Annotated in this window: 63 protein-coding genes and 3 pseudogenes (2 of these 66 cut by a window edge); 14 read left to right on the plus strand and 52 right to left on the minus strand. The window is 43.8% G+C overall.

Annotated elements, in window-relative coordinates; all coding sequences use genetic code 11:
- Both SB658_RS13480 and SB658_RS13485 read right to left on the minus strand, forming a co-directional pair.
- A protein-coding gene (locus SB658_RS13480) for a SpaA isopeptide-forming pilin-related protein (RefSeq protein ID WP_144500495.1) crosses the window boundary here: on the minus strand, nt 1-3,866 show its 5' portion. Its footprint begins 2,098 nt before the window's first position; only the first 3,866 of its 5,964 coding nucleotides appear in the window; the start codon lies at nt 3,864-3,866; the stop codon falls past the left edge of the window.
- 317 nt (nt 3,867-4,183) lie between these two features.
- A complete protein-coding gene (locus SB658_RS13485; protein ID WP_044052439.1) occupies nt 4,184-5,260 on the minus strand; it encodes a response regulator in 1,077 nt (358 codons plus the stop codon).
- Nucleotides 5,261-6,066: 806 nt separating this feature from the next.
- Between SB658_RS13485 and SB658_RS13490 the strand changes: the two are divergent.
- Both SB658_RS13490 and SB658_RS13495 read left to right on the plus strand, forming a co-directional pair.
- Nucleotides 6,067-7,332 (plus strand): annotated as a pseudogene (locus SB658_RS13490) (sensor histidine kinase); the annotation flags it as partial.
- Between the two features lie 225 nt (nt 7,333-7,557).
- A pseudogene (locus SB658_RS13495) lies at nt 7,558-8,528 on the plus strand (histidine kinase).
- Between the two features lie 47 nt (nt 8,529-8,575).
- Here SB658_RS13495 and mscL read toward each other — a convergent pair.
- Both mscL and fabZ read right to left on the minus strand, forming a co-directional pair.
- Complete coding sequence (gene mscL / locus SB658_RS13500) at nt 8,576-8,971, minus strand: large conductance mechanosensitive channel protein MscL (RefSeq protein WP_021445844.1); 396 nt, start codon at nt 8,969-8,971, stop codon at nt 8,576-8,578.
- A gap of 72 nt (nt 8,972-9,043) precedes the next feature.
- Complete coding sequence (gene fabZ / locus SB658_RS13505) at nt 9,044-9,469, minus strand: 3-hydroxyacyl-ACP dehydratase FabZ (RefSeq protein ID WP_003221796.1); 426 nt, start codon at nt 9,467-9,469, stop codon at nt 9,044-9,046.
- A gap of 191 nt (nt 9,470-9,660) precedes the next feature.
- Between fabZ and rapD the strand changes: the two genes are divergently transcribed.
- The gene (rapD, locus tag SB658_RS13510) at nt 9,661-10,725 is read left to right on the plus strand and encodes an aspartate phosphatase RapD (RefSeq protein ID WP_021480787.1); all 1,065 of its coding nucleotides are present in this window, start codon (nt 9,661-9,663) and stop codon (nt 10,723-10,725) included.
- Between the two features lie 22 nt (nt 10,726-10,747).
- On the opposite strand, the gene flhP is transcribed toward rapD, so the two are convergent.
- The 5 genes from flhP to SB658_RS13535 form a co-directional block, all read right to left on the minus strand.
- Nucleotides 10,748-11,557, minus strand: a complete 810-nt coding sequence (gene flhP / locus SB658_RS13515; RefSeq protein ID WP_088467428.1) for a flagellar hook-basal body complex protein FlhP — start codon at nt 11,555-11,557, stop codon at nt 10,748-10,750.
- A 32-nt stretch (nt 11,558-11,589) separates the two neighbouring features.
- Nucleotides 11,590-12,402 (minus strand): flagellar hook-basal body complex protein FlhO, encoded by an 813-nt coding sequence (flhO, locus tag SB658_RS13520; RefSeq protein ID WP_032727034.1) that lies wholly within the window; start codon nt 12,400-12,402, stop codon nt 11,590-11,592.
- A 162-nt stretch (nt 12,403-12,564) separates the two neighbouring features.
- Nucleotides 12,565-13,566, minus strand: coding sequence for a cell shape-determining protein Mbl (gene mbl / locus SB658_RS13525; protein ID WP_003227776.1), 1,002 nt, complete (start codon nt 13,564-13,566; stop codon nt 12,565-12,567).
- Nucleotides 13,567-13,731: 165 nt separating this feature from the next.
- A complete protein-coding gene (spoIIID, locus tag SB658_RS13530) occupies nt 13,732-14,013 on the minus strand; it encodes a sporulation transcriptional regulator SpoIIID (protein ID WP_003221804.1) in 282 nt (93 codons plus the stop codon).
- A gap of 14 nt (nt 14,014-14,027) precedes the next feature.
- On the minus strand, nt 14,028-14,138 hold the full coding sequence (locus tag SB658_RS13535; RefSeq protein ID WP_010886628.1) for a protein usd: 111 nt from the start codon (nt 14,136-14,138) through the stop codon (nt 14,028-14,030).
- Between the two features lie 224 nt (nt 14,139-14,362).
- Here SB658_RS13535 and SB658_RS13540 point away from each other — a divergent pair, with 224 nt between their 5' ends.
- Nucleotides 14,363-14,776: a MarR family winged helix-turn-helix transcriptional regulator gene (locus tag SB658_RS13540; RefSeq protein ID WP_003227771.1), complete on the plus strand. Its 414-nt coding sequence runs from the start codon at nt 14,363-14,365 to the stop codon at nt 14,774-14,776.
- A 21-nt stretch (nt 14,777-14,797) separates the two neighbouring features.
- Nucleotides 14,798-15,988 (plus strand): MFS transporter, encoded by a 1,191-nt coding sequence (locus tag SB658_RS13545; protein WP_032722676.1) that lies wholly within the window; start codon nt 14,798-14,800, stop codon nt 15,986-15,988.
- A gap of 92 nt (nt 15,989-16,080) precedes the next feature.
- On the opposite strand, the gene SB658_RS13550 is transcribed toward SB658_RS13545, so the two are convergent.
- From SB658_RS13550 to SB658_RS13570, 5 genes are all read right to left on the minus strand, one after another.
- The gene (locus SB658_RS13550; protein ID WP_032722677.1) at nt 16,081-17,487 is read right to left on the minus strand and encodes a right-handed parallel beta-helix repeat-containing protein; all 1,407 of its coding nucleotides are present in this window, start codon (nt 17,485-17,487) and stop codon (nt 16,081-16,083) included.
- A 105-nt stretch (nt 17,488-17,592) separates the two neighbouring features.
- Nucleotides 17,593-19,065, minus strand: coding sequence for an allantoin permease (gene pucI / locus SB658_RS13555; protein ID WP_032722678.1), 1,473 nt, complete (start codon nt 19,063-19,065; stop codon nt 17,593-17,595).
- A gap of 178 nt (nt 19,066-19,243) precedes the next feature.
- Nucleotides 19,244-20,602 (minus strand): MFS transporter, encoded by a 1,359-nt coding sequence (locus SB658_RS13560; RefSeq protein ID WP_029726045.1) that lies wholly within the window; start codon nt 20,600-20,602, stop codon nt 19,244-19,246.
- Nucleotides 20,602-21,171: a hydrolase gene (locus SB658_RS13565; protein WP_003227761.1), complete on the minus strand. Its 570-nt coding sequence runs from the start codon at nt 21,169-21,171 to the stop codon at nt 20,602-20,604. The genes SB658_RS13560 and SB658_RS13565 overlap by 1 nt, the downstream gene beginning before the upstream one ends.
- Nucleotides 21,172-21,354: 183 nt before the next feature.
- Nucleotides 21,355-21,819 (minus strand): hypothetical protein, encoded by a 465-nt coding sequence (locus SB658_RS13570; RefSeq protein WP_108029075.1) that lies wholly within the window; start codon nt 21,817-21,819, stop codon nt 21,355-21,357.
- Between the two features lie 281 nt (nt 21,820-22,100).
- On the opposite strand from SB658_RS13570, the gene amtB reads away from it, so the two are divergent.
- The 3 genes from amtB to bcrC all read left to right on the plus strand — a co-directional run bounded on the left by amtB (nt 22,101) and on the right by bcrC (nt 24,441).
- Nucleotides 22,101-23,315: an ammonium transporter AmtB gene (gene amtB, locus SB658_RS13575; protein ID WP_003227757.1), complete on the plus strand. Its 1,215-nt coding sequence runs from the start codon at nt 22,101-22,103 to the stop codon at nt 23,313-23,315.
- A gap of 11 nt (nt 23,316-23,326) precedes the next feature.
- A complete protein-coding gene (locus tag SB658_RS13580; RefSeq protein WP_003221829.1) occupies nt 23,327-23,677 on the plus strand; it encodes a P-II family nitrogen regulator in 351 nt (116 codons plus the stop codon).
- Nucleotides 23,678-23,859: 182 nt separating this feature from the next.
- Nucleotides 23,860-24,441, plus strand: coding sequence for an undecaprenyl-diphosphate phosphatase BcrC (gene bcrC / locus SB658_RS13585; protein WP_003243362.1), 582 nt, complete (start codon nt 23,860-23,862; stop codon nt 24,439-24,441).
- Nucleotides 24,442-24,481: 40 nt separating this feature from the next.
- On the opposite strand, the gene SB658_RS13590 is transcribed toward bcrC, so the two are convergent.
- The gene (locus SB658_RS13590) at nt 24,482-24,904 is read right to left on the minus strand and encodes a VanZ family protein (protein ID WP_024573493.1); all 423 of its coding nucleotides are present in this window, start codon (nt 24,902-24,904) and stop codon (nt 24,482-24,484) included.
- Between the two features lie 110 nt (nt 24,905-25,014).
- Entirely contained in the window at nt 25,015-25,887 is an 873-nt protein-coding gene (gene spoIIQ, locus SB658_RS13595) for a stage II sporulation protein SpoIIQ (protein ID WP_072175616.1), read from the minus strand.
- 138 nt (nt 25,888-26,025) lie between these two features.
- On the opposite strand from spoIIQ, the gene SB658_RS13600 reads away from it, so the two are divergent.
- From SB658_RS13600 to SB658_RS13610, 3 genes are all read left to right on the plus strand, one after another.
- A complete protein-coding gene (locus tag SB658_RS13600; protein ID WP_072181891.1) occupies nt 26,026-26,517 on the plus strand; it encodes a GNAT family N-acetyltransferase in 492 nt (163 codons plus the stop codon).
- A complete protein-coding gene (locus tag SB658_RS13605) occupies nt 26,514-27,032 on the plus strand; it encodes a DUF5362 family protein (protein WP_144500493.1) in 519 nt (172 codons plus the stop codon). Before SB658_RS13600 ends, SB658_RS13605 begins: the two co-directional genes overlap by 4 nt.
- 158 nt (nt 27,033-27,190) lie before the next feature.
- The gene (locus SB658_RS13610; RefSeq protein ID WP_144500492.1) at nt 27,191-27,322 is read left to right on the plus strand and encodes a hypothetical protein; all 132 of its coding nucleotides are present in this window, start codon (nt 27,191-27,193) and stop codon (nt 27,320-27,322) included.
- Here the strand turns inward: SB658_RS13610 and SB658_RS13615 are convergent.
- The gene (locus SB658_RS13615; protein ID WP_015251026.1) at nt 27,319-27,753 is read right to left on the minus strand and encodes a YwnF family protein; all 435 of its coding nucleotides are present in this window, start codon (nt 27,751-27,753) and stop codon (nt 27,319-27,321) included. The two genes, SB658_RS13610 and SB658_RS13615, sit on opposite strands and share 4 nt — an antisense overlap.
- Nucleotides 27,754-27,986: 233 nt before the next feature.
- Here SB658_RS13615 and cls point away from each other — a divergent pair, with 233 nt between their 5' ends.
- Nucleotides 27,987-29,435 (plus strand): cardiolipin synthase, encoded by a 1,449-nt coding sequence (cls, locus tag SB658_RS13620; RefSeq protein ID WP_003243311.1) that lies wholly within the window; start codon nt 27,987-27,989, stop codon nt 29,433-29,435.
- 20 nt (nt 29,436-29,455) lie between these two features.
- Here the strand turns inward: cls and mta are convergent, their stop codons facing one another.
- Nucleotides 29,456-30,229 (minus strand): transcriptional activator Mta, encoded by a 774-nt coding sequence (mta, locus tag SB658_RS13625; protein ID WP_029945993.1) that lies wholly within the window; start codon nt 30,227-30,229, stop codon nt 29,456-29,458.
- Nucleotides 30,230-30,373: 144 nt separating this feature from the next.
- On the opposite strand from mta, the gene SB658_RS13630 reads away from it, so the two are divergent.
- Nucleotides 30,374-30,757, plus strand: coding sequence for a DUF5362 family protein (locus SB658_RS13630; protein WP_003227738.1), 384 nt, complete (start codon nt 30,374-30,376; stop codon nt 30,755-30,757).
- A 34-nt stretch (nt 30,758-30,791) separates the two neighbouring features.
- On the opposite strand, the gene SB658_RS13635 is transcribed toward SB658_RS13630, so the two are convergent.
- The 20 genes and pseudogenes from SB658_RS13635 to SB658_RS13730 all read right to left on the minus strand — a co-directional run bounded on the left by SB658_RS13635 (nt 30,792) and on the right by SB658_RS13730 (nt 45,771).
- Nucleotides 30,792-31,433 (minus strand): NAD(P)-dependent oxidoreductase, encoded by a 642-nt coding sequence (locus SB658_RS13635; RefSeq protein WP_122895657.1) that lies wholly within the window; start codon nt 31,431-31,433, stop codon nt 30,792-30,794.
- A 67-nt stretch (nt 31,434-31,500) separates the two neighbouring features.
- Nucleotides 31,501-31,902 carry an Rrf2 family transcriptional regulator gene (locus tag SB658_RS13640; protein ID WP_003227734.1) on the minus strand — a complete coding sequence of 134 codons (402 nt, stop codon included), beginning with the start codon at nt 31,900-31,902 and terminating at the stop codon, nt 31,501-31,503.
- 134 nt (nt 31,903-32,036) lie between these two features.
- Nucleotides 32,037-33,746, minus strand: a complete 1,710-nt coding sequence (gene ureC, locus SB658_RS13645) for an urease subunit alpha (RefSeq protein ID WP_123373663.1) — start codon at nt 33,744-33,746, stop codon at nt 32,037-32,039.
- Entirely contained in the window at nt 33,743-34,117 is a 375-nt protein-coding gene (ureB, locus tag SB658_RS13650; protein WP_003227726.1) for an urease subunit beta, read from the minus strand. Before ureB ends, ureC begins: the two co-directional genes overlap by 4 nt.
- Nucleotides 34,114-34,431, minus strand: coding sequence for an urease subunit gamma (ureA, locus tag SB658_RS13655; protein WP_003227724.1), 318 nt, complete (start codon nt 34,429-34,431; stop codon nt 34,114-34,116). The genes ureB and ureA overlap by 4 nt, the downstream gene beginning before the upstream one ends.
- A 194-nt stretch (nt 34,432-34,625) precedes the next feature.
- A pseudogene (locus tag SB658_RS13660) lies at nt 34,626-34,783 on the minus strand (hypothetical protein).
- A 211-nt stretch (nt 34,784-34,994) separates the two neighbouring features.
- On the minus strand, nt 34,995-35,177 hold the full coding sequence (locus SB658_RS13665; RefSeq protein ID WP_144500491.1) for a transporter substrate-binding protein: 183 nt from the start codon (nt 35,175-35,177) through the stop codon (nt 34,995-34,997).
- A gap of 297 nt (nt 35,178-35,474) precedes the next feature.
- Entirely contained in the window at nt 35,475-35,663 is a 189-nt protein-coding gene (gene csbD / locus SB658_RS13670) for a stress response protein CsbD (RefSeq protein ID WP_003227718.1), read from the minus strand.
- Nucleotides 35,664-35,736: 73 nt separating this feature from the next.
- Nucleotides 35,737-36,216 (minus strand): hypothetical protein, encoded by a 480-nt coding sequence (locus SB658_RS13675; protein WP_014478240.1) that lies wholly within the window; start codon nt 36,214-36,216, stop codon nt 35,737-35,739.
- A 155-nt stretch (nt 36,217-36,371) separates the two neighbouring features.
- Nucleotides 36,372-37,505, minus strand: a complete 1,134-nt coding sequence (gene rapB / locus SB658_RS13680; RefSeq protein WP_003227715.1) for a response regulator aspartate phosphatase RapB — start codon at nt 37,503-37,505, stop codon at nt 36,372-36,374.
- Nucleotides 37,506-37,696: 191 nt separating this feature from the next.
- Nucleotides 37,697-38,722 carry a GTP 3',8-cyclase MoaA gene (moaA, locus tag SB658_RS13685; protein ID WP_015483814.1) on the minus strand — a complete coding sequence of 342 codons (1,026 nt, stop codon included), beginning with the start codon at nt 38,720-38,722 and terminating at the stop codon, nt 37,697-37,699.
- Between the two features lie 15 nt (nt 38,723-38,737).
- On the minus strand, nt 38,738-39,526 hold the full coding sequence (gene fdhD / locus SB658_RS13690) for a formate dehydrogenase accessory sulfurtransferase FdhD (RefSeq protein ID WP_014481178.1): 789 nt from the start codon (nt 39,524-39,526) through the stop codon (nt 38,738-38,740).
- Between the two features lie 245 nt (nt 39,527-39,771).
- Nucleotides 39,772-39,933, minus strand: coding sequence for a hypothetical protein (locus tag SB658_RS13695; protein ID WP_003227706.1), 162 nt, complete (start codon nt 39,931-39,933; stop codon nt 39,772-39,774).
- 94 nt (nt 39,934-40,027) lie between these two features.
- Nucleotides 40,028-40,702, minus strand: a complete 675-nt coding sequence (locus tag SB658_RS13700; protein WP_124059329.1) for a vWA domain-containing protein — start codon at nt 40,700-40,702, stop codon at nt 40,028-40,030.
- Nucleotides 40,703-40,754: 52 nt separating this feature from the next.
- Nucleotides 40,755-40,895, minus strand: coding sequence for a hypothetical protein (locus SB658_RS13705; RefSeq protein WP_014478246.1), 141 nt, complete (start codon nt 40,893-40,895; stop codon nt 40,755-40,757).
- 130 nt (nt 40,896-41,025) lie between these two features.
- Nucleotides 41,026-41,709, minus strand: a complete 684-nt coding sequence (locus SB658_RS13710) for a vWA domain-containing protein (RefSeq protein WP_124059331.1) — start codon at nt 41,707-41,709, stop codon at nt 41,026-41,028.
- Nucleotides 41,710-42,094: 385 nt separating this feature from the next.
- The gene (spoIID, locus tag SB658_RS13715; protein WP_015714866.1) at nt 42,095-43,126 is read right to left on the minus strand and encodes a stage II sporulation protein D; all 1,032 of its coding nucleotides are present in this window, start codon (nt 43,124-43,126) and stop codon (nt 42,095-42,097) included.
- A gap of 195 nt (nt 43,127-43,321) precedes the next feature.
- Nucleotides 43,322-44,632, minus strand: a complete 1,311-nt coding sequence (murA, locus tag SB658_RS13720; RefSeq protein ID WP_003227695.1) for a UDP-N-acetylglucosamine 1-carboxyvinyltransferase — start codon at nt 44,630-44,632, stop codon at nt 43,322-43,324.
- A 33-nt stretch (nt 44,633-44,665) separates the two neighbouring features.
- Nucleotides 44,666-45,406, minus strand: coding sequence for a YwmB family TATA-box binding protein (locus tag SB658_RS13725; protein WP_130572953.1), 741 nt, complete (start codon nt 45,404-45,406; stop codon nt 44,666-44,668).
- 134 nt (nt 45,407-45,540) lie between these two features.
- Nucleotides 45,541-45,771, minus strand: coding sequence for a DUF1146 family protein (locus SB658_RS13730; protein WP_003227691.1), 231 nt, complete (start codon nt 45,769-45,771; stop codon nt 45,541-45,543).
- Between the two features lie 169 nt (nt 45,772-45,940).
- Here SB658_RS13730 and SB658_RS13735 point away from each other — a divergent pair, with 169 nt between their 5' ends.
- Nucleotides 45,941-46,414, plus strand: coding sequence for a hypothetical protein (locus SB658_RS13735; RefSeq protein ID WP_043940215.1), 474 nt, complete (start codon nt 45,941-45,943; stop codon nt 46,412-46,414).
- A 33-nt stretch (nt 46,415-46,447) separates the two neighbouring features.
- Here the strand turns inward: SB658_RS13735 and SB658_RS13740 are convergent, their stop codons facing one another.
- The 14 genes from SB658_RS13740 to prpB form a co-directional block, all read right to left on the minus strand.
- Nucleotides 46,448-46,846, minus strand: a complete 399-nt coding sequence (locus SB658_RS13740; RefSeq protein WP_014478254.1) for a F0F1 ATP synthase subunit epsilon — start codon at nt 46,844-46,846, stop codon at nt 46,448-46,450.
- 23 nt (nt 46,847-46,869) lie between these two features.
- Nucleotides 46,870-48,291: a F0F1 ATP synthase subunit beta gene (gene atpD, locus SB658_RS13745; protein WP_003227686.1), complete on the minus strand. Its 1,422-nt coding sequence runs from the start codon at nt 48,289-48,291 to the stop codon at nt 46,870-46,872.
- Nucleotides 48,292-48,316: 25 nt separating this feature from the next.
- Nucleotides 48,317-49,180, minus strand: coding sequence for an ATP synthase F1 subunit gamma (gene atpG / locus SB658_RS13750; protein ID WP_003244388.1), 864 nt, complete (start codon nt 49,178-49,180; stop codon nt 48,317-48,319).
- Between the two features lie 76 nt (nt 49,181-49,256).
- Nucleotides 49,257-50,765: a F0F1 ATP synthase subunit alpha gene (atpA, locus tag SB658_RS13755; RefSeq protein WP_003243657.1), complete on the minus strand. Its 1,509-nt coding sequence runs from the start codon at nt 50,763-50,765 to the stop codon at nt 49,257-49,259.
- A 16-nt stretch (nt 50,766-50,781) separates the two neighbouring features.
- Entirely contained in the window at nt 50,782-51,327 is a 546-nt protein-coding gene (locus SB658_RS13760) for a F0F1 ATP synthase subunit delta (RefSeq protein WP_144500489.1), read from the minus strand.
- A complete protein-coding gene (atpF, locus tag SB658_RS13765) occupies nt 51,324-51,836 on the minus strand; it encodes a F0F1 ATP synthase subunit B (protein WP_003244051.1) in 513 nt (170 codons plus the stop codon). The genes SB658_RS13760 and atpF overlap by 4 nt, the downstream gene beginning before the upstream one ends.
- A 162-nt stretch (nt 51,837-51,998) precedes the next feature.
- Nucleotides 51,999-52,211: a F0F1 ATP synthase subunit C gene (gene atpE / locus SB658_RS13770; protein ID WP_003151167.1), complete on the minus strand. Its 213-nt coding sequence runs from the start codon at nt 52,209-52,211 to the stop codon at nt 51,999-52,001.
- Between the two features lie 45 nt (nt 52,212-52,256).
- Nucleotides 52,257-52,991: a F0F1 ATP synthase subunit A gene (atpB, locus tag SB658_RS13775; RefSeq protein WP_003242621.1), complete on the minus strand. Its 735-nt coding sequence runs from the start codon at nt 52,989-52,991 to the stop codon at nt 52,257-52,259.
- A gap of 7 nt (nt 52,992-52,998) precedes the next feature.
- A complete protein-coding gene (gene atpI / locus SB658_RS13780) occupies nt 52,999-53,382 on the minus strand; it encodes an ATP synthase subunit I (protein WP_003243159.1) in 384 nt (127 codons plus the stop codon).
- Nucleotides 53,383-53,804: 422 nt separating this feature from the next.
- Complete coding sequence (gene upp / locus SB658_RS13785) at nt 53,805-54,434, minus strand: uracil phosphoribosyltransferase (protein ID WP_003227670.1); 630 nt, start codon at nt 54,432-54,434, stop codon at nt 53,805-53,807.
- 134 nt (nt 54,435-54,568) lie between these two features.
- Nucleotides 54,569-55,816, minus strand: coding sequence for a serine hydroxymethyltransferase (gene glyA, locus SB658_RS13790; RefSeq protein WP_003227669.1), 1,248 nt, complete (start codon nt 55,814-55,816; stop codon nt 54,569-54,571).
- A gap of 206 nt (nt 55,817-56,022) precedes the next feature.
- Entirely contained in the window at nt 56,023-56,565 is a 543-nt protein-coding gene (locus SB658_RS13795) for a TIGR01440 family protein (RefSeq protein WP_029318713.1), read from the minus strand.
- 12 nt (nt 56,566-56,577) lie between these two features.
- On the minus strand, nt 56,578-57,027 hold the full coding sequence (gene rpiB / locus SB658_RS13800; protein ID WP_003221910.1) for a ribose 5-phosphate isomerase B: 450 nt from the start codon (nt 57,025-57,027) through the stop codon (nt 56,578-56,580).
- Nucleotides 57,028-57,183: 156 nt separating this feature from the next.
- On the minus strand, nt 57,184-57,428 hold the 3' portion of the coding sequence (prpB, locus tag SB658_RS13805; RefSeq protein WP_014481190.1) for a protein arginine phosphatase PrpB. The gene runs 208 nt beyond the window's last position; the window shows 245 of its 453 coding nt (coding positions 209-453); its start codon lies off the right edge, out of view; the stop codon is at nt 57,184-57,186.

Consider the following 57,428-nt stretch of genomic DNA (forward strand, 5'->3'; position numbering starts at 1 on the left):
GCCGGCAAACCGTTCATTTCTACTTTTCCGTTTTTATCAGATTTTATATCTGTTCGTATGAGAGTATAGGTGCCGTCATTTGACTTTTTCTCCAGCTTGAAAACAGCACCCGCCAAAGGATTGTTTTGTTCGTCTTGTTTGATAAGCGTCACCTTGTTCTGTTGATTTACGACTTTGTACAGCGCTCCTGGCTTGGAGGAGTTGCTGTCTATCTTTACAGAGACTCCTTTTGCATAAGCATCACTGATGGTATATCCGTCAGGCGCTTTTACTTCTTTTAATACATAGGAACCGTAGCGAATATTTCCGAATGTAAGCTTCCCGCCGGCATCCGTCGTACCAGTGCGGAGGAGCTGTTTGGAGTCCTCAGACCATAACTGGAATTCTGCTCCTTCAAGAGCTTTATCGTCCTCTCCAGTCTTAAAAATCGTCAGGCTTCCTTTTTCTCCGGATCCGGAACCGTCGCCGCTTGAAATGGCAACAAAGATCGAGCTGCTGTTTTCTTGAGTCTGCTCCTTCACATTTGTTCCTGAAATGGACACCTTATTTTTAACATGGCCGCTCGTGCCGGCTATGTTAATCAGAGACCGGTATTTGATCACATAGGCGCGATCAATTTGCTTATAGCTGCCTATGAATTTCAGGACAAACGATTGTTCACCTGTTGTATTGTCCGTTTTGATGTCTAACGTGTAGTCTTTGTCTTTTTGAAGCTCGACATCTCCCGCGGTCAGATTTCCGCTGCTGTCTTTGACCACTCCGTTTTCATCATATTTTGCTTGATACACTTTAAAAGAATCCGCATCTAATATTTGATTTTCATCCGGCGTGTCAGTAACTTTTACGTCATCCAGCGTTGATTGGCTGGAGTTGACATTGATGTTCCAATCGATGTAGCTTCCATTTTGTTTGCCGCCTTTGAAAACCAGGCTTCCTCCGTTCGTAACTGAAACAGAGCCTGTTAACGTGCGGTCTGCATAGCCGTCATTATAGTAGGTTGCCTTGTTTGTATACTGATTCTGATCAATGACCTGTCCTTTGAGTGATGTCTTAAACTCAATCAGATATGGTACAGAATCGCCTGTTTTAAGGTGTACCGTCAGCGTGCGTTCATTTTTCGCAGAAGGCTCTTCGACATCATACTTGGAAGGATCAAGCGCGTCTCCTTCTGTGATCGAGCCGTTTTTATTGATCGTATAACTCTTAACGACAACTGAACCCGGCACAAATTGCTGAGGATCTGTTATGGCATCTTTGATATAAGGGTTTTTCGTCGGCTCGCCGTTATAGTTGACGCCGATTTTCCACGTGATTTCCTTTGAAACCGCGTTGTATGAGCCGTTTTTAAACCCATTATTTGAAGTCTGATGATTCGGCGTAAAACCGCTTGATACCTTATTCGTGCGCTCAGTGCCGTTTTGATCAGTCCATGTCGACTGAGCTGTATTCTTAACGCTTTCGTTAGAATAATCGGCATTGAATGTTGTCGTATAAGTGATCTTAAATTGACTGTCTGTTTTTGCATAATCCCCGATCAATGCCAAAGTAAAGCCTTTTTGATCAGGTTTTTTTGTTAACGTGTAGTCTTTGTCTTTCTGTAATGTTTTGTTGTTCGTTGTGTCTTGAAGCTTGAACGATTCATCAAGCAGAACCATTCCGCCGCTTTCAAATTGATCATCCAAAGTCCAATTGTTCATCAAGTATTTATTTTTATTAACTGTAATCGTCCAATCAACCGTCTTCTTCTCATAATCAACGTTTGAATATCCTTTGATGAGATTTTGCTGAATGGCTATTCCAGAAGCTTCTTTTGAATCCCCTGTTCCGGTTACAACGCTATTGGTGTATGTTGTAGATTTATCAATGATCACTCCGCTGTTGACCTTTGTTTGATATATGATTTTGTAAGCGCTGGTTACGTTTTTATTAAATTTGATTTCAAATCCGCTTCCATTATCGATGAGCGTGTAGTCCTCGCCTTCCTTTAAAGGCGTGCCCGCTTGCTCGCTGCCATTCTGACCAAAGGTAATAGGAATAACCTTCAAAGAATCTTTCACAAGATGCAAATCACCAGTTCCAAAAGAATCTTTAATCCTGGCCTTGGATTGGTCGATCTGTTTCTCACCGTAGTTGTATGCAAGAGCCCAGCTGAATGTTTGAGATTCTCCATCATAGCCGGTCGATGATTTCGCGATCATTTTTCCATACTTGGCTGCAACAGTGGCTTCTGCAGAAATGGGTTCCAGGTTGTCTCCGCTGAATGCCGCCTTATTTGTCAGCGTTATATTTCCGCCTTCACTCGGCTTCGCACCATTGTCAATGTCGGTTTCGTATACAAGGCGGTAGGCTGAATCAATTGTCCCGTCAAATGTGACATTTCCTTTTGAATCAACACTGTAGCCGGAAGAAACTTCATTTCCTCTGCTGACAGAACCATCAATGTTCACATTGAGTTCATACACTTTAACTGAACGGTAGATTACGCCATCTGGAAGGCTTTCCGTGAGTTTGGCATTTTTGACTTGATCCAACTTTTTATTGACATCGACCGTCCATGTTACTTTACCAGGGTTGATGCCTTTATCCAGCACACCTGATTTATCAATGGTTTTACTCACATTGGGTTTAAAATAAACTGTTGTTTCAGGAGTATCGGCATTCACAGGAAATGGGATCTTTTGTGTTGTCGAACCCGTTATTTTTTTCTCGTTGAACTGCGTATTGATAACCAATGTGCCTTTGACATTAGAACTGTCTTTTACCTCGCCGTTAAATGTCATTACCACATGTCCGTTCGTATCAATAGAAAATGTCCCGTATGTGGTGTCTCCGGCGCTTAAAGGCAGGTTCACAATGTCATTATGCATAATAAATTCTTTAGGCAAATCAAATTCATATTTATCGCCGGCATTGATTGTTTTTCCTAAATTGTCGGGAATGGCCCAATCAATTGAAATTTTCACCGGAGAATTCGTATTGGCGCGATTGCCCTTGTCATATGGCTTTCCGTTTTCGTCCGTCAACGTCACGCCAGTTAAAATATTTTGCGTGATTTGTTTTTCTTCAGTTTGCAAGCTTTTGAAAGCTGATTGACTTGAGGATGACACTTTTTTTGAATCATCACTCTTAGAGGCTTCGCCGCTCTTAGCGTCATCTGACGGCTGCTGTTCTTCCTCTTTTTGATCCTTGCTGACTGAAGGTGCAGGTTTGTCATCTTTCCCTTCCTGATCACCCGCAGTATCAGAAGAGTCGTTTTTTGGCTCTTCCGCCTCGGCATCTGGTGTCTCCTCTTTCTTAACAGGAATGATCACCTGCTGGGTTTTGCCTCCCCCTAGCTGAAAAAGGGCTGCTGCTGTATGTTCATCGCCTTTTACATCTGCAGTAAACTTAGCTGGTAGTGTAATGGTCCCCTTGGCATCAGGAGAATCCGCGGATGCAGTTGTTAATTTTACTGTCATGGTGCTGCTGCCCGCCGGCACTTGATAGCTGCCGATGACCTGATCAGCAGATTTGATCTCACCTTCTGCACCTTTATCAAATGTAAAGCTTTTAGGTATCTCCACATTGATATCCTGTTCGCTATCTGCTTTTTTGTCTTTTTTCAATGACCATTCATATGTCAGTTTCACTTCGTCCCCCGGTGTTAGTGCCGGTTTGTTTCCTTTTGATCCGTCAACAATCTGGCCCTTGGCGTCCTTAACTGTTACCGAATCGAAGAATTGGCTGTCACTTGACGTTACGTCCACAGCCTGTGCTGTAAGAGTATAGCTGGCGATCTGGCTGAAGAAGAAAAAGATGGCAAGGCTTATGATCATAACGATCCGCCCGCTTTTTTTCAGCCCTAAGGGAAAACTCCTCGTTCTCAACTTTTCATTCCTCCCTTTCTTATCTATCTTTCACTTGCCGATTGATCCGCGAGACCATAACATCATGTCTCATCCCCCAAAAAGAACTGCTAATGCCGAATGAGTTTCAAAACTAAGATTTGCCATCCGAACCAAACTACATTGTATGAAATGGAACTATACAATTTCTGTACAACTCAGAAATCATGTAAGATTGAAGTGAATTGGAGAGAGTTGAAGTTTCACCCAGGAGACATATGGCGAGGGCCTTCCCCTTAAGTGCACAAAAAAACCAGTGTGCATCGAAAGGCAATCGACACATACTGGTTTGGAGTTCTTTAATTAATTTGATCCTTCATTTGTTTGTAACGCTGATATTCTTTTATCGCCTCTTCTACCTTCCCGTTTTTGTTGAATAGCTGCAGCTTGTATTGCATAATTTTATGATCGCATGGCTCAATTTTCTCGGCTTGCAGGCAAATGTCCATCGCTTGATGATCGTTCATTTCATGAATATGATAATCGATCAGTTCATAGGCCTTTCCGAGCCAAAGCTGGGAAAGACGCGTCTTTTCCGGTTCTGCCCAAAGATAACCGTGCTCCATTAGGTAATGATTTTGATAGGACATGAAAATATCCATGTGCAGATGTAATGTAGCCGTATTGAGCGGCGGCGCCCCTTTTAGTGATTTTTCCCATTCGACAACATCGATTTTTGCGCCTGAAAGCCGAAGAATATACCCAGTATCAGTCTTCTCGATAGTTTGGCTGAAAGGGATCTGGCTGAATAATTTTCGTATTTGGTAAATGGTGGAGTAAAGTTGGGTGCTTGCTTTTGAAACATCGTAATGAGGCCAAAAAAGATCGATTAGCATTTCTTTACTGACCACATGGCCTTGATTGTGAAGCAAAAATAAGTATATTTCACGTGCTTTCGACGTTCTCCACTTGACTGGAATGCTTGTTTTGACATCCTTTAAGGTTTGATGAAACTGCAAGCTCCCAAAGCATTGGATGGAAAAATGCGCCTCGGTATTTTCTGCATTTTGTCTGAGCATATTATTCGTTTTGATTCGTTCAACAGTTGTCTCAAGCCGCTTGTATATGACAGGCTTCAGCAAATAATCAATGGCATTCAGCTCAAACGCTTTGATAGCAAACTCATTATAAGCCGTGATGAAAACGACTTGGATGTTTTCATTCATCGATTGAATCGCCTCAGCAAGCTCAATGCCGTTTACCCCCGGCATTTCAATATCAAGAAACACCGCATCTACAGCAGGAGTCTCAGGATGCTCTAAGGCTTCAACTGGATCTTGATACGCCATAATAGATTGAAAGGCGTTTGTTCGTTCAAGCATTTTCTTAAAATGAAGCAATGCCAAGTGCTCATCATCAACAATTAACGCTTTCACAAAACATCCCACCCTATATGTAAAATCGAGATATCAGTAAATAACTTCTATTATATCATGACAAATAACCCCTTTATCTGGATTCTTTTTCTTTCTATTGTAGTTTTTGAAATTTTGCACTTACAATATTTATAAAAAGGTAGGAATTTAGAATGAGCCTGCTTGAATAAAGGAGCTATAATATGAAAGAAAAATTCATCTTTACTTCAATTATTTTCGGTTACGCTGCATTTTTTATGGTTTTCATTGCCATTGACCATTTTTCCGGAACAACGCTTCCTGCGGCAAGGCATGGGGTCATGAACCTGGAGAAGTGGGATTTTCAGAAGGATGGGAATGTACAGCTGAACGGAGAATGGACATTGTATCCAAATCAGATTCTGTCACCAAAAGAGATCGCCTCAGCAAAAGGAAAAGATCCTCTCTTCGTTGATGTCCCCAGCAATGTGAAGCTAGCCAAGCAGGGTATCAATGTGGATTACGGAACGTATAAGCTGACCATCAGATCAAAGCAAGACAATCAGGTTTTTGGGATCAGCACGTCGTTTATTTACAGTGCCAATCGCATCTATTTTAATGGACAATTCATTGGCCAAAGCGGCAACCCTTCAAATAAACCTGATTTTGCGGCACAAAACCGCCCATATACGAGCTTTTTTACGCTTCACAAGGGTGACAATGAACTTGTCGTACAATTTTCGAACTTCGGAAAAACGCCGGGATGGGGAATCGCAAAGCCAATTACTTTTGGCACCCAGGAGCAAATAGTGCGGGAAAATAAAATTTCCTTTCTTAATGATACAATCATGATTACAGCTTTTTTCATTACCGGATTATATTTTCTGGGCTTTTTCCTGCAAAGAAAAAAAGATAAACATTTGTTGTTTTTTTCTGTTATGTGTCTTCTGTTTTCGTTCATTATTCTGATGATCGGAAAAGAGCGGATTATATTTCTCCTCTTTCCGTCAATTTCATTTTCACTGCTAAATTCATTGAGGGCAATCTCTACAGTGCTCGTCAGCATTGCGGTTTTTCTCTATCTCTTTTTTGCTTACAGAGAGATTGTTTCAAAGCGTTTTATTCGCATTGCCACTGTTTCTTCCGGGCTGGTCTTAGTCACAGATTTTTTAACCGTGGGTTTTATCGGCCATACCTCGTACATCTTACATTCTGTGCTAGCCGTCTCGACTCTGGTTTATATTACATATATTTTTACGATTGCTGCGATCCGCAAAATGGAAGGAAGTCTGTATCTTACTATTGCATCTATATCAATGAGTGCTTTTGTCATTTTAACCACCATTTCAGCTTATAGCGGCAAAACGGCTTTTTCCTTTAATTCGATTTATTCACTGCCAACAGTTATCGCTTTACTGGCGATCGTTCTGCTGATGGCGCAGCAATTTGCCGGAGCATTCCGTGAAAATGAAGTGCTGTCGTGGAAATTGCTCAGAATTGACCGGCTAAAGGATGAATTTATCGCCAAAACATCACATGAATTCAAAACACCGCTGAACAGCATCATTAATATATGCCAGACCCTGCTGGCCGGCAAAGGAAAAAGAACGATAGAAGAAGAGAAAGAAAATATGCAGCTCGTCATCCGCATGGGCTACAGGCTGTCCAATCTGGTAAATGACATCCTGGATTTAGAAAAAATAAAGCAGGGCATGCTTCAAATCCACCCGGTTCCTGTTGATATTTATACTTTAGTTTGTTCGGAAATGAATTTCTACAATCTTTTATCGAGACATAAAAACTTGAATATGATGAACCATATCCCTGACGATCTTCCTTTAGTGCTCGCAGATGAAAACCGCTTCCGCCAAATATTAACCAATTTAGTAGACAATGCAATCAAATATACAACAGAGGGCCAAATCACACTTTCTGCTTCAAGACTGAACGACAACATGATCAAAGTGACAGTGGCGGATACAGGAAGCGGCATTTCAGAAGCCGATCGCCAAACCATCTTTGAGTCTTTTCAGCAAGCCGAAAAGAATAAAGACGATGGTGCCGGTCTTGGCCTCAGCATTGTCAAACAGCTGGTTCAGCTCCATAACGGAGACATTTGGGTCGAATCGGAAGAAGGAAAAGGTTCGGCATTCCATTTCACCTTGCCAATCGCCCAAAATGAACCTGTATCTGAAACAAAAAAACGCCTTCCTGAATTACAATCCGAGAGAGATCTATCAGATATCTCATTTAGCACGCCTTATTACTCTGAGCATATTGACGCTCCAACCATCCTGATTGTCGATGATAACATTGACAGTTTAAAAATTTTGAGCGATATGCTTGAAGGTGTGCCCTACAATGTGATTGCTGTGAAGAACGGAAAGGAAGCATTAGAAATCATCTCTTGCACGAAGCTTGATTTGGTTATTTTGGACTTTATGATGCCGGATATGACTGGTTTCGAAGTCTGTATGAAAATTCGCGAACGATTCAGCATGGTGGATCTTCCGGTTCTGATCATTACAGCTGCCATTATCGGCCATGACAAATACAAGGCTTTTCATGCCGGAGCGAATGACATTTTGCAAAAACCTTATCATTACTCTGAATTTATGGCGCGTATTCAAAACCTGATCATGATGAAACATACAGCAAATCAAGCCACAAGAATGGAAATGGCGTTTCTCCAGTCGCAAATCAAGCCTCATTTTCTTTATAATGTATTAAACACGATTATTTCTCTCACTCATTTGGATATTGAAAAGGCCCGGGAGGTAACAGAGGAATTTACCAACTATTTAAGAATGAGTTTTGACTTTCAAAATACATCAGCCATCAGTTCCTTCAGACATGAGCTTTCGATTATCAATTCCTATCTTTCTATAGAAAGACGCGATTCGGTAATCGGCTTGAGGTTCTTTTCGATATAGATGAAGACATTGACTTTATCCTTCCGCCTTTAATGATTCAGCCCTTGGTGGAAAATGCCGTTCTTCACGGTGTCAGCAAGAAAAGAGGCGGAGGATGGATCAAACTGACAGCTAAAAAACAAAGCAAAAATGAGTATCACATCAAAGTAGAGGATAACGGTGCGGGGATGCCTCCGGAAAAACAAAAAGATCTCTTATCTGCGGATTTCGATCGCAGCGTCGGGTTGAAAAATATCAATCAGCGGCTGAAACATTTTTGCGGAAGCGAGTTGATGATCATCAGCACTCCGGATGCAGGCACCTCTGTCTCAATGCTCATTCATCTCGCTGAAACAACAGAAAGCCCCGCGGGACTGAAGGACATAGAACGAACCTAAACGAAAATTGAGATAAAAAAAAGACGCCGTTTATAACGGCATCTTTTTTATTCCGGCGACTTTGCTTGCTGCTTCAGCAGGTCTCTGATTTCTTTCAGCAGCTCCTCCTGCGCATCCACCGCTTCCTCCGCAGCCTCTTCTTCTGCTGCTTCTTTTTTGCGCCTTAACCCATTCAAAGTCCGAATGACGATAAAAATGGAGAACGATATAATTAAGAAGTTCACAATCGTCTGTATAAAGCTGCCATACTTCACTACAGCATCGCCAAACGTAAACGACAGGCCTGAAAAGTCAAGCCCTCCCAGCAGCAAACCGACCAAAGGCATAATGATATCATTTACTAGAGATGTGACGATCTTTCCGAAAGCGCCGCCTATCACAACACCAATCGCAAGGTCTACGATATTCCCCCGCATGGCAAAGGCTTTAAATTCATTCCACATACAATCACCTGCTTTTCTATATTTGTAAAGAAAAAAAGACAAATGTGCCGCTGGCCATCTGCCTTTTTTCAATTATTCTCCGAGGGCAAAAGTCAGTTCTACTTCGCAAACGACTTCGCCATCAACTGTGGCAACGCCTTTTCCGCGCCCGATTGTGCCGCGGGCACGAATGATTTCAACCTCAAGGTGAAGCTGGTCACCAGGCTTGACTTGTTTTTTAAAGCGGCAGTTATCAATGCCTGCAAAAAAAGCCAGTCTGCCGCGGTTTTCTTCTTTAATCAACATCGCAACAGCTCCGACTTGAGCGAGTGCTTCTACGATTAATACGCCGGGCATAACCGGGTACTGAGGAAAATGTCCGTTAAAGAACTCTTCATTAGCGGTTACATTTTTATAGCCTTTTGCCCGTTTGCCCTCTTCAACTTCCGTAATCCGATCCACAAGCAAAAACGGATAACGGTGAGGAATAATTTCTTTAATTTGCTGAGTATCAAGCATTGTCTTGACATCTCCTTCATCTGCATTAGTATGTATAGCAATCATCAAAGATCCAATCTGTACATTTGAAAAGTATATTATGAATTAATCTCTTTTTCAACCGCGCTAAAATGTAACCAACTGTCAATGAGAGCCGTCAAAAGTTATGATATGATAATTATAGATTTTACCAATAGCAAAGAGGTAGGAAAATGATTTCGAAGTTTATTGAAAAAAGAATGCTAAACATGTTAGACGAGTGGTATTCCGCAATGAGCAAACGCAAAATGAATCACGTTTGCACACTGAAAGAGAAAATTGACCAGCACCTTCCGAAGATCAAAAAGAACACAAAACTTTGGATGCGTTATCAATTGTTTCAGGCCCGCCATCAGCTGCTTTTTGAAAACCAGAACGGACTCGATTCATTGTTCGATGACCTATATGGCCTGGAAGACAAAATGGATGATGAATTGAAATATTATCTGTATTTTTTCTCTGGGTTATATGAGATGGTAAAAACAGCTCCGAAACATGCAGTACATCATTTTAAAAAAGCTGAACAGTACCTGGCCGCCATTCAAAATACGTTTGAAGCCGCTGATTTATATTATCAAACCGCCGGCGCCTATTACTTGATGAAATCACCGCCGCTTTCCATCCAATACGTCAAAAAAGCATTACACATCTATTTGCACCAATTCGGCTATATCAAAAAGGTAATCACCTGTAAACTTTTGCTCGCCGTGAATTATATTGATCAAGAACGCTATGAAAAAGCTGAACAGCTTTTCAAAGAAATCATTAAGAAAACCCAGCAACTACATGACGAAAACCTGCTATGCCACGCTTATTATAACCTTGGCTTTTTAAAAGCGACCGAGAAAAAAGACCAGGAAGCGCTTCTTTACTTTAGAAAAGTATTAAAGAATCAAGAATTTGAAATGAATTCACCAGTCTCATATCTTCATTGTGTGTACGAGTCTGTCAGAGCGCTTTTTAAAACAGGGAACATCACAGAAGCTAAAGCCGTCCTTCATAAAGGAAAAGAATTATCTGAAAAGGTAGACATTCAAACCATTTATTTAAAATTAAAAACGCTTGAAGCCCTCTACACATCAGCCGAAGACCCTTATGAGCAGCTGCTCGAATATGTGCTTGAATTAGAAAAAATCGAGGCGTGGGTGGATTTAGAAGTGCTGTTAGAAGATATTACGGAATACTACAAAAAAAAGGACGATTTCGAAAAAGCCGCTTTTTTTATCATGCGCGGCTGATTGAAAAACGCCCATTTTCTTATTATCTGACTGAATTGATTAAACCGAGCATTTGATCTCCCATTGTGATCGTTCTGCTGTTCAGCTGATATGAACGCTGGGACGTGATCAAATCTGTCATTTGTTCTGAAATATCGACATTGGACATCTCAAGTGAGCCCTGCTGCATGCCGATGTTTTGTCTATTAGCGCCGTTCAGCTCTTCAAAAGCTGCCGCATTATCAATAGAGAAAAGGTTATTCCCTTCTGATTTCAGCTCTTGAGGGTTATTCACTTGGACAACGCCAAGATTAAACCGCTGAACCGCGTTTCCGTCAGATGCGGTTAAGGTGCCGTTCTTATTGATGGTGATATTCTTCATTGAGCTGTCGATGTTCAATGTATTGCCGTTCTCATCAAGTACGGGATACCCATTTCCAGTGACGAGCTGCAGCTGGTTGGCATTCGCAGCGGACGGCGTTACATACAGCGCCCCGTCCCTCGTATACTGGCGGTTTCCATTTACATTTACCTGAAGATACTGGTATGGAGACGTAAATGCGATATCCAGATCGCGATCGGTCTTCTGAATGCTTCCTTGATCAGAGACCAGGCGTGAATTCATCATCGCTCCGACGCCAAGGCGCAAGCCGGGCGGCGTTTTTCGGGCTTTTGCCACTTCCTCGTTTTTTTCATCAACCTGATCGAATTGCTGTCTGACAAGCTCAGAAAAATTCGTATCTTTTGCCTTATAGCCGGTTGTGTTGCTGTTTGAAAGGTTGCTGCTGATTGTGTCAATCTGCTGCTGCAGCTGGTTTAAGGTTGTTGATGCCGTTAGCATTGACCTGAGCATAGTTGATGTCCCCCGTTTTTTCTTCCGTTATCTTAAATTTTTCCAATTTCATTTGCTGCTTTATCCATACTTTTATCGTAAGCCTGAATAACCTTCTGATTCGCCTCAAACGATCTGTACGCTTCAGTCATTTCTGTATAGGCGCTTGTCACATCCACGTTTGAAAGCTCTGAGACGCCTTGTTTTAATGAATAGGCTACCTGATTATTTCCGGCTGCGCTTGGCAGATCATTACCGTCCGCCGTGCTGTACAAATCATTTCCGTCCCGTTTGAGATTGCGGACATCTTCCGCCATTCTGACATCAATCTGGCCGGCTGTGCGTCCGTTCGTTGTCACAGTACCGTTTTCAGACACAGTGAAATTCTCATTATCAACAGTGATTGGCTGGCGATCCGTCGATAAAATAGGGCGTCCGTTGATCGTCAGCTGATTGTTTTCATTTAGTGAAAATGTGCTGCTTTTTGAATAACGGATTCCATCCGCTGTTTGAACCGGATAAAAAAGAGCAGCTTTTTCATTGGTTTCCGCATTCATCGGAACTTGATTTTCGATCAATGCAATGTCTGTAGGCTGGTCTGTGGACTTCAGGCTTCCCTGTGTAAAGAGAGGCTTGAGCTCCTGCATATATACTCCGGTATTCACGGAACCGATTTCCGTCCTTGATGTCCCGGCCGGAGATTTTGATTCTATTCTGCTGAGCAGCATCTCAGGGAACGCGCGCATAGAGCCTTGATCAGCTTTATATCCTGATGTATTTGCGTTAGCAATATTATTTGAAAGCATTTCCGTTCTTCGCTGCTGGGCAATCATTGCGGATGTTGCTGTATATAATCCTTTTAACAAATTTCCCACCTCTAAAAATGGCATTTTTCCCAGTTGTCATATAGGAACGTTCGTTCTATAATAAAAACTCAGTATTTTATCCTATTATCGTCATTTAACACCTTTTCGTGAAGGCTTTTTCATAAAAAAACCTCATTCTTTTTCAGAATGAGGTTTGTGAAATCAGCTTAGTTTGCGTTTAGGAAGCTTGTCCATATTATCAAGCATGACACCTGTGCCGATGGCTACGCAATCCATAGGATTTTCAGCAACGAGGACCGGTACCTTCAGCTCTTCAGCAAGCAGCTGGTCAAGGCCGTTTAAGAGCGCGCCTCCGCCGGTAATAATAACGCCGCGGTCAATAATATCAGCAGAAAGTTCAGGCGGTGTTCTTTCGAGCACTTGTTTCGCAGCCTGAACAATAACAGCGACAGATTCACGAAGGGCTTCTTCAACTTCTTTACTGTTTACTGTAATTGTTCTTGGAAGACCGGAAACCATGTCCCGTCCGCGAATGGAAATTTCCTCGTGACGTGCGTCTGGGAAAACAGTTGCGACTTTAATCTTAATATCCTCCGCAGTACGTTCGCCGATCAGCAGCTTGTACTCGCGTTTGATATAATTTAAGATTTCCATGTCAAACTTGTCCCCAGCCATTTTAATAGAAGAGGAGGTGACAATATCGCCCATTGAAATAACCGCGATATCCGTCGTCCCGCCTCCGATGTCTACAACCATGTTACCGCTTGGCTGGAATATTTCCATACCCGCGCCGATAGCGGCAACTTTAGGTTCTTCTTCAAGGTACACATGTTTCCCGCCGCTTTTTTCTGCAGCTTCTTTGATTGCTTTTTGCTCAACGGATGTAATATTCGTCGGGCAGCAAATGAGCATGCGCGGCTTTGAGAACAGGCCTTTTACATTCAGCTTGTTAATAAAATGTTTCAGCATTGCTTCTGTTACTTCAAAGTCAGCAATAACTCCGTCTTTCAGCGGGCGAATCGCAACAATATTCCCAGGTGTACGTCCAACCATTCGTCTTGCCTCTTCGCCAACCGCCAGCACTTTGCCGCTGTTTTTATCAAGTGCAACAACGGAAGGTTCATTCAGAACAATTCCTTTACCTTTAACATGGATCAGTACATTTGCAGTACCGAGGTCAATACCAATATCCCTTGCAAACATCTATTTATATCCTCCTTGAAAATCTGTTTCACAGTAAATATCCACATTGTGCCCTAATTATATATATTATCATAAAATATAGAAAAAAAGTTGGAAGCACAATAAGTTCTTTACAAATTTTTGCGGATGTTTTATGAACGATTTCAAGAAGGCAATGCCAGGTGATTACGATTGCTGAACAGGCTCTCCTTCGAGAATTTCATCTTTTTTATATTTGAGCTTTGTCGCTTCTCCTCCTCTTAAATGCCTGATGGATTTATGATAATCGAGTATTTCTTTCACTTCGTTTGCCAAGTCGGGGTTAATTTCAGGCAGACGCTCTGTTAAATCCTTGTGTACTGTACTTTTGGAAACACCAAATTCCTTCGCAATGACACGAACGGTTTTCTTTGTCTCCACGATGTACTTCCCTATCTTGATTGTTCGCTCTTTGATGTAATCGTGCACACCACTCGACCTCCCTAAAATGGATGTGAGAAGTGTGAAATGAGATCCGTATTCTGTAAAGAGTCGTTCATTATGCCGCTTCTTCGTTGTATGGTTTTAAAAGTAAGTTTGTGAAATATGCCCACGATCCCTCACCTCAAACACTCTCTTTGTTAGGTTTGTAACAGTGTATTAGCATTCTTTTGGGAATATGCTAAAAACTCAATAAGGACAAGGGGTGAAACGAACTTTTTCAAATTCAGCAAACTATTTCGCGTCACTAAATTTTCATCTTTACAACTATTGATCGCTCCTGTAAAATGAAATAAGCAATTAGTTACTTAGGTAAGTTTTTTAGAAGGAGACCGACATGTCCTACGTCAACAGACACCTCATTCATCAAATCAACCAAAGCGCCCGCCTGATTGCCAAGAAAGCCAATGAACAGCTAGAGCCATTCGGCCTTTATTCATCTCAATGGTCAGTTTTATATTGTTTGCGTACGATCGGACCAATGACTCAAAAAGAGATTTGGTCCTATTTAAATGTGGAAGCGCCGACTGTGACTCGGACGATCAAACGCCTGGAGGAGAACGGCTGGGTTCAGAGACGGCAAGGTGAAGACAAACGGGAAAAACTTGTTGTCCTCACAAAAGAAGCCGAGAAAAAATACGAAGAAATTAATGTGAAAATGCTGAAATTCGAGGAAGAGCTGCTTGCTGATTTCCGGGATGAAGACAAAGAAGCTTTTTCTCATTTATTCCGCATGTTTTTACAACAATGAAAATAAGGAAGTGACATACATTTGAAAAAAGCGGATGCGATATGGACCAAGGATTTTATTATGGTCCTGCTTGTCAATTTATTTGTGTTTGTGTTCTTTTATACATTTTTAACTGTATTGCCGATCTATACGCTGCAAGAGCTTGGCGGCACAGAATCACAAGGCGGGCTTTTAATCAGCCTGTTCCTTCTGTCTGCGATCATTACACGGCCTTTCTCCGGAGCCATCGTTGAGCGTTTCGGGAAGAAAAGAATGGCGATTGTATCAATGGCGCTCTTCGCCCTATCATCTTTTCTGTATATGCCGATTCATAACTTTTCCCTGCTGCTCGGATTGCGGTTCTTCCAAGGAATTTGGTTCAGCATTTTAACGACTGTTACAGGTGCAATTGCCGCTGATATTATTCCAGCCAAACGGCGCGGTGAAGGGCTTGGATACTTTGCCATGTCTATGAACCTCGCTATGGCGATCGGGCCTTTCCTTGGTCTGAATTTGATGAGAGTGGTAAGCTTTCCTGTATTCTTTACAGCCTTTGCGCTGTTTATGGTTGCGGGCTTACTTGTTTCGTTCTTGATAAAAGTGCCGCAAAGTAAGGACAGCGGTACGACTGTATTCCGTTTTGCGTTCTCGGATATGTTTGAAAAGGGCGCACTCAAAATTGCGACGGTCGGTTTGTTTATTTCTTTCTGTTATTCAACAGTCACATCATATCTGTCTGTATTCGCCAAATCAGTTGACCTTTCGGATATCAGCGGATATTTCTTTGTTTGTTTTGCGGTGACAATGATGATTGCACGCCCGTTCACAGGGAAATTGTTCGACAAAGTCGGACCGGGCATTGTCATTTATCCATCAATCCTGATTTTCTCTGTTGGACTCTGCATGCTGTCCTTCACACATAGCGGCTTAATGCTTCTGCTTTCAGGGGCGGTTATCGGTCTTGGCTACGGATCAATCGTTCCTTGCATGCAAACATTGGCGATTCAGAAATCTCCGGCTCACCGCTCCGGTTTTGCAACGGCAACGTTCTTTACCTTCTTTGACAGCGGAATTGCTGTAGGATCTTATGTATTCGGATTGTTTGTAGCATCTGCCGGCTTCTCTGCCATTTATTTAACAGCGGGGCTGTTCGTTTTAATTGCCCTGCTTCTCTACACGTGGAGCCAGAAAAAACCTGCTGAGACTGAAGGAAAAGTGTCTATTGCAGAATAACTTGTCAGACTGCCGGGAAATCCCGGCAGTCTTTTTTACATATAAAAAACGGCGTCCCTCTCAGTTGAACGAGAGAACGCCGCTTATGGCAATTATTCAATGACAGGCCGCGCAGGTGAATCAGGATCTAACGAAAAATCATAGGACGCTTCATCACGAAACATCGGATCGGCATAAATGGATTGCTGATCGTTTTTTGTTGCTTTTCGATACGAAGAAAATGAATCATATTCTTTCTTTTTCCACATCCATATGCCGTCTTGATCCGCTTCCTTGTGGTACACGTTATGATTGACCGTATTTCCTTCATTTTCTGTAAAATCGTTTCCGATAAATAATCTGGAATCACCGGCCGTCAATATATTCTTTTCAATTGTGTTGTTTTTCGTATCGTACTGCAGCAGCAGCTGTCCGCCGTACAGTCCCTTTGTGTCATTCCGGTACATAATATTGCGGGCAATCAGAGAATTGCTGGTGCCGCCCCGCTTTTTGTCATATCCTCCGATTGAAATACCGGTGTACGCATTGTTGTACACTTTGTTGTCAGTGATCTGAATGGCATTTGCATACTTTCCTTTGTGTTCAGACGTTGCTTCAATCCCAATATCGTTATCGTAAACTGTGTTGTTCTTAATTTCGATATCGTGTCCTCCATCGACATAAATCCCGCCCGCTGAGTATTCATCTCCATAAGCAGGATTGCCGTAAGTCGAGTTTTGATAAACTGTATTGTTTTCTACGACTCCGTTTCGCACGTAATCGTTTTTATCCGCGGTTCCCTCATAACCAATTAGATCAATCCCGATGTTGTTATTGTTGCGGACCACATTGCCTGCAACTGTGAAGCCGTCGATATTACCGTTCAGCACAACTGCTTCACTCGCTCCAAGCGTCAGTTTCTCAACTGTATTGTCCTCGATTCGGATGTCTTTCATGCTGCCAGTCCCATAAACTGCGATTCCGTGAGCATTTCCTTCATCCGCAGTTGTCTTAATACCCCGGATGTGATTATCCTTAATGGCGATATGACTGCTGGACCCTGATACATAAATCCCTATAGCAGTTGCTTCCTCAGATGAAACAGAAAGATCTTGAATTGTTAAACCGCTGATGGCAATGTCATGTTTATCGTGAATACGAATAAGCGGTGTTTCATATTCAGCGTTCGCAACGGATTCACCGCTAATCACGACGTTTTCATTTTCATAGTTTCGGAATGTGATAGGCTTTCCGTCCGTACCGCTGTGCTTTACATCAAGGGTCTCATGATACGTGCCCTCCCGAATCATGACAGTTGTGCCGGCAGCAGCCTTCTCAAATGCGTGTGCCAATGTACGAAACGGCTTTTCTTTTGTTCCTTCATTTTGATCACTGCCATTTGGCGAAACATACAGATAATCCCCAGATCCTTCCTCATTCGCTTTTGTCTTATCATAAACGAAAGCGAGGATGACAGACGTTAAAACACCCGCCAAAAGAATAAAATACCATTTTCTCATTTTCGATTCCCATTTCGTTTTAGAATAGATTTCTAAAACCATTATAAATGTTCTATTTATGGAAAACCATTTCAAAAATATGAAAATATACCGTCTAAATAGATCTTATTCAGCCTGGCGGACCTGCGCATGTTCAACTGTTTCAATTGCCAATGATGCAGGCGGGTGAACACGCATCAGAACAATGTAGAAAAGAAAGGAAATCAGCACACCTACAAACCAAGAAATATCGTATAAGCTCTTCAATACAGGAACATACATGCCAATCAGCGAAATCAGCGCTCCTAACATTGTGGCTGCAAACGCACGGTAATTGTAGCCCTTCCAATACACATACCGTCCTGTTTCGGAATACAGGTCATCTACCGAGAGCTCACGTTTGCGAATGATAAAATAGTCGGCCATCATCACGCCTGCCACCGGTCCAAGCATGCCGCCTATTAAGCCAAGAAACGCATACACGCTTGTCGCGCTCTCCATCAGCTTCCATGGAACCGTAAATAAAGCGAGCAACGCTGTGATAAAGCTGCCACGTTTGAAATTGATATATTTCGGCAGGGCATTCGCTATATCATAAGCGGGCGATACGATGTTCGCCGCGACATTTACAGAGATCGTGGCGATGCAGAGTGTGATCACGGACAAGACGATGACATAAGGGTTATCAAACCGCGCCAAAATATCGACAACATCCCAAATCGGCTCTCCGAACGCGACCTGCGAGCCGGAGGTCACCGTAATACTTGCGAATGCGAACAGCGCAAACGTTCCCGGCAAGCCGTAAAATTGTCCTTTGATTTGCTCTTTTTGTGTTTCAGCAAACCGTGTAAAATCAGGTATATTTAAGATCAATGTCGCCCAGATGCCGATGATGCCAGTAACTCCGGCAGCAAACGGCCAGAATGTTTCTGAAAACGTATGAAACTTTCCTGGTTGAGAGTATATCGGGCCCAATCCTCCGGCAATATCAACGGCCCACCATACCATGCCTCCAAATACCAGATACACTAAAGGCCCTGCCCACACCTCAAAACGTTTAATCGACTCCATGCCGTGATGCAATACGAGTAAATGAATGGCCCAAAAGAATACAAAGGAAAGCAAACCGGACAAGTGAATGCCGAGAATGTTCCACTCGCCGCCAATTTCTCCCCAGCCTGGCCACATATTCAAAAGCAAAATGTTCAGTGCCGTGCTACCCGCAAAGGTCTGGATGCCAAGCCACATGATAGCTGTAAACGCCCTTAGAAGCGCGGGGATATTCGCGCCGTATATCCCGTAAGAAGCCCGAATGATCACGGGAAACGGCAGCCCGTATTTTGCCCCCGCATGGCCGTTTAAGGCAAGAGCGCCAAATAGGATAAGTGATGCCGTAATAATGATCGCCAGCACCTGCCAAGGCGAAAGGCCGATCGCAATTAATCCTCCCACCGTCGCGTAGGTCGGTATGTTATGTATACATCCCATCCAAATGGAGGCAAAGTTCATTGCTTTCCACGTCCGTTTTTCCTGTCCCAAAGGCACCAGATCTTCATTGCTCAGCCTGTTGGATTGCTGCTGACTCTCTTTTAATTTCATAGCCGGCTCCCCTTTCCATATTGTCTATATGTCATCACGTTATGTTTTTTGACATCAGATGTCACTTAATATAACTGAAGAGTCAGACAATAACACTGGCTATGATATACAATTTTCCCGTTTGTATTTGAACAGCTTAAACAAGAAAAAGAGACAGACCTCAGAGCCCGTCTCTTTCTCAAGATGCAGTTTTCATTAATGCAGCAAATCTCACAGCCATTAACAGGCTTGCTCCGCCCGCTATGATCATAATGATTCCCATCATATCAAAATGGGCTGCCGTGATTTCTTTGCCAAAAAGAATGCCAAGGATCACCGAAGACAAAATCGATCCTAGGTAACGGCAGGTTTGAAACAGGCCTGAAGTCGTTCCTACCATGTTGGAAGGACTCGTTTTCAGCATCGCTGCCTGAAGCGCGACATTGCCCAGTCCGTAGCCTATACCCAAGAGCGACAGAATGAGCCCTTTACCGATGGTCTGGACATTGATAAAAAAGATGGTTAAGAGCACGGCTCCAGCCGTCATCAAAAGCGCTCCCGCAAAGATCGGCTTGACGACACCAGATCGGTCGATCCATTTGCCGGTTAGAGGTGACACAACGATGCTCATTCCAGACATAAACAGCATAAACAGGCCGCTCGTTTGAACAGAAAGATGCATTTCATCCTGAAAGTAACTTGGCAGACCAAAAAATAAACAATAGAAGAAAACATTCAATAAAATAAACTGAACATACACGGCTGACAGGTTTCGCTGTGTTTTAAACAGACGGACATCAATAAACGGCTTATCCGTTTTCAGCTCGCGCCAGACAAACGCACAGAGCAGAAGCAAGCCAAGCACACCTTCAACCGCATGCGGCGACGTGCTGAACGACAGCAAAAAGGATAGAAGGAAAATGATTCCCCCGGCAAATAAAACAATTCCAAGAATGTCGAGCTGCTGAATAATGGTTTTGATTCCCGCCCCTTTTTTCTGATCTTTCGGGAACATATACAGGCCCAATAAGAAGCTGAGGATTATAAACGGCAAATTAACGATAAAGATCGCCGGCCAGCCTCCCCATACAATCAAAAACCCGCCGACTGTCGGCCCCAGCGCCGTCATGGCGGACGCAAAAATAGAGAGTACAGCCAAGGCTGAAGCTTGGCGCTCATGAATATGATTCCGAATCAAGCCGACACCTGACGGATAAATCGCACTGCTCCCCACCGATTGAAACAGCCGCATGACCAATAATGTCATAAACGTCGGCGCAAACGGCGCCCCGATGGCAGAAACCGCAACAAGAATAAGCCCGAATAAAAACAAGCGTTTCCGCCCAATCAAATCACCGAGCTTCCCCGTTACGGGCTGTGCCACGGCACTCGCCAAGTAAAACGAGGAAATCAGCCAGGAAACCGTTGTAAACGAGAGGTGAAACTCATGCTGGATGCTATGGAGCGCAAGAGAGATCATAGACGAGTTCAGCGGATTCAGCATTGTTCCCGAAGCCACCGCTGTTAAAAAAACAGCCCGGCTTTTTTTCGATAACATCATTTCACTTGTTCCAGAAACTCTTCCGTTGTCCGCGATTTACCGATTCTCGGGAAAATAAAGCGCAGTGTGGCTTCATGCTCTTCATCGCTAAATGTGGACATGGCATCTGTAATAAAAATCTGCTGATAGCCAAGCTGAAATGCCTCCCGTGCTGTGCTTTCCACCCCAATATTCGTTGCGATGCCGCACAGTACAATCGTATCAATGCCGCGACGTCTCAGCTGCAAGTCTAAATCTGTGCCAAAAAAAGCACCCCATTGCCGTTTTGTCACAGTATAATCGCCATCCTGCACACCGATTTCCGGAACAAATTCGGCCCAGTCCGCCGGCATTTCCCCTGAACCTCCCTGCGCAGGCTCATCCGTTTGCGGCTTCAGGGCGTCCGCTCCATCATGAAAGGCTACATTTACAAAGCTGATGAACCCGTTATGTTTCCGAAATTCATCTACGAGCTTTTTCGCGTTCGGGACAACCTGGCCGCTTTGATCAATCGGCACAATCCCCTTTTGTAAATCAATGATAACCAATGCTGTTTTTTGAAAATCAATGTTGAGTGTATTCATCATACGTCTCCTCCTGATACTGTTAGTGTTTCTCACATTGCATATTTTACTCTTCACACTGCCTAAGTTCTTTTATGATGCTTGTGAAATTCTCAGAAGGAGCGTTGTCTCATGATTTTTCTTTTATGTAGTAGTAACAGGTTGTGCATACGAACAAACCGGCAAGCACTGTAATCATAAAGGGCGTCATCGCTTCATCACCTGCCTGCTGTCTATCGGTTCCTGCCTGAAAATGCCCATGAATTTGCGACGGTCCATCCAAAGCAGGATGAGACACATAACCATTAATATCGTGCTAAGATCCTGCACGCCAATATCAAAACAATAGTTAATCAAGACGATGTTCACAATAATGGGCATAAAAATAACCGCCCCTAATGCAGCCGTTCGCGGAATCAGTAATAAAACAGCTGCCAGGATTTCACCAAAACCTATAAACAGTTCATAGACATGAGAATAACCGAAAAATGTCCACGCGATCGTAAACCCCTTCCCGGCAGCCGCCTCGATTTCAGGCGTCACCTCGCCAAACTGGCCAATTACCACTTTCGCCAGACCGTACACGAAAAAATTAAAGGCTAAAAACAATCGGAACGTCGCGGGAATCGACTTGCGTAATGCTCTCCTCAGCCTGCCGCCTTTATTCATCATACATCCCCCTCAGTGTATTATTTGATGTAGTACACTTAATACAGTATAGAGTATTCTAATTAATGTCAATTCCCTTTTCTGCTCATATGAATAGCTTCTTTTATAGATACAAAGTCTTATATCGTAAAAAATGCCGTTCTCCTTTCTTGCCGTCCCTCGATAACATTCCTTAAAAACCATGTCAGGAAATCTTACATGAAAATGTTTTATCATTCTTTTTTCTCTATAATGAAGAAATATAATAATTGCTTTTTATTCTGAAAGATACGGAGGAATGAGACATGCAAATGGGCGATACAGTTTTTATGTTCTTTTGCGCTTTACTCGTGTGGCTGATGACCCCGGGATTAGCGTTATTTTATGGAGGAATGGTAAAGAGCAAAAATGTGCTGAGCACTGCCATGCACAGTTTCTCTTCCATTGCCATCGTTTCCATCGTTTGGGTGCTGTTCGGATATACACTTGCCTTCGCACCAGGCAATTCAATCATCGGCGGGCTGGAGTGGGCAGGCCTCAAAGGGGTCGGATTTGATCCGGGAGATTACAGCGATACCATCCCCCACTCGTTATTTATGATGTTCCAAATGACGTTTGCCGTTCTGACTACAGCGATTATTTCCGGGGCCTTCGCAGAGCGGATGCGATTCGGCGCTTTTCTTTTATTCTCGGTTTTATGGGCCTCTTTGGTTTACACACCCGTAGCGCACTGGGTATGGGGCGGCGGCTGGATCGGCCAGCTTGGAGCGCTCGATTTCGCCGGCGGCAATGTTGTTCATATTTCCTCCGGTGTGGCAGGACTTGTTCTTGCCATTGTGCTAGGCAAACGGAAAGACGGCACAGCGTCTTCTCCGCATAACCTCATTTACACCTTCTTAGGAGGAGCTTTGATTTGGTTCGGCTGGTTCGGCTTTAACGTCGGCAGCGCTTTGACTTTAGATGGTGTAGCCATGTACGCGTTCATCAACACAAACACCGCGGCTGCAGCCGGGATCGCCGGCTGGATCTTAGTAGAATGGATCATTAACAAAAAACCGACAATGCTCGGAGCGGTATCTGGCGCAATCGCCGGGCTTGTCGCCATTACGCCGGCTGCCGGATTTGTCACACCGTTCGCTTCCATTATTATCGGCATCATCGGCGGAGCTGTTTGTTTCTGGGGAGTATTCTCGCTTAAAAAGAAATTCGGATACGACGATGCGCTTGACGCCTTTGGCCTGCACGGGATCGGCGGCACATGGGGCGGAATCGCAACAGGATTATTCGCAACAACCTCTGTTAACTCAGCGGGCGCAGATGGGTTATTTTACGGTGATGCAAGCTTAATCTGGAAACAAATCGTCGCCATCGCCGCCACTTATGTTTTTGTATTTATTGTCACTTTCGTTATTATTAAAATTGTAAGCCTCTTCCTTCCCCTTCGCGCAACCGAAGAAGAAGAGTCACTTGGGCTTGACTTAACGATGCACGGGGAAAAAGCATATCAAGATTCTATGTGAGGAGTGACGCTATGAGCGGTCAAATGTTCAAGGTAGAAATTGTAACGCGTCCGGCAAATTTTGAAAAGCTGAAGCAGGAACTCGGAAAAATCGGAGTGACCTCTCTGACTTTCTCCAATGTACACGGCTGTGGCCTTCAAAAAGCACATACGGAGCTCTATCGAGGGGTAAAAATAGAAAGCAATGTATACGAGCGTTTAAAAATAGAAATTGTGGTCAGCAAGGTTCCTGTTGATCAAGTGACTGAGACCGCTAAAAGGGTGCTGAAAACGGGATCACCGGGTGACGGTAAAATATTTGTCTATGAAATCAGCAATACGATCAACATCCGCACAGGCGAAGAAGGACCTGAAGCACTTTAATATCGGTACGAGATTCGGACACTCCGGATCTCTTTTTTTGTGCACAGAATCCCCCCCCAGAAACCGCGATTCCTCTTCGAATTCTCTTCAAGTGCCGTTATTTCAGACAATCTCTATTTTTATTTGAAACTTTTCATGAGTAAGATTAGTCTACTAAATATAAAAATGTAAAAGGTGATTATTTGAACTACGAAATTTTTAAAGCAATCCATGGACTATCTCATCACAATTCGGTTCTCGATTCCATTATGGTCTTCATAACGGAATATGCCATTGTCGCCTATGCCCTTATCCTATTGGCAATCTGGCTGTTCGGGAACACACAAAGCAGAAAACATGTGCTATACGCAGGCATCACAGGAATTGCAGGCCTTGTGATCAACTATTTGATTACGCTTGTTTATTTCGAACCGCGCCCGTTCGTTGCGCATACAGTGCATACACTGATTCCGCATGCTGCGGATGCTTCATTTCCAAGTGACCACACGACAGGTGCATTAGCGATTTCTATTGCGATGCTTTTCAGAAACCGCAAAATCGGCTGGCCGCTTGTCATTTTTGGGCTTTTGACAGGCTTTTCGAGAATTTGGGTGGGACATCACTATCCGGTAGATGTATTGGGCAGCCTCGTTGTCGCCATCATTATCGGGTTCCTTTTCTTTAGATTTTCAGATCTGCTTCGCCCGTTCGTCGATTTGGTCGTGAGGATCTATGAAGCTATTATCAATAAACTGACGAAAAAACCAACCGATCAAAATTTCTAAGAAAAACAAAAGCCGGCGTCTTTAACCAAGACAGCCGGCTTTAATATTTCTCATACATCTCTTGTTTTCTTCGCTTCGCCAACACATATAAACCATAAAACAATCCAATACCAACAGCATCGATGAGCACATCCCGAATACAACCGTTCCTGCTGAAGAAGAGCTGAAGAACTTCTGTAAAAAAAGCAAACGCAAATGAGCCGGCTGAAGCTGATCTTATGCTGCCCCGCTGTTTCCACAGCAAATATGTCAGCACAAAGAAGGAAAACGCATGTCCGATTTTTTGAATAAACGCTTCAGGGACAGTAAGCTCAGTAAAATCCATAACTAAAAATTGAGACAGATCAGGGTGCGGCTGAAAATGAAAAGCCACCGTTTGCGATACGACCATGCCGCTGAAGCTTTCCGTACAGACAGAAAGCAGGATAAAAAAGATCCAGCCTGCGAGCAATAGGCGGTTCATGACATAACCTCCTTTATAACGTACGTGCCTACATGTAACTACATAGACGGTAAAACAAAGCAAAAAGTAACAGAAAAAAACGCCCATCACAAGGATAGACGTTTTCTTCATTAAGACTGTTCAGTGTCTTCTGTTGTGCTGCTTTCTTTGGAACCAGATTTGTCAGTTGAATCATCCTTTTTCTCACCGGATTTTTCTTCTGTTCCTTTTTCAGTTGATCCGTCCTTTTTCTCGGAAGATTGCTGAATGGATTCTTCTGTTTCTTGGGTGGCAGCTTTTTCTTCAGCAGCTGCTGCTTTTTCAATAGAAGAAACTGGTTTGTCCATAAAGTTTAACGGATTCATTGCGACCCCATTTTTACGGATTTCAAAGTGCACGTGGTTTCCGCTGTCTTCACTGTAAAGGTTCTTGCCAGATTTTCCGATCACTTGATTTTGTTTTACTTTGTCACCTTGCTCAACGCTTACTTCGGAAAGAGATTGATACACAGTCGATAAACCGTCGGCATGTTCTACTTCCACAACATATCCCAGCACTGGATCTTTTTCAGCTTTAACAACCGTACCGCTCAGAGAAGCAGAGACATCGAAATCTTTCCCGTCTTTCTCAGCTAAGTCAATTCCTTTGCTTAGGCTGTACGTGTTATTATAGGTAACGAGTGCTGCTTCTTTCTCTTCTTTTGCGGCATCGGTTTCATAGAACTTTTTCACAACAGAAACGTTTTCAGAATCAACAACTGGCATTGCGACATTTTCCATTGACTTTCCTACTTCAACTGCATCGTCGTTGTTGTCATATGCGGAGTTTCCGCCGTTATCAGCCAACTGATCCTTTACCTCATCATTTGATACTGATTGATACCAAAGGACAGCTGTTAAAATGACGGCCGCACTGACTAAGTAAATTGCAGGGAACACCCAGCGTTTACGAAAAAACTGCTGAAGTTTTTTGACTTGAGAAGTTTTCTTTTCTTCCTCTCTCATTGTTTCATCACCTCAGCAACATTCTGAACACTTTTCTGAAAATATATACACCTATCCAAAAAACTTTTTAAGATGTAGTTTGCACAGACTGAACGAAAATATGTATTTTTTTGAGAGGAGTGCTAAAAACATATGAACATGACATTGCGCCTTGCTGAACATAAAGACTTGGAGGCTGTTGTGGCGATTTATAATTCAACGATTGCTTCTCGAATGGTAACAGCCGATACCGAACCGGTAACTCCTGAAGATCGGATGGAATGGTTTTTAGGACATACAGAGGCACGCCCGCTCTATGTGGCCGAGGACGAAAACGGAAACGTCGCTGCCTGGATCAGCTTTGAAACATTTTATGGAAGGCCAGCCTATAATAAAACAGCGGAGGTCAGCATATACATTGACGAAGCATGCCGCGGCAAAGGCGTTGGATCATATTTGCTTCAGGAAGCGCTCCGCATTGCGCCGGATCTTGGCATCCGCTCACTTATGGCCTTCATTTTCGGGCATAATAAACCAAGCCTGAAGCTGTTTGAAAAGCACGGGTTTGCAGAATGGGGACTATTCCCCGGCATCGCCGAAATGGACGGAAAAAGATACGATTTAAAAATTTTAGGGAGAGAGCTTTCATGATTAGTCTGGATAAAGATGAAAACGAAATTGAAAATCATAATGAAGAAAATAGCCTCGTTGAAGAGGAGACTGCACCTGTTGAACAGGAGACCCGCCAGCTGAGCGCCTCTGCTGTCAAGTCGCTATCCGACATTGCCAAGTGGGGCAAAATTTCTGGCATCTTGTTAATCATTATGGGATCGCTTGTCACTCTGTCTGTTTTGATGACAGTGATTGGCGCCATCCCGGGCGTGCTGCTCATTATATCAGGCGTATTTTTGATGCGCTCAGCAAAAGCAGCCGCGGAAGCCGAAGGAAATCTAGCCGGCAGCGCTGGCGAAAGCATGCTTGAGAACTATGGAACGTTTATTAAAATGCAGCTGTTTTATGCAGCATCCAGTATCGTTACTGTCCTGATCGGGATCATTGTAGCCATTTTCGTGCTGGTGGTAATCGGCATTGCTGCTTTTGAGAACACGCCTTCGTATGATGATCCGGATTCTTATTATTATGAGGATGATCCGGTGTTTGAATAATGATGAGACAGGACAGGGCATGAGTTCCATATAAACGGAACCATGCCTATTTTATTTGACTATTCAAAGCAGGCCGGCGTAAACACCAAATCCTGAAGCAAGCATACAATAGACATCTCTAGTAGTGGAAATCAACAAAGCAACGCTGTTACCCAGAAATGAATATCAAAAAAACGGATGAAGTCGGAATCAATCCGAAACCGCACTTTTTATTTCGGGTGTCTGCATGCAAAAAAACACACCCGGATCGTCTGGAAAATCCCAGAAATCCGGGTGCATTTCTTCTTTAATACATTTTTTTGCGTCTGTCTTCCTCAGTCAAAAATTCAACAAAACTCCGCATCGCAAAAGGCTCTTCCTTTATTTGTCGTGCGTAGGAGCTTTTCCGCTCTTCTGAAAGGATTTCGCTCTTTTTGATCCTGTTCAGCATATAGATGTGAACCGTTTTTTGGATTTGTTTATGCTGATAGCCTGCCTCTTTAAAAAATGCGAGCCCGAGCGCCGCCAAAATGGCGAATATGCCTGCGCTGATCAGGGACTCCCTGTCAGCTGAAGCATGAAATAGAAAAGCAGCTAAATTAAAGAGAGAGAATGCAGCAAGCGGAATAGCAAGAAAACGGTAAATGACGGTTTTTTTCATGAAAGGCTGTACGGCCTTTTGAATTTTTTGCATTTCTGTTTTGATGAACCCCGGCATTTGTTCGACTCTGTAAAAGTTCATATAATCCTCCCCCTTTATTTAATCTTCACGAACGTTACATATGTGTTTATTTTAACGCAGGTGCAAGCTGGTTTTAAAGAAATCTGCCCGTATTTTTCACGAAGAATCTGGATCGCCGCTCTTTATTCTTTTAAAATGTGAGTGTTATAATTTGTAATGGGAATCAGATCACTGTTATTCATGGAATACTAATGGCAATCTTCTTGATAAATATGAATGAGCGGGGTTACAAAGTGAGTATTTCTTCCATCCTTTTATCACTTTTTTTCATTTTAAATATTCTTTTGGCCATCATTGTCATCTTCAAAGAACGGCGCGATGCCAGTGCATCTTGGGCGTGGCTGCTTGTTCTTTTCTTTATTCCCGTTTTAGGCTTTATTTTATACTTATTATTCGGCCATAATCTCAGACGCAAGCATTTGTTTCAATGGGAAGACCGGAAAAAGATTGGAATTGAAAGGCTGCTGAAGCATCAGCTTGAAGATTTAGAAACCAAGCAATTTCAGTTTAACAACCGGGCAACCTTTGATAACAAAGATTTAATTTATATGCTGATTATGAATAACCATGCTGTGTTTACAGAGGATAATTCAGTTGACGTCATTACAGATGGACGGGATAAATTTCAGCGGCTGCTGAGTGACATTTCAAAGGCTAAGGATCATATCCATTTACAGTATTATATTTATAAAGGCGATGAATTAGGCAAAAAATTGCGGGACGCTCTCATCCAAAAGGCGAAAGAAGGTGTTCAGGTCAGAGTGCTTTATGATGAACTCGGGTCCAGAACGCTGAGAAAAAAGTTTTTTAAAGAGCTTCGCGAGGCTGGCGGGCATGTGGAGGTCTTTTTCCCGTCAAAGCTCAGGCCGATTAACCTGCGGCTGAATTACCGGAACCATCGAAAGCTTGTGATCATAGACGGTATGACCGGTTATGTCGGAGGCTTTAACGTCGGAGATGAGTATCTAGGGCTTAATCCGAAATTCGGTTATTGGCGGGATACGCATATCCGGCTGCAAGGAACGGCCGTGCACGCCATCCAAACACGGTTCATCCTTGACTGGAACCAAGCTTCTCATCACCATACGCTGACATATATTCCAAATCACTTTCCTGATTACGGCCCAAAAGGCAACGTCGGGATGCAGATTGTCACAAGCGGCCCTGATTCGGAATGGGAACAAATTAAAAATGGCTACATCAAAATGATTTCGAACGCCAAGCGTTCCATTTTGATACAAACACCTTATTTTATCCCAGATGCAAGCCTGCTGGATGCTTTAAGGATCGCTTGCCTTTCGGGCATTGACGTTAACATTATGATTCCGAACAAGCCCGATCACGCCTTTGTATACTGGGCAACACTTTCGTATATCGGCGATCTGCTGAAAGCCGGAGCCACTGTCTATATTTACGATAACGGCTTTATTCACGCGAAAACCATCGTGGTGGATGACGAAATCGCTTCAGTCGGCACAGCGAACATTGATGTCCGAAGCTTCAGGCTGAATTTTGAGGTTAATGCATTTATTTACGATATCACCATTGCTAAAAAACTGGTTTCAACTTTTAAAGAAGATTTGCTAGTATCCAGAAAATTCACCTATGAGGAGTATCTGCAGCGCCCGTTGTGGATTCGAATAAAAGAATCCGTCTCGCGGCTGTTGTCGCCGATCTTATAAGATGCGAAAACCCCCGGCCTTTACGGCCGGGGGTTTTCCTGATGGTCACAGTAAATGATGATCGCCTCCCGCAAAAAAGCGGCAAGACCTTCTCCATATTGATTGATTGAATCGGTAAATCGCTCGTCAGTGATATACACTTCCCCGAGTCCTCTGAAAATGTCGAGTGTGCAATCGTAATGATATTGGCAAATATGATCGCGAAATGCCCCCACTGCGGCCTGAACCTCTGCATCATCGGGCCCATGCTTCATTCGCGCCGCAATTCGTCTGTAAATCGAATCAAATTCAGCCATGATCGTGCTCCAATCATCTGCCGAGTATGCAGATGTCCTTTTCTCTGTTTCTTCTGCGATTTCCTTACCATACAGCTTTCTGACTTCATCAGCGTATGTCTGCTGATGCTCTTCAATGTCTTTCATGCTTAATCCGGCAAATAAATCCCTCTTATTCATCGTTTCCCCTCCATCAACGGACAAAAGCGTCCTGTCAATTGTTTGAATCATCTCATCCATTCTTTGTTTTTTCTTCATCAATATCTCCTTTTGCGACTGAAGTGCCGCTTTCCGGTCAAAATTCGGATGATCCAGCATCTCTTTAATCTCATCCAGACGAAACCCGATTTCCTTGAAAAATAAAATCTGCTGCAGTCTTTCCAGGTCTGCGTCACTGTACAAACGATACCCAGCATCAGTAAGCGCTGAAGGATTCAGAAGCTCAATATTGTCATAGTGATGAAGCGTCCGAATGCTAACACCTGATATCTCCGCCACTTGTTTAACTTGATATTTCATACATAACACCTCCTCTTTTTTATCGTAAACAATCACGAAACGTTAGGGTCAATCCCCAAAATGTTATTTTCTATATACAAAACTTCTCACAAATAGTGTATAAAAGAAAAGTGAGTATTTTTTTGTAAAGGGGAGCCAGTATACATGAATCCTGAAACAATGAACAAAACCCTCATCAGCATTTCGAAATGGGGAAAAGCTACAGGCATTTTATTTATTATTATGGGCGCAATTACCGCGCTTTCAGGCGCGTTCTTTTTTCTAATCGGTGCCGTGCCAGGCGTACTGCAAATTATTTCCGGTATCTTTTTGATGAGGTCAGCTAGGGAAGCAGGCCAAATGGCTGAACACAATAGCGGACAGTCTGAAGACTTAATGCTGGAGAATTACGCGAAATTCGTAAAGATGCAAGGGATTTATTTGATCGTAAGCATTGCTGTATCCATTCTTGCGATTATCGCCTTCTTCATCTTTTTAATGCTTGGGATTGCTGACGGCCTTTTCAGCGATACGTACAGCACTTATTAATGAGAAAAACCCGGAGCTGGCTCCGGGTTTTTTATTATTCCGCTTCGCTTACCACTGTGAAGCGTTCATTTTTGTGTTCGGGATGTTCAAGCTCATCCAACACGGCAATGGCATAATCTGCATAGCTGATATAGCTGTCGCCTTTTGCATTTACGATGACATTGTCTTTTCCTTTTTGGTAAGAGCCAGTCCGTTTTCCTGCTGGATCAAAAAATGCCGCAGGACTGAGGAACGTCCAGGAAATGGAGTCTGTCTGCTGCAAATCTTTCAGGTTCTCGCCTTGATTTGATGCAGTTGGCAAATATTCTTTCGGAAATTCCGGCGTATCCATTAAACGGGTTGTTTTGGCTTCATCAACAAACAGGCTTCCCGCTCCGCCAACAACAAGCAATCTTGTGTGCTTCGCGTCCTTTAAGATGCTGATGAGTGCTCTTCCTGCTTCAACATGAAGATGTTCTTGGCCGGGTGCTGCTCCAAAAGCGTTTACGACCGCGTCGAAAGACTTGATGTCTTCCGCAGTCAGTTCAAACACATCTTTTTCCAAAACCGCTACGTCCTGCTCCTGCACTTTTGAAGCGTTTCTGACGATGGCTGTCACTTCATGGCCTCTTGTTTTCGCTTCTTTCAAAATCTCGTTTCCCGCTTTCCCGCTTGCGCCGATAATACCAATTTTCATTTTTCATTTCCTCCTTATTTGTAACAATTTTAGTTACATGTTAGCGGTGAGAAGTCATCCCTTTTGATTAAAAGAGATGATTCATAACATCTTTTAATGACTTGCTTGCCAGTTCATTTTCCATCGCTCTTTGCACACTTTCAAACGTTTCATCCAGAGCGTTCTGAATTTTTTTCCCTACCGGACATTTCGGATTCGGGTTTTCATGAACCGCAAAGAGTTCTTCTTGCTTTTGGACAGCCCGGTACACTTCTAAAAGAGAAATATCAGCAGGATCTTTTTTGAGGCTTGCACCCGGCACCCCGGCGCGTGATGTGAGAATATCAGCTTTTTTCAGCAGGCTGATCATTCTTCGCACAACTACCGGATTCGTGTTGACACTGTCTGCAATGATTTCTGAAGATGTTTTTTCATCCATCGAGATGAGGGATAAAATATGAATGGCAACAGCAAGACGGCTGTTAATCATGTTTTTTCACCACCGTTGTAACTATAATAGTTACATTTGATTCGTTTGTCAACATCTAATATACACTAAATACACGGGTTTTGTGCACCGTTTTTAGTCAATAGAACGGCCGGATGCACTCCGGCCGCGTCTTATCAGAATAAGAAATATCTTTGTCCAAGTGGGACATAATCGACAGGCTGGCAAGACAATTCCTCCCCGTCAGCAAAGACCTGATAGGTTTTTGGATCAATCTCAATCTTCGGCAAAGCCGAATTCAGCTTCATATCCAGCTTGCTCAGCTTTCTGATATTTTTAACTGGAGAAATCCTTTTTTCCAGCCCTAAGCTTTCCGCCACACCTAGCTCTATGCTTGCCTGAGACATAAATGTAATCGAGGTTGAGCGGTTGGCTTTTCCGTAAGACGCATACATTTGGCGCATGAAAACCGGTTCAGGAGTCGGGATGGACGCGTTCGGATCTCCCATTTGCGCACGTGCAATCATGCCGCCCTTTAAGACCAGTTCCGGTTTTACGCCGAAAAATACCGGGTCCCACAGAACGAGATCAGCAAGCTTCCCTTTTTCCACCGAGCCGACCTCATGGCTGAGCCCGTGCGTAATTGCCGGATTAATCGTGTATTTTGCAATGTACCGTTTTGCGCGCACATTGTCATTCCCGTTTTCGCCGGCAAGAGCGCCGCGCTGTTTTTTCATTTTATCGGCTACCTGCCATGTTCGGATGATCACTTCACCGACCCGCCCCATCGCTTGGGAATCCGATGATGTCATGCTGATCGCACCGATATCATGGAGAATATCCTCCGCGGCAATCGTCGCCGCCCTGATTCTGGAATGGCTGAACGCCACATCTTCAGGCACTTTCGCATCTAAATGGTGGCAGACCATCATCATGTCAAGATGCTCATCCATCGTATTAACGGTATAAGGAATGGTTGGCGTTGTAGATGACGGCAGAATGTTCGCGTAAGAGGCGAGCTTCATAATATCCGGAGCGTGGCCGCCGCCTGCTCCTTCAATGTGATAAGTATGAATGACCCGGTCCCCGATCGCGTCGAGCGTGTTTTCCAAAAAGCCCGCTTCGTTAATCGTATCGGTATGGATGGCAACTTGAATATCAGCCTCGTCCACGACTTCCATACACGTTTTAATGGCGCTTGGCGTCGTGCCCCAGTCTTCATGAAGCTTAAGGCCGATGGCGCCGGCTTCCACCTGCTCGATTAGCGGCGCTTTATCGGATGCATTCCCTTTTCCTAAGAAGCCGACATTGATCGGAAACTCCTCGGCCGCTTCCAGCATCCTCGCCATATACCACGCGCCGGATGTACAAGTTGTCGCTTTGCTGCCTGTCGCGGGTCCAGTTCCGCCTCCCAAAAGGGTTGTCACACCTGAAGAAAGCGCAACTTCCATCTGCTGAGGACAAATAAAATGAATGTGCGTGTCCACTCCCCCGGCTGTTAAAATTTTGCCTTCACCGGAAATCACCTCTGTCCCCGCTCCGATGACCATGTGCGGATCGACTCCATCCATGATATCAGGATTTCCGCTTTTTCCGACACCGACAATCCGGCCGTCTTTCACACCGACATCCGCTTTGACAATGCCTGTGTAATCCAATAGCACGACGTTGGTGATAACCAAATCCAAAGCGCCGTCCTTCCCTGTGATTCTGCCGTTTTGGCCCATGCCGTCGCGGATTGTTTTTCCACCGCCAAAGATCATTTCTTCACCGTATACTGTGAAATCCTTTTCGACTTCGATCCATAAATCCGTGTCGCCCAATCTGATTTTATCGCCCGTTGTCGGGCCAAACAGTTCCGCATATTCCTCCCGTGACATTTTCATCGGATTACACCCTCCATCCAGCCGGCTTGTTTTAAGTTGGCCAACGTTTTTTCTTTGCCGCGTTCATCGATAAACGTGTCGGCCATTCCGTTCAGCCCTCTAATTGTCTTGCGTCCTCTGATTTCCACTAGTGAGACCGTTTTCTGCTCTCCCGGCTCAAAACGGACCGACGTGCCTGATGGAACATCAAGACGCATGCCGATCGCCAGCTCACGGTCAAATAATAAAGCCCCGTTGGCCTCCGCAAAATGAAAATGCGAACCGACTTGAATGGAGCGTGATCCGGTGTTTTTTACCGTTACCTCCCGTATCTCACGGCCTTCATTAATCGTAATGGTTCCCTCAGCAATTTGAAATGCTCCCGGCTTCATGACTTCACCTCCGCAGAAATTGGCTGATGTACCGTAACAAGCTTTACTCCATCCGGAAATGTGGCCTCCACCTGAATGCTGTCCAGCATCTCAGGCACACCTTCCATCACATCTTTTTCCGTTAATACATGGCGGCCGGCTTCCATCAGCTCTGCTACTCCCTTCCCATCACGTGCGCCTTCCATAATAAAGCAGGTGATATAAGCAGCAGCCTCAGGATAGTTCAGCAGAACGCCCCGCGCCTTTCGCTGTTTGGCTAATTCCCCCGCTGCAAAAATGAGCAATTTTTCTTGTTCAACCGGTGTCAGTTTCATCTGTAATCCTCCTTCTTTTGTCATATAAAGCGGATGCGGTTACTACGAATTTGTGGAGCATGCAGGCGGGACATCACCTCCCTTTCTTCGAGAATGGGGGTCATACGGTAGGGTGCCTTTCAAAGCGGCATGCCGTTTCTTCATCAGCCTTGCCATGGTCAACAACCGTTCCCCTGTCGATTACAGAAAGATAGTCAGCACAGATTAACGCGTTTTCCAGACTGCGCTCGACTAAGATAACAAATGTATTTTTTCTGGAAATTTCTATAATAACTTGTCTGACTAGTTCGACAATTAAAATCTGAATTCCTTCCAATTGTTCATTAAGTAAAATATTTTTCGGATTTACCATCAGCGCTCTGGCGATTGCAAGCTGCTGCTGTTGACCGCCTTTTCGTTTTGAACAAACGTTTGATTAAAACAAATAGCCCCCCTGTTTAGCCGGAAGCAGGCCTATGAAGTGGATTGGCCTACTCCATTTCGGCCTAATACAGCGACAATCTGCCCCGGGTGAACCTCCATGCTGAGGCTGTGCTAAACCATCGATTGATCATAACCAGACGTTACATTCCTGATGGCAGCCCGTTGTTTTGCTCCGCAACCGGAAGCATGGCATGGAGGCCAGTCTGAGGCGCCGTCCTCCACGATACCGAGAACCCGACTATTGCCATTAACTCCGCATCATGGACGGTCACTTCGCTGATCGCCACCGTTCCTCTTAACGAGTGAAGAATTCCGGCCTTCACTGAATCCCCGCTTGTGTCGATATCAACTGTTTTTTCGCACTCCCGTGGCTTCCGACACTTTCTTCGGTGCAGTACATTCCGTCATCAAAACCCCTTTGTTTGATTTCTCCAAATGATGTTATAAAAGTTTACAACTTATGTCATTATTATATAGAAGAGGCCTATTAATTCAAAGAATATTTAAAAAATTTAGTTACCTTGACCAAATCAGCTTCTTTTTTTGTTATATTTATTCACATCAGAAAAAGCGAACAAAAAAAGACAAGAAACATTTCGTTTCCTGCCTCTTCCGTACGATTAATCTTTATCTGAAAATTTATCCTTGGCTTTCCCGATATCCTTTTGGATTTCGCCTTTCGCCTTATCTTTTTTGCCTTCAGCCTGCATGTCCGTTCTGTCAGCCATATCTCCGACTTTATCCTTCACTTCTCCTTTGGCTTTATTGAAGCCGCCCTTCATTTTGTCTTTTACACTATCGTTACCCATGTTAATTCTCCCCTCTCAATTATGTGTGTACTTGTTACCTTCCCGATCTGAGAGGCAATAAACATTCTAAATGTTATTTATCGATTTCGTAGCGCTCTCCGTAACGGAGCACCTTGTATATCGCCAGCCCGTCTGATGACTTTTTCTCCGAATATCGGACCGGCAGCAGGGCAAAAAACACATAATACGTAGAAAAATAGACAAACTGATAGAAAAACACATTTGGCTTTAATACACTGTGTAAAATCAGCAGATTGATTGCAAAAATCGTGATGAGGTTAAACAAGCAGCCCCCTGCATACACGAGTGCATTTGAGAATCGATTGTCAATTTTCAACTCCCCGTACCGGCAAAAAGAATCGATAAAATAAATCGTTCTGAACCGTATGGGTCCAATTTTAAGCAGCGTTTTTCCCATGCCTATATCCAACGATCCCTTTCCGCCAAAAATAAAAGCCATAAAGCTGTGCCCTGAAACATGTATAATCTGTACAAGCGGCAGAACAATGAGGAAAGACCACAGAAACTTCACCATATCATTAAAACCAAACATTGAATTCCCCCTCACATGCATATCTGCATCCCAAAACGGCTTTTGTTCAAAAAACAGTGCTGTAGCGATTTTTCCTGTTCTCCCCGGAAATAAACGTTCCGATGCTCCCCTTTTTTTGCATATAAAAAAACCATCTGCCAGCAGATGGTTTTGTCTCATACTTCATATAAACAATCGTTCCTTTGAATCATCTCTCTCATGCTGACCGCTTTTTCATAAAAATACACCGCTTCTTTATATTGTTCGCGATGACTGAAATAGGAGGCAGCATCTAAAGCAAATTCTTCAATATATACATACAGGCCCTTTTCTTCCATATAATCAAATACTTCTTGAATCATATTCAAATTGACAGATTCCACATATAATGCCTGCAGAAATTTATATTTTGCCAGACTGAAGAAGTCGTTTCGTTTTTGGGCAATGGCAATCCCTTTTTCATAGTACCGTATCGCAGCTTCGCTATCTTGTTTTTTGAAAAGAACGCGAGTCAGGCTGAAGAGCGCTTTTGGAAGCTGTTCCAGCTGATAATCCTCGAAGACAGGAAGCGCTTTTTCAAAGTATTCGGCGGCCTGATCCAGCTCCCCCTTGTCATCATAGCAATTCCCAATGTTATAAAGGGCTGATCCGATTAAACGGGGCTGTCCTTCCAATAAAGCAAGGCGATACGCGTCATCTAAATGTTCAAGCGCTTTTTCATAATTTCTGTAGTCAATGTAGTTTCCTGATATGACGAAATGGCATTGAATTCTTCTGACTCTGTAAAAATCGTGAGCCTTATACGTCTCCAGCGCCTGTACGGCGTGGTTCATGGAAAAGTGCGTCTGCTTCATAATATAAAAGACTTCCGCCACTTTAAAATGAAATTCCGCTCTTTCAATTTCATCTTCTACAAACGCAAGCATCTTCTCAGCTTTCCGATAAAAGGATATAGCCGAGATGTAATTGTTCTGTTCAAATTCGTACATTCCTCTAAACAAGTGAAAATAATACTCAGATAATCCGGAGATGCTGTCCTGATTGCTTTCCAGCGTTTTGATCAATTCACGATATTGAAGCTGAGATTCCTCGTGCAGGTCAGGCTTTACATAATCCAGCATAATTTGGTGCCGGTAGCTGATCAGCTGATAATACAGGAGAAGCAGCTGATCCTCTTCCATCTGTTCGATATCTAGATCAATTTCTTCCTTCAGCTTTACGGCATCAGCCACTTGAAATGCTAAAATGTGCTTATACCACTTATTGATTTTCACTCCTACTTGAGATGACGGGATCTCGTACGCGGCCATGCCCCTCCAACCCTTTCTATTTTCTAATTGGTTATATTTTATCATAATGTATGGCTTTGGAATTAAATTTTCTTACAATGATTCCTTCTTTATGCCTATCCTTATATATTTCGGTTTTTATACGTATTTTTTGCACTCGGATTCTAATAAAAAAGCTTATCGGACAGTGCCGATAAGCTTTTGACTTCAAATTAACCGCCAATATAAGACATTTCCACTTTCTTTTTGCCAGATGCTTTTGATAGCGTACGATCTACTGAATACTGATCAATCCGATTTTTCCATACTGTCCCGATCATTTCTGATAGTTCGTCATCACTTAATTCCTGGCGAACCGGAGCTCTGAGGTCAAATCCGCTTGAAGCGAATAAGCAGGTAAACAGCTCTCCTCTCGCAGAAAGACGGGCTCTGTTGCAAGATCCGCAGAACGCATCAGATACAGATGATATGACGCCGATTTCTCCGGAGCCGTCCAAGTAGCGGAATCTGGAAGCCACTTCGCCTATATAATTAGGCGCTATCGGCTCAACCGGCATGTGTTCATTGATCAAATCTATGATTTCCGCCTTTGTCATGACGTCTTTCTTTTCCCATTGGTTGGTGTTGCCTACGTCCATAAATTCAATGAATCTCAGGATATGCCCTTTTTCTTTAAAATAACGGGCCATAGGCAGTATATCTTTTTCATTGACGCCCTTTTGAACGACCATATTGATTTTAACACCGAGCCCTGCTTGCTTCGCCGCTTCAATGCCTTCCAGCACCTTGCTGACAGAAACGCCACGCCCGTTTATCTTCTTAAAACGCTCGTCTTCTAAAGAATCAAGGCTGATCGTAACCCTTTTCAACCCAGCCTCCTTGAGCCTCTTTGCATAAACAGGCAGCAGTGATCCGTTTGTCGTCATCGCGATGTCACGAATACCCGGTATGCGGGCCAGTTTTTTGATTAACTCCGGCATATCCTTTCTCATGAGGGGCTCTCCGCCGGTCAGGCGGATTTTTTCAACGCCAAATCTTGTGACAAACAATGTCGCAAGCCGTTCCAGCTCCTCAAATGAAAGCAGCTCCTCTTTCTTTAAAAAAGGATAATCCGGGCCGAATAATTCGGCGGGCATACAGTACGTGCATCGGAAGTTGCAGCGGTCTGTAACAGAAATGCGAAGGTCTCTCAGCGGTCTGTTTCTTTTATCCAACATCTGACGCGACTCTGTAATCATAGCTACAGCCCCTTCCTACCCCCTGATTCTCTCAGGGTGTGTATATACATTAAATGATCCGTTTCTGACAAATCCAATCGCTGTGATATTCAATTCTTCAGCCATTTGAATCGCAAGCTCCGTCGGGGCCGATTTGGAAATGACAATCGACACGCCGATTTTGGCCGCTTTTAACAGGACCTCTGATGAGATTCTGCCGCTGAACACAATCAGTTTGTCGCGTACGGACATACCGTTTAGAAGGCAGTGTCCGTATAGTTTATCAAGTGCGTTGTGCCGACCGATATCTGTGCGCATCAACAGAAGCTTCTCTGTGTCGCAAAGCGCCGCATTATGGACGCCTCCCGTATCCTGAAACGTCCCGCTCCCTTGCTGCATGTCTTTCATAAGCGCCAAACATGCCTCAGGCGATATCTTGATTTGGCTGACAGCCGTTTTGGCTGTTTTGACATCCTGCTGAAAATAAAAATGACGGCCCTTTCCGCAGCATGAGCCGATCACCCGTTTCGTATAATCCTTTTGATCCAATGTCTCAGGGTGAACGAGGTCGACATATACAAAACCGAGACTTTCATCTATTGTAAACCTTTTAATTTCTTTTTGAAATCGTATAACACCCTCTGATGCGAGAAATCCGATGACAAGCTCTTCGATATGCTCAGGCGTACAAACGAGCGTCACAAATTCACTGCCATTCAGTATCACTGTCAAAGGGAATTCCGTCACCATCCGGTCTTCTACTTTGCTTATTTCCCCTTGTTCATAGCGCCATACATCCCTGACCGCAGTTACTTTATCGTTCAATGTCTCTTCCCCTCCGCAATGTTCCTGCCTTTATATTTTTTCACACTCCTCGGATTTTGTCGAATTCTGAGACACAAAAAGAGCCCTCTATATAAAGGGCTTTCACAGGATGTGATGACGGCGGTGTTTAGGCAGGACGCCTAAGCATTTAGCCGCGGTTCCTTTTATAACACGTGAGCACCAATGTGCATTGACAACGAACGCGGGGTTTGTCGACACGCTGAGACACTTCTGTATAAAGGACTCTATGTTTGATTATGCTGATTCTTTTTCAGAACCGTAAACAGCACAATAGCTGCGATCAAGGTGAGAATGCTGACAAAAAAGAAGGCTGCCAGTTTTAGAAGAACACCAAGCAATATAAATGCAACGGTGGCTATAAGAAAAATCATTCCGAATAATTTCATATGTTCAACCCCTTTTTAGGGTATCATTCCCGCCCAAACTGTTTTTAAACCAATAAAAAAAGGCGCCTGGGGGAGCGCCTGATCTTTAGGTTCCTTACTCAGTAAATTTTTGTGCTTCTTTTTCCCAAGCCTGTTCGAACTCATCCGCACTGTTCGCTGAAATATATTCTCCGCCGCCAGCGACAGCTGCTTGTTTCATCTCTTCATTACCCTTGACATCAAAGTTGAAGCCAATGATGTTTACAATCGTATCCACATTTGATGCACGGAGCTTTTCGATTTCTGCCGCAGGGTCTCCGCCGCACGTTTCTTCACCGTCAGTGATTAAATACACCACGTTTTTCCCGTCTGCGTCAAATGCTTCAAATTCTTTTCTTGTGTCTGCAAGTGCTTTGGCAATCGGTGTCCATCCAGTCGGCTTGAACTCACTCAATGAATTGTCAAACAGAGACCCTTCATATGGATGAAGGCCGTAAATGGTTTCCGTCGTACTGCACGAAAGGGCTTTACCGGACAGTTTATTGTTCCCTGCATGCCCGAAAACGCGAAGCATAAGATTTGTATCCTTCGGAAGAAGTTCGGCAAAAGATTTTACTGATTTTTTGGCAATGTCTATTTTGCGCTCTCCTCCTGTTTTTTGAACCATGCTTCCGCTTCCGTCAAACAAAACAGCTACATTTGTATCAGCCTGTTTCTCAGCGGCAAAAGACGGGGAGGCAATGGAAACAGTCAACAATCCAATGATACCGGCAGCCAGCAATTTTTTCATATGATTACTTCCTTTCTTTTTCATATTTTCCAACTATATGTTGGATTCTTCTTTATGCTAGAATACGAAAATGCAAAAAGATATAGGACATGCTGCCTTTTGTGCTGCTTTCACGATCTGTCCAAAATCGCTTGAAATGCCGTTCATTTTTAGCCATTTCCGCCCAGAAAGCATAAACAGATTGTGTGATCATTCATTCTTTTTTCGCCTTGATTATGACAGAAAAACGGAAATCTGCTACTATGCTACAGGCAGACAGCTAATTAGTTTTGAAGTTTTTGTTACATACAAAAAGAGGCTGACCATCACCAGCCTCTTTTTTCTTATTTAGATAACATTAGTGATTGCTGAGTGAAAATTTTCTCAACATCTTTTTGGGTATAAGCCGGGAAGTATTCACCGCCGCCTACTTTCGCAATTGCGTTCAGCTGGCCTTTGTATCCCTCTTTATAATCAAAGCCGATCACATTAACAGTGATATTGTCTTTTTGCAGTTCCTTTGCTGTTTTAATCGGGTTTCCTCCGCACGTTTCCTCACCGTCTGTCAGCAGATACACCACTTTTTCCCCTTTTGCATCAAGCTGGTCAAAAGAAGATTTCGCCTCGTTCAGCGCTTTGGCAATTGGCGTCCAGCCAGTCGGCCCAATTGTATTGAGAGAATTGAGGAAGCTTTGCTCATTAAAGCTTTGGAAGCCGTATACGTTGCGAATGGTTTCACATGACTGAACTTTTCCGGAATTTTTATTGTTTCCTTCAGAGCCAAACACGCTCATTTTCACCTGAGTTCCTTCTGGCAGTGAGCTCGCAAACTTTGAAATTTCTTTTTTGGCTGAATTAAATTTAGATACACCGTCTATTCTTTTCGCCATACTTCCGCTGGCATCAAGCAAGACCGCCACGTTCGCCGGCGCTTTAGCCTCCGTTTCTTTCTTTTCAGCTGCAAAAGCAGGTGAAGTTAATCCAAAAAGCAATCCTGTCATCATGATCAGTGAAAATCTTTTCTTCATGTTCGTACCCCTTTACCAATTTGTTTCTGCGTGCAGATGTTCAACGCTGAACATAATCTATCGTAATCAACAAAAACCGAGAAATAAATAGGGCGGGCTTCCCCATTGCTGTTGTTTACTTTTGCATAGAAACCTATGTATTTATTAGTGATTTCCACCTAACGCCCCTATGAAAAGAGAAGATTGTCCGCCTTTCGGCTTTCGTTATATGAGTCTGTCGAAGTCTGTCGACACATGTGGATGACTTTACCACAATCTCAAAGCCTGAAATCAGGAAAAAAGGACTGATCCTTAAAGACGGTCAGAAGCTCCTCTAAACCGTTTCAGCTGCTCTTAGATAAAAGATATTCAGGAACAGAAAAAGACGCCTAAAGAGCGTCTTTTTCTACTTTTTCGCCATATATTTATTCAAAAACGCATCTGCCTCAGAAATTTGTGTGCCTTGGTAATAGTACTTTACAATGTCATCAACCGTTTTGCCTTCTTTGGCCATAAAATTCGCTCCGTATTGGCTCATCCCCACACCGTGGCCAAATCCTCTCGTCGTGACTGTAATTGTGTCTCCATTTCGCTTCCATTCAAAATCGGCGGAGTTGAGACCCAGCTTTTCACGTATGTCTCTTCCTTTCAGCGTCTTGCCGTTAATGACGGCAGTTGCAACCTGGTGGCCCGGTGTCTCGCCGGTAATCTTCCCTACTGCGCTAGATCCATCCAGCTTGACGCCAAGCTTTTGCTGAAATTCTGCCGCTGTAAAGGTTTTCGTTGCCTTATATTTCGGAGACTTTTTATCCCATGGGCTTTTGACGCTTTTTAAATATGGGATAGCACTTGTCCAATAAGCTTCTGCATTCTCTGTGTAGCCGTTGCTTGTGGAGAAAAAGGATGCTTCAATCGGCTGGTTGTTGTACGTTAAGATTTTGCCTTGCGTACTGGCTACCGCAGCTGTGATTTTCTTCAGTTTTGTCTCATAGCTTGTGCCCCACTGTTTTTTCAGCTCCGCTTTGTTTTTATACACCTGGAACATCTGTGTATCATCCACCAGTGAGCCTTTAGGAGCCTCAACCGCTGAATTTGACACCATCAGTCTGACAATAAATGTTCTGGCGGCGAGAGCCTGGGCTTTCAATGCTTCAGATTCAAAGGTTGCCGGCATTTCGGAGGCGACGACTCCAATCACATACTCTTCAAGCGGAATGTCTTCTACGGATTGATTTGCGGTTCGATAGACGGGAATAGAAACAGGTGATGCTTTCAATGTTTCTGCTCCTTTCGATGCTGGTTTCGTGCTGACTGCTGTCTTTTCTGATTCTACGCTGGCCCCTGCTTCCTTATTATGCTGGAATGGTATAACCAAGAGTGTGGGAACCAAGAGAATCAATGCACATAGTACGGATAGTGTGATTGCGAATTGTTTCATATTCAGCTGCCTCCTGCTCGGGATTCGACTCTAGTCTAGTCTATGGGCAGGGACAAGCTAATATGACTCTCGTTTTGGACAGAAACTTTATTTGTCATTTACGTATTCTTTTTTGCTATTTTGCGCATAATGATGATAATACACAAAAAATAAAAAACCAGTATGCCAGAGTGACATACTGATTTTCAAGTAAGTTTATGCATTTAAGTCAGAAACGACTTCTTTATTCTCTTGCTCAGAAGCAGACTCATCATTTACACGTTCGATGTCTGCGCCCAGAGCGGCAAGCTTCTGATGGAAATCAACGTAACCGCGGTCTAAGTGCTTCAATTCAGTAACACGTGTGTGACCTTCAGCCACTAACCCCGCAAGAATCAGCGCTGCACCTGCACGCAAATCAGTCGCTGCAACTTCAGCTCCCTGAAGCTGTACAGGACCGTTAATGATGACAGAACGTCCTTCAATCTTGATATCACCATTCATACGGCGGAATTCTTCCGCATGCATAAAACGGTTTTCAAAAACGGTTTCTGTAATCATGCTTGTGCCGCTTGCACGAAGCAGAAGCGCCATCATTTGTGACTGCATATCAGTCGGGAAGCCTGGGTGAGGCATTGTTTTGATGTCAATCGGTTTAAGTTCTTTCGGGCCGATGACACGCAGGCCTTCACCTTCATCCTTAATTGTTACACCCATCTCTTCCATTTTTGCAATTAAAGAGGTGAGGTGCTCAGGAACCGCTCCTTTTACTAATACGTTTCCTTCAGTGATTGCAGCAGCAACCATAAATGTGCCCGCTTCAATACGGTCAGGAATAATATGGTGTTTTACGCCGTGAAGCTTTTCGACTCCTTCAATTTTGATGGTGCCGGTGCCAGCTCCGCGGATTTTTCCGCCCATGCCGTTGATATAGTTTGCTAAATCAACGATTTCGGGTTCTTTTGCCACGTTTTCCAGCGTTGTTGTTCCTTCAGCTAGAGCGGCTGCCATAATCAGGTTCTCTGTAGCTCCTACACTTGGGAAGTCCAGATAAATTTTTGCGCCTTGCAGTCGGCCTTTTACTTCAGCTTCAATGAAGCCATTACCGACTTTGATTTCTGCGCCCATTGCTTCAAAACCTTTTAAATGCTGATCAATCGGTCTGGAACCAATTGCGCATCCGCCCGGAAGTGCAACTCTTGCATGACCTGTACGCGCAAGAAGCGGCCCCATGACAAGCACAGACGCACGCATTTTACGAACATATTCAAAAGGTGCTTCAGTTTGCAAAGCGTATGAAGCATTTACAGTCACTTCATTATTTTCAAAATGCACATCTGCTCCTAAATGACGCAACACTTCGTTAATTGTATATACATCGGAGAGCGTAGGTACATCACAAATTACGCTTTTTTCTTCACTTGCTAATAAAGATGCAGCGATAACAGGTAAAACGGCATTTTTAGCGCCTTCAACTTTGACTGTGCCGTTTAACTTCTGACCGCCGCGGACGATGATTTTTTCCAAGGTATTCCCCTCCGCGTCCCTAAATTCTCTATATTAATATTCAGTCGTAACGATTGGTGTGCCAACCGTAACGGTATGTTTTCCGCCCATTCCTGCACTTCTAAGTGCAATTTGCAAATTCATTTTATGTTTCGAGGTCATAATGTACTCTTCCCACTCATCTGTAAACGCAGAAATAGAAACGAAATTTGGCTCAACTACATGTTCTACTGATCTTGCTTGAAATTCATTTAATAACTGATTTGCTTTTTTTTGCAAAACAATATTCATATTATCATCTAAGTGACCATTTAGACAAGTAAAAATAACTACTTTTTCTTGGAATATCCCAAGTGTCTCCCGTTCAAACTGTTCATATGTATCATTCCAGCTATCCGGTGTCTCTAGACTCATTTGCTCATATAATAAATACGAAGTTGGATTGTGTTTTTTGAGGGTTGTGACAAGCTGCAGTCTAAAAGAAGTGCGATTTTTTTTGTCAGTATATGTGCCAATTGCCTTTACGACTTTATCTTCCTGTGCAATCGTCCAATCATATTGACGATACTCTGATTTTAAACGTTGCACTTTTTGATAAAATTCTTTTTCGGTCAGTGACATGTTTTGTTTTGCATGCAATGTCCACTTATCTATTAGCACATCTTGGCGTTCCATCCCCTCTGCCATCTGTGCTAACGGCGTTAATTCACTCGCATGAATGGTATGGAAAACAGCAATGACGAAGCTTAATATGACGGAAATGATAATAGCGTGGCTTACTTGTTTTTTCTTCATGTTCATCTCTCCCCCTTATCCCCAGTTTTACCGGAGGCAAGAGGCGCCATACGTAAAAATCTTCGTCAAAACTCGAGCTATTCGCTTCAACCCGCTTCTCCCAACCATTTAATGAGAATAATGTTCAAAACCTATTAAAATAGATAGGGAAGCTGCTGTGAATAATTGAGATAATCTAAAAAGAAATTGGCAACGGCCGTTCCAATGGCGATTGTCAGCAAAATCATCAGGAGTCTTGCCTGCACGACTTTGCCTTTTTTGATTAACGGATCTATATTGACGGCTTGCAACGCCCACCAAGTCACTGCTATAAAAATCAGGTGAACGACAATACCGATTGCAGCCTGCTGTCCCAATACACTCATCTATTACACTCCTTTCTCTGCGTTCATACCCTTTCTTATTATATAAGAAGCACAGATAAAGATGATACATTTTATACAGAACGGAATAATCAGCCAAATCTAGGGCTAATCCCCGCTTAAAGTGCGATTCTTTTACATGGTATACTTTATTGGAAAGGAGCTGGCAAATGTGAATCATTCTTTTTTTCAGCCTGAAAAGCAATATGGTGAGGACCTGCCAATTTTTGATCAGGAATGGGAAGCAATTGCATTCTATTATGATTATAGACAGTCACAGATTGAAGAACTGAATGAATTGTGTCAGTTTTTTAACATTTCTCTTACCTATACGAGAGAAAGCCTTGAAGAGCTTGAAAACCTCTATTTTCAAAGTATACAAGAGCTTTTGCTTGCTGATTGGAATCTTCCTATTGAAGAATTCGAGAAAATGATCAGTGTTTATCTTATAGATTGCGTGATTGCCCGCCATGAAGATGCTGAATGGGTTGTAAAACCTTATCCCTATAAAGACGGCGCTTATACACTTGGCTTTAGAAGACATCGCAAATCGTGGCATACAATGAATGCCTGTGATGGTTTATACCTGCGCCAAAAAGAGGATCGCCCGCTGCTGTCGCTGTTTGATTCTCTTGTTCGTTCATAAAAAAATCCTTCTCATAAAGAGAAGGATTTTTTCTTATTTCCCTGCTACATCCAATCTGTTCAAAGCCCGCTGTAACGCAAGCTCAGCCCGACGAATGTCAGTATCATCTGATTGAGAATTCAAACGCTCCTGCGCCCGCTGGCGTGCAGCTTCAGCGCGCTCTTTATCGATGCCTTCCGCTGTCTCGGCAGCCTGGGCAAGGATGGTGACCTGATCAGGACGGACTTCTACAAAACCGCCGCTGACGGCAACCATTTCAGTCTGCCCGTCTTTTTTCAGACGGACAGCGCCGATTTTAAGAGGAGCCACGGTTGGAATATGGCCTGGCAAAATACCGAGATCGCCGCTTTCGGCTCTCACACTCACCATTTCGATATCCGCATCGTATACTGGGCCGTCGGGAGTAACGATATTGACTTTAACGGTCTTCATGCTTTTACCCTCCTAGGACCAGATTAAACTTCTACACCCATTTCTTTTGCTTTCTCAACAACTTCTTCGATACGGCCTACAAGACGGAACGCATCTTCTGGAAGATGGTCGTATTTACCGGCTAAGATTTCTTTGAAGCCTTGTACCGTCTCTTTTACAGGCACGTAAGAACCTTTTTGTCCAGTGAACTGTTCAGCCACGTGGAAGTTCTGAGAAAGGAAGAACTGGATACGGCGTGCGCGGTGAACGACAAGTTTGTCTTCCTCGCCTAGTTCATCCATACCGAGAATCGCAATGATATCTTGAAGCTCTTTGTAACGCTGAAGCGTTGACTGTACTTCACGCGCAACCGCATAATGCTCTTCTCCGACAATTTCAGGAGCAAGGGCGCGTGATGTAGATGCCAACGGATCAACCGCAGGGTAAATACCCATTTCAGTTAATTTACGCTCAAGGTTTGTTGTCGCATCCAAGTGAGCGAACGTTGTCGCCGGCGCCGGGTCAGTGTAGTCATCGGCAGGCACGTAGATCGCCTGGATAGATGTAACTGATCCAACGTTCGTAGACGTGATACGCTCTTGGAGCTGACCCATCTCAGTTGCAAGCGTCGGCTGATAACCAACCGCTGAAGGCATACGGCCAAGAAGGGCTGAAACCTCTGAACCCGCTTGTGTGAAACGGAAAATGTTATCGATGAAGAACAGTACGTCCTGTCCTTGTACATCACGGAAGTGCTCAGCCATTGTAAGGCCTGTCAAAGCAACACGCATACGTGCGCCCGGCGGCTCGTTCATTTGTCCGAATACCATGGCTGTTTTGTTGATTACGCCAGAGTCACTCATTTCGTAGAAAAGGTCGTTCCCTTCACGAGTACGCTCTCCTACGCCGGCGAATACAGAGATACCGCCGTGCTCTTGCGCGATGTTGTTGATTAATTCCTGGATTAATACGGTTTTACCTACACCGGCACCGCCGAACAATCCGATTTTACCGCCCTTAATGTAAGGAGCAAGCAAATCAACAACTTTAATACCTGTTTCAAGAATTTCAACTTCTGTTGAAAGCTGATCGAATGAAGGCGCCTGTCTGTGAATCGGATCCTTTTTCGCATCCGCAGGAACCGGCTCATTCAAATCAATATTTTCTCCGAGAACGTTAAATACACGTCCAAGTGTTACATCACCAACCGGTACTGAGATTGGCGCTCCTGTATCTACAGCTTCCATACCGCGCTGAACACCATCCGTAGATGCCATTGCGATTGTACGGACTGTATCATCACCTAAATGAAGAGCGACCTCAAGCGTTAAATCAATACCTACTTCGTTTTCACTTGCAGCTGGCTGTGAAATTTTAATCGCATTATAAATTTCAGGCAAGTGACCGTCTTCAAAACGCACGTCGACGACCGGTCCTAATACCTGGCTAACGCGTCCTTTCTTCATCGCTATCCCTCCTGACAAAATCTTTCTATTCTAAAGCGGCTGCTCCGCCGACAATTTCCGTAATTTCTTGTGTGATGGCTGCTTGGCGAGCGCGGTTGTAAGAAAGCGAAAGTGAATCGATAAGTTCCTTCGCGTTGTCTGTCGCGTTTTTCATCGCCGTCATTCTTGCAGCGTGCTCACTTGCTTTACTGTCAAGAAGCGCACCGAAGATTAAGCTTTCTGCATATTGAGGAAGCAAAACCTCCAGAACCTCCTCTTCAGATGGTTCAAATTCATAAGACGCCGTTCTTTTTCCGCCGCCGCTGCCCAAATCAGATAACGGCAGAAGTTTTTTCTCCGTTACTTCTTGAGTAATGGCGCTGACAAAATGGTTATAAACAAGGTGCAATTCATCAAACGCACCGTCTATAAACATTTGAATCGTTTGACGGGCAAGATCTTTAATTTCTGTAAACGTTACTTCATCTCCAAGTCCTGTTAACTCGGAAATGATCGGAATCTCCCGTTTCTTAAAGAAATCACGGCCCACTCTTCCGATGGCAATCACCGCATACTCATCCTTAGACTGATGACGTTCTTGCATGGCCTGATAAGCACTCCGTAAAACCGAACTGTTAAAAGCGCCGGCAAGACCGCGGTCAGACGTAATGACAAGGTATGCCGTTTTTTTCACTTCTCTGCTGAGAAGCATCGGGTGCTTCACGTTGCCGGAAACTCTTCCGACGTTTGACACAACCTCTTGGATTTTATCCATATATGGCACAAATGATTTTGCATTGTTTTCAGCACGATTCAGCTTAGCCGCAGATACCATCTGCATGGCTTTTGTAATCTGACTTGTTTTTTTCGTTGACGTGATCCTTGACTTAATATCGCGTAATGAGGCCAAAGATTTCACCACCTTTTCTCTTCATCTGCGTAAAAAGAGAGAAAAAGAGAACCTTTTTCTCTCATCAGCATTCGAGTTAGTTGCTTGGTGCAAATGTGCGTTTGAAGCCTTCGATTGCAGCTTTGAAGTCTTCATCAGCAGGAAGGTTTCCTGTTTTCGCAATTCCGTCAAGCAGGTCTTTATGGTTTTGGTCAAGGTACATGTAGTACTCTTCTTCAAAACGTCTGATATCCGCCACAGGAATATCATCGAGATATCCTTTTGTCAGCGCATAAAGAATGGCTACTTGCTTTTCAACCGGAAGCGGCTTGTTCAGATCCTGCTTCAGCACTTCAACTGTACGCGCACCGCGGTTCAGTTTTGCCTGAGTCGCTTGGTCGAGGTCAGAACCGAATTGAGCGAATGCTTCCAGCTCACGGTATGACGCAAGGTCAAGACGCAAAGTACCTGATACTTTTTTCATCGCTTTGATTTGCGCTGAGCCGCCGACACGGGATACAGACAATCCGGCATTGATCGCTGGACGTACGCCTGAGAAGAACAAATCAGATTGCAGGAAGATCTGTCCGTCGGTGATGGAAATGACGTTCGTCGGAATATAAGCAGAGATATCTCCGGCTTGTGTTTCTACGAACGGCAGAGCTGTAATTGATCCTGCGCCTTTCGCGTCGCTAAGCTTTGCTGCACGCTCAAGCAGACGGGAATGAAGATAGAATACATCCCCAGGGAACGCTTCACGGCCTGGCGGACGGCGAAGAAGCAAGGACAGCTCACGGTAAGCGGCCGCTTGTTTAGAAAGATCATCGTATACAACAAGAACGTGCTTGCCGTTGTACATAAATTCTTCTGCCATTGTAACCCCAGCATACGGTGCCAGGTACAGAAGCGGTGCCGGCTGTGAGGCAGACGCCGTTACAACAATTGTATAATCAAGCGCGCCGTGTTTACGCAATGTTTCTACTACGCCGCGGACTGTTGATTCTTTTTGGCCGATCGCAACATATACGCAGATCATGTCTTGGTCTTTTTGGTTCAGGATCGCATCGATCGCAACAGATGTTTTACCTGTTTGACGGTCACCGATGATCAGCTCACGCTGGCCGCGGCCGATTGGAATCAGTGCATCGATCGCTTTGATACCGGTTTGAAGCGGTTCATGAACGGATTTACGGTCCATAACGCCTGGTGCAGGGCTCTCAATCGGACGAGTTTTGCTTGTAAGGATCGGGCCAAGTCCGTCTACCGGCTGGCCTAACGGATTTACAATACGGCCGATTAACTCTTCACCAACAGGAACCTCCATGATGCGGCCTGTTCTTTTTACTTCGTCTCCCTCACGGATCTCACTGAAAGGTCCTAAGATGACGATACCTACGTTTGATTCTTCAAGGTTTTGAGCCATACCCAAAACACCGTTTGAAAATTCGACAAGTTCACCGGCCATACAGTTGTCAAGGCCGTGCACACGTGCAATACCGTCACCGACTTGGATGACTGTACCTACGTCTTGAACTTCAATATCAGATTGATAATTTTGTATTTGCTGTTTTATCAGCGTGCTAATCTCTTCAGCTTTGATGCTCACTTAGGTTTCACCCCTTCTATCGATTTTCCCCGGCTAATTGACGTTCGATGCGCTGAAGCTTCCCGCTTACGCTGCCGTCATAAATCCGGTTTCCAATGCGGACTTTAATGCCGCCTATTAAATCCGTCTGCACTTCATTTCTGATTCTCAGTGAAGCGACTCCGGCTTTTTTTGCAAACACTTGTGATAATGGTAAAATTTCAGCATCCGTCAGCGGTTTCACTGAATATACGATTGCGTCTTCTGTTTGACGGGCCTCATTTGCGAGTTTGATAAACTCATCTGTGAGCTCAGGCACAATCGCGGCACGATGGCGGTCAATCAAAAGAAAAATCGTATTAAGCACGGACTGTGACAAAGAGCCAAATGCATTTTGGATCAGCTCTTTTTTGTTCGCAGCCGGCACCTTCGGATGGTTCAACACATCATTAAGCGCTTTTTCATTTTGAAATACTTGTTTTACAACAGTTAGCTCTTCTTCTACTTGATTCAGCTGAGCGGACTCATTGGCTATATCAAAAAGAGCTGATGCATATCGTTTAGAGACAGCTGATCCACTCATCGGCTTTCTCCTACCTCTTTAAGATAGTCCTGGATCAATTTCTCTTGCGCTTGTTCATCCAGTTCTTTTTCGATCACTTTCGACGCAATCATGACAGAAAGAGACGCTACTTGCTCACGGAGAGCAGAAACCGCCTGTTCTTTTTCCTTCACGATTTCAGTTCTTGCTGCTTCTTTCAGACGTTCAGATTCTGCACGTGCAGCCTGAATAATCTCTTCTTTTTGCTTCTCTCCCAGTTTCTTTGCGTTTTCGATAAGAGTTTGGGATTCCTGTCTTGCTTCTTTTAAAAGAACGCGCTGCTCTTCAATCAGCTGCTGCGCTTCTTTATTTTTTTCTTCAGCAGACGTAATTTCTCCAGCGATGTGGTCTTCACGCTGTTTCATTATGTTTAATAGCGGCCCTAAAGCGTATTTCTTCAGAAGCGCTAATAAGATTAACATAGCTAACAGTTGGAACAGGATATCTCCGCCGTTAAACGACAATCCTAGTTCAAGTGGTAATTGAGACATCTACTACGGCAACTCCCTTCTGCAGGTTTTTCTTTGCTGATCCAGCAGCCGCACTTGTCTCTTTTCAGCCGGCAAGGCGGGATGCTTATCAGACATAAAGCAATGGCGAAGGTTCTCTTGGAATGATCTTCGCCATTTTTAGTTCATATAAGGCTTTTATGCTTAGCCAAAGAACGCTAAGAATGCGATAACGACAGCGATAATAGGAAGGGCTTCAACTAATGCGATACCCATGAACATAAGAGTTCTCAGTTCTTTACCTGCTTCCGGCTGACGGGCAATCCCCTCTACCGTACGTGAAACAATCAAACCGTTACCAATACCTGCACCAAGTGCGCCTAAACCAATTGCAATCGCAGCTGCTATTAAATTCATGAAAAAGTTCCTCCTTTAAAATGTTATCCGTTTGGATATAATGTTTTAATGATCATGACTGATTTTATGAGACATGTACACCATCGTCAGCATTGTAAAGATAAATGCCTGGATAGCACCAATAAATAAACTGAATGCTTGCCATGCCAGCATCGGCAGAATAGCACCGATTGTACCGACAAGACCGAGAGCCACGCTTTGCGAATAATGGCTTGTTGCTAATCCCGCAAGCAGGCCGAGAAGAATCTCACCGGCGAAGATGTTACCATACAGCCGCAAACCTAGAGTCAGCGTATTCGCAAACTCTTCGATGATTTTCATCGGGAGCATGAATGGAACAGGTCTTAAATAGTCTTTGGAATATTCCTTGAGCCCTTTCATCTTCACACCATAGTAGTGGGTTAAAGCAACAACCATCACGGCTAGCGTTAATGTAATGGCAGGATCGGCTGTCGGAGACTTCCACCAGAGCTCATGTCCGATTGTAATAGAGAACGGCAGCCCCAGCATATTCGACACAAATATGTACATCAGCAATGTGACACCAAGTGCCAAGAAGTTAGCCCCTGTTTTTAAATCCATTGTACTGCCAATAATATTGCGGACGAAATCAACAATCCATTCCATAAAGTTCTGGGCTTTTCCGGGACGGATCGAAAGCGTTCTTGTCGTCAATATAGCAATCAATAAAACAATCACACTCGCCACAGTAATCATCAGAATGTTTGTCAGATTAAAAGTAAGACCTAGAAATTCTATAGTTCTGTAACCATGATTCAAAGGGTTTTCACCTCTCTTCCATTGATGAACGTTTAAGCTGGATAAAGGAATCTATCATAATGACAGGGTATATTGTCATTAATCCAATAACTGTACTTGCCATATGAAAGTATTCGGGATTTTTATAGGCAACAGCCACAGCAAGAATCGCATTGCACCACCGCGCTGCGCTCCCGAGAGATCGTATGGACTTTCCTTTCTCAACAGCTCTGTCAAAAGCATTCATTCTTCTGACGAGCAGTAAAAAATTAAACAAACTGAAAACAGTTCCCAGAATAAGGCCTAAAAAAACGGTTTTATACGCTGTTAAACCATAACCCAGTACATACACTGCCAAAATGAACAATAAATATTTGCGTTGTCTGCTAAATGTAAGCTTGGGATCGTCCATCAATTATCTGTCTCCTGATGAAAAAATAATGTATAGCTTGGATACGGCAAAAATCAGCGGTTAACCCTTAGTAGAAGACCTTTTTTGACCGGCAAAACGGGCCTGTTCGAAAAAATCATTCATCCGCAAGCCTTGCAGGGATGCTGTTTCATTCGCTTAAATAAATCCTCATAATACGGGTTTGCTGAGAGGATTTACATTGAGGATGAGGACTATAATGAAAGCTATGAAAACCTTCTCATAATACCCTCGTTTAGCATACAATAGCCCCTAACATGTGTCAATCTGTTTAAAGTTAAAAAACTTTTTATACTTTACGTCTCCACAGAATGTTCACATTTTCACCTATAATTGTATACAGATTCACCGAATAGCAAAAAACTGGATAAAAAAATGAAACCCCCTTTTGGGGATTTCATTTTTTATTTTGTTCCAAACATGCGGTCACCCGCATCTCCGAGACCTGGAACAATATATCCTTTTTCATTTAATTTTTCATCTAGCGCCGCAATGTAAATATCAACGTCCGAATGATGCTTCTGCAATTCTTCCACACCCTCCGGCGCTGCTACAAGACACATGAAACGGATATTTTTCGCACCGCGTTTTTTAAGGCTGTGAATGGCTTCAACTGCGGAACCGCCTGTAGCGAGCATCGGGTCAACCACGATGAATTCACGCTCTTCCACATCAGAAGGAAGCTTGACATAGTATTCCACGGGTTTTAAGGTTTCTGGATCACGGTAAAGGCCGACATGTCCCACTTTTGCCGCAGGAATCAGCTTTAAAATGCCGTCAACCATTCCCAATCCTGCTCTGAGGATAGGAACCACTCCGAGTTTTTTCCCTGAGATGACTTTCGATTTCGCAGCCTGAACCGGTGTATTGATATCCACTTCTTCCAGAGGAAGATCGCGGGTAATTTCAAATGCCATGAGTGTAGCCACTTCATCTACTAACTCTCTAAAATCCTTCGTACCTGTATTTTCATTCCGTATATATGTCAGCTTATGCTGAATTAAAGGATGATCAAATACATAAACCTTTCCCATACTGTGTTTCAGCTCCTTTTTTATTGTCCCATCAACAATTACACACTTCTATTGATTCTACAAAAAAAGACATTGAGTTTCAAGAACATCGTCAAAAAACCCGCCGGGCATAAGCCCAAGCGGGTTTTAGGATCTTAATAATCTAATTCTTTATATAAAGGAAATTTATCAGTCAGAGCAGCTACACGCTGTCTTGCTTCTTCAAGTTTTCCTTCGTCTTCGTGGTTTTTCAATGCAAGCGCAATGATAGCACCGACTTCTTCTAATGCGTCTCCGTCAAAACCGCGGCTGGTTACAGCAGCTGTCCCAAGACGGATGCCGCTTGTTACGAAAGGTTTTTCAGGATCATATGGAATCGCGTTTTTGTTAGACGTAATACCGATTTCATCAAGTACATGCTCCGCAACCTTACCAGTCAGTCCGAGCGAACGAAGATCAACAAGGATAAGGTGGTTGTCTGTTCCGCCTGAAACGAGCTGGATGCCCTCTTTCGTTAAGGCTTCAGCCAGACGTTTCGCGTTTGAAATGACGTTTTGTGCATATGTTTTGAAATCGTCCTGCAATACTTCACCGAATGAAACAGCTTTTGCGGCAATAACGTGCATCAGCGGGCCGCCTTGAATTCCAGGGAAGATCGATTTATCAATTTTCTTGCCAAACTCTTCACGGCAAAGGATCATACCGCCTCGAGGACCGCGAAGTGTTTTATGTGTTGTTGTTGTAACGAAATCAGCGTAAGGAACCGGGTTTGGATGAAGGCCTGCCGCAACAAGTCCTGCGATATGTGCCATATCCACCATGAAGTAAGCGCCGACTTCATCAGCAATTTCACGGAATTTCTTAAAGTCGATTGTACGAGGATACGCACTTGCTCCTGCTACGATAAGCTTCGGTTTATGAGCGAGGGCTTTTTCACGCACGTCATCGTAATCAATATATTGAGTTTCTTTATCTACGCCGTACTCAACAAAGTTATATTGAACACCGCTGAAGTTGACTGGGCTTCCGTGTGTTAAATGGCCGCCGTGGGAGAGGTTCATCCCAAGTACAGTATCGCCTTGCTCCAAAATCGTGAAGTACACTGCCATGTTTGCTTGTGCGCCTGAATGAGGCTGAACGTTTACATGCTCCGCTCCAAAGATTTCCTTCGCGCGGTCACGGGCGATATCTTCAACGACATCGACGTGCTCGCATCCGCCGTAGTAGCGTTTGCCCGGATATCCTTCTGCGTACTTATTTGTCAAAACAGATCCTTGTGCTTCCATAACCGCTTCACTTACAAAGTTCTCAGAAGCAATCAATTCGATCTTAGTCTGTTGGCGTTCACGCTCATTTTTAATGGCGTTAAACACTTGTTCGTCTTGCGCAGGTAAATGTTTCATCAGCGAGATCCTCTCCTATCCGTATCCTGTTCTTTGTTTTTACCATCACTATTGTACATGGTTTTTAAGGCCGATGTAAAAGATTATTTTTAAAAAATCTAAATTTTTATTGGTAAAAACGAATATTAATAACTTAAATTTAATTTAAAGTTCGGAATTTATTTCACTGTCTTAAAATAAAAGAAAAGACTGGCTATGCAGTCCTTTCATTCGCACTCATAAACCGCCCGCACTCCGCCGATTAGTTTCGGCCGTGTACGCGCCAATGTCACATGAGCTGAACCGAGGCTGTTTTGAGAGACACGCACAGGGACAGCCACCGGCTTCAGATGCATGCCGATAAACGTATCGCCTATATCAATTCCGGCGTCAGCCTGAATGGCTTCAACAAGAACAGGAGACTTCATCTGCTTAAACGCATAAGACGCCATCGCTCCGCCCGCTTTTGGAACGGGCACGGCAGAAACGGTTGGAAGCCTGAACAGCTTGGCTGTTTCTGCTTCGACGACAAGCGCTCTGTTTAAATGCTCGCAGCATTGAAACGCCAGATGGATTCCCGTTTTTTCCCGGAGCTCAGCAAGTCCGCTGTAGATGCTTTCAGCGATATCTACACTGCCCGATGTGCCGATCCGGCTGCCGGCCACTTCGCTCGTGCTGCATCCAAGGACGAAGAGCTGATCTTGTTTCAATTCCGCTTGGTCCTGAAACTCAGACAGCATCGTCTTCCACGTTTGTTTCAACTCATTCATTAAACAGCACCCCTACAGGTTTTTCTCTTCATAATCTGAGATTTTTCCAATACGCGTTTGGTGTCTTCCCCCGGTAAACTCAGTAGTCAGCCAGATTTTTGCGATTTCCCGAGCCAAACCAGGTCCGATCACCCGTTCACCCATCGCAAGGATGTTTGTGTCATTATGCTCCCTCGTCGCCTTCGCGCTGAAGGTATCGTGCGCCAGCGCGCAGCGAATCCCTTTTACTTTATTAGCGGAAATGCTCATGCCGATGCCTGTCCCGCAAATTAAAATGCCTCTGTCAACTTCGCCGCTAACCACTTTTTCGGCCACCGGAAAAGCATAATCCGGATAATCGACAGAGCCGCTGCCGCAGTCACAGCCCATATCAATATATTCAATTTGCAATTCGTCCATTAACTCTTTGATTTCATTTCGAATGTGAACGCCGCCATGATCCGATGCAATGGCTACTTTCATCTGCTTTTCCTCCCAGCGTGTGTGATGCGGCCCGCCCGCTTTATTGACCGCGCAGCCTGTCCGCTCTTTGATTCACACCATATGATGTGCTTTTCACTATATTCTACTCCTTCACGCAGGATTTGCAAATGACCTGTTTACAGATTTTCTGACAACTTATCTGCGGTCTTTTTTCAGCTGTTTTGCCAGCTGCCGAAGAAGCTCTTCAAGCTCATCTCGCGTTTGTTTATAGATGTCAATTGAGCCGCCGAACGGATCGATGACATCACCATGGCTGCCTGTGACATATTCTTTTAACGTAAACACTTTATCACGATAACGTCCAAATTGGCTGGCAATGATCTGTTTGTGCTGATGGGTCATAGCAAGAACCAAATCAGCCGATTCCATAAGTTCTTCCG

This window comes from Bacillus sp. SIMBA_008 (assembly GCF_046535495.1).
Classification (GTDB): Bacteria; Bacillota; Bacilli; order Bacillales; family Bacillaceae; genus Bacillus; species Bacillus subtilis.

Coding starts and splice junctions, on each gene's coding strand:
- SB658_RS13710 (WP_124059331.1), bottom strand. CDS start 41,709: ATGAAGAAAAGATTTTCACTGATCATGATGACAGGATTGCTTTTTGGA.
- SB658_RS13565 (WP_003227761.1), bottom strand. CDS start 21,171: ATGATGAATACACTCAACATTGATTTTCAAAAAACAGCATTGGTTATC.
- SB658_RS13635 (WP_122895657.1), bottom strand. CDS start 31,433: ATGAAAATTGGTATTATCGGCGCAAGCGGGAAAGCGGGAAACGAGATT.
- amtB (WP_003227757.1), top strand. CDS start 22,101: ATGCAAATGGGCGATACAGTTTTTATGTTCTTTTGCGCTTTACTCGTG.
- flhP (WP_088467428.1), bottom strand. CDS start 11,557: ATGCTCAGGTCAATGCTAACGGCATCAACAACCTTAAACCAGCTGCAG.
- SB658_RS13605 (WP_144500493.1), top strand. CDS start 26,514: ATGATTAGTCTGGATAAAGATGAAAACGAAATTGAAAATCATAATGAA.
- spoIIQ (WP_072175616.1), bottom strand. CDS start 25,887: ATGAGAGAGGAAGAAAAGAAAACTTCTCAAGTCAAAAAACTTCAGCAG.
- atpF (WP_003244051.1), bottom strand. CDS start 51,836: ATGTCTCAATTACCACTTGAACTAGGATTGTCGTTTAACGGCGGAGAT.
- fabZ (WP_003221796.1), bottom strand. CDS start 9,469: ATGCTTGATACTCAGCAAATTAAAGAAATTATTCCTCACCGTTATCCG.
- rpiB (WP_003221910.1), bottom strand. CDS start 57,027: ATGAAAGTAGCCATTGCATCGGATCATGGCGGCGTTCACATTCGAAAT.
- mbl (WP_003227776.1), bottom strand. CDS start 13,566: ATGTTTGCAAGGGATATTGGTATTGACCTCGGTACTGCAAATGTACTG.
- SB658_RS13560 (WP_029726045.1), bottom strand. CDS start 20,602: ATGTTATCGAAAAAAAGCCGGGCTGTTTTTTTAACAGCGGTGGCTTCG.
- SB658_RS13540 (WP_003227771.1), top strand. CDS start 14,363: ATGTCCTACGTCAACAGACACCTCATTCATCAAATCAACCAAAGCGCC.
- atpE (WP_003151167.1), bottom strand. CDS start 52,211: ATGAATTTAATAGCAGCTGCGATTGCAATTGGTTTAGGCGCACTTGGT.
- rapB (WP_003227715.1), bottom strand. CDS start 37,505: ATGGCCGCGTACGAGATCCCGTCATCTCAAGTAGGAGTGAAAATCAAT.
- SB658_RS13740 (WP_014478254.1), bottom strand. CDS start 46,846: ATGAAGACCGTTAAAGTCAATATCGTTACTCCCGACGGCCCAGTATAC.
- glyA (WP_003227669.1), bottom strand. CDS start 55,816: ATGAAACATTTACCTGCGCAAGACGAACAAGTGTTTAACGCCATTAAA.
- ureC (WP_123373663.1), bottom strand. CDS start 33,746: ATGAAAATGTCACGGGAGGAATATGCGGAACTGTTTGGCCCGACAACG.
- SB658_RS13760 (WP_144500489.1), bottom strand. CDS start 51,327: ATGAGTGGATCAGCTGTCTCTAAACGATATGCATCAGCTCTTTTTGAT.
- ureB (WP_003227726.1), bottom strand. CDS start 34,117: ATGAAGCCGGGAGCATTTCAAATTGCTGAGGGAACCATTACGATTAAT.
- ureA (WP_003227724.1), bottom strand. CDS start 34,431: ATGAAACTGACACCGGTTGAACAAGAAAAATTGCTCATTTTTGCAGCG.
- SB658_RS13675 (WP_014478240.1), bottom strand. CDS start 36,216: ATGTTTGGTTTTAATGATATGGTGAAGTTTCTGTGGTCTTTCCTCATT.
- rapD (WP_021480787.1), top strand. CDS start 9,661: ATGATTTCGAAGTTTATTGAAAAAAGAATGCTAAACATGTTAGACGAG.
- spoIID (WP_015714866.1), bottom strand. CDS start 43,126: ATGAAACAATTCGCAATCACACTATCCGTACTATGTGCATTGATTCTC.
- SB658_RS13705 (WP_014478246.1), bottom strand. CDS start 40,895: ATGATCACACAATCTGTTTATGCTTTCTGGGCGGAAATGGCTAAAAAT.
- pucI (WP_032722678.1), bottom strand. CDS start 19,065: ATGAAATTAAAAGAGAGTCAGCAGCAATCCAACAGGCTGAGCAATGAA.
- SB658_RS13695 (WP_003227706.1), bottom strand. CDS start 39,933: ATGAAATTATTCGGAATGATTTTTCTTATAGCCACCGTTGCATTTATA.
- SB658_RS13730 (WP_003227691.1), bottom strand. CDS start 45,771: ATGAGTGTATTGGGACAGCAGGCTGCAATCGGTATTGTCGTTCACCTG.
- mscL (WP_021445844.1), bottom strand. CDS start 8,971: ATGTGGAATGAATTTAAAGCCTTTGCCATGCGGGGGAATATCGTAGAC.
- SB658_RS13630 (WP_003227738.1), top strand. CDS start 30,374: ATGAATCCTGAAACAATGAACAAAACCCTCATCAGCATTTCGAAATGG.
- SB658_RS13795 (WP_029318713.1), bottom strand. CDS start 56,565: ATGAATGAGTTGAAACAAACGTGGAAGACGATGCTGTCTGAGTTTCAG.
- SB658_RS13725 (WP_130572953.1), bottom strand. CDS start 45,406: ATGAAGAAAAAACAAGTAAGCCACGCTATTATCATTTCCGTCATATTA.
- SB658_RS13590 (WP_024573493.1), bottom strand. CDS start 24,904: ATGAACCGCCTATTGCTCGCAGGCTGGATCTTTTTTATCCTGCTTTCT.
- SB658_RS13640 (WP_003227734.1), bottom strand. CDS start 31,902: ATGATTAACAGCCGTCTTGCTGTTGCCATTCATATTTTATCCCTCATC.
- csbD (WP_003227718.1), bottom strand. CDS start 35,663: ATGGGTAACGATAGTGTAAAAGACAAAATGAAGGGCGGCTTCAATAAA.
- SB658_RS13570 (WP_108029075.1), bottom strand. CDS start 21,819: ATGATGAATAAAGGCGGCAGGCTGAGGAGAGCATTACGCAAGTCGATT.
- SB658_RS13615 (WP_015251026.1), bottom strand. CDS start 27,753: ATGAACTTTTACAGAGTCGAACAAATGCCGGGGTTCATCAAAACAGAA.
- SB658_RS13600 (WP_072181891.1), top strand. CDS start 26,026: ATGACATTGCGCCTTGCTGAACATAAAGACTTGGAGGCTGTTGTGGCG.
- SB658_RS13580 (WP_003221829.1), top strand. CDS start 23,327: ATGAGCGGTCAAATGTTCAAGGTAGAAATTGTAACGCGTCCGGCAAAT.
- mta (WP_029945993.1), bottom strand. CDS start 30,229: ATGAAATATCAAGTTAAACAAGTGGCGGAGATATCAGGTGTTAGCATT.
- atpI (WP_003243159.1), bottom strand. CDS start 53,382: ATGGACGATCCCAAGCTTACATTTAGCAGACAACGCAAATATTTATTG.
- atpD (WP_003227686.1), bottom strand. CDS start 48,291: ATGAAGAAAGGACGCGTTAGCCAGGTATTAGGACCGGTCGTCGACGTG.
- SB658_RS13700 (WP_124059329.1), bottom strand. CDS start 40,702: ATGAAAAAATTGCTGGCTGCCGGTATCATTGGATTGTTGACTGTTTCC.
- upp (WP_003227670.1), bottom strand. CDS start 54,434: ATGGGAAAGGTTTATGTATTTGATCATCCTTTAATTCAGCATAAGCTG.
- SB658_RS13550 (WP_032722677.1), bottom strand. CDS start 17,487: ATGAGAAAATGGTATTTTATTCTTTTGGCGGGTGTTTTAACGTCTGTC.
- moaA (WP_015483814.1), bottom strand. CDS start 38,722: ATGATTACAGAGTCGCGTCAGATGTTGGATAAAAGAAACAGACCGCTG.
- SB658_RS13610 (WP_144500492.1), top strand. CDS start 27,191: ATGAATATCAAAAAAACGGATGAAGTCGGAATCAATCCGAAACCGCAC.